46 protein-coding genes (2 of these 46 cut by a window edge) are annotated in these 57671 nt (G+C 70.8%); 23 read left to right on the plus strand and 23 right to left on the minus strand.

Features of this window, described 5'->3' with window-relative positions; translation table 11 throughout:
- Window positions 1-487 carry the 5' portion of a hypothetical protein gene (locus tag OFY01_RS00495; RefSeq protein ID WP_266595141.1) on the minus strand. 32 nt of this gene lie to the left of the window's left edge, so the window shows 487 of its 519 coding nt (coding positions 1-487); the start codon lies at window positions 485-487; the stop codon falls past the left edge of the window.
- Between the two features lie 210 nt (window positions 488-697).
- Complete coding sequence (locus tag OFY01_RS00500; RefSeq protein WP_266595143.1) at window positions 698-2551, minus strand: Ig domain-containing protein; 1854 nt, start codon at window positions 2549-2551, stop codon at window positions 698-700.
- A gap of 611 nt (window positions 2552-3162) precedes the next feature.
- Between OFY01_RS00500 and OFY01_RS00505 the strand changes: the two genes are divergently transcribed.
- On the plus strand, window positions 3163-4425 hold the full coding sequence (locus tag OFY01_RS00505; protein WP_266595144.1) for a VWA domain-containing protein: 1263 nt from the start codon (window positions 3163-3165) through the stop codon (window positions 4423-4425).
- On the plus strand, window positions 4425-5273 hold the full coding sequence (locus OFY01_RS00510; protein WP_266595145.1) for a hypothetical protein: 849 nt from the start codon (window positions 4425-4427) through the stop codon (window positions 5271-5273). Before OFY01_RS00505 ends, OFY01_RS00510 begins: the two co-directional genes overlap by 1 nt.
- Before the next feature lie 76 nt (window positions 5274-5349).
- Here OFY01_RS00510 and OFY01_RS00515 read toward each other — a convergent pair whose 3' ends face one another.
- Both OFY01_RS00515 and OFY01_RS00520 read right to left on the minus strand, forming a co-directional pair.
- Window positions 5350-5736: a hypothetical protein gene (locus tag OFY01_RS00515; protein ID WP_266595146.1), complete on the minus strand. Its 387-nt coding sequence runs from the start codon at window positions 5734-5736 to the stop codon at window positions 5350-5352.
- 109 nt (window positions 5737-5845) lie between these two features.
- Window positions 5846-6313 (minus strand): ATP-binding protein, encoded by a 468-nt coding sequence (locus OFY01_RS00520; RefSeq protein WP_266595147.1) that lies wholly within the window; start codon window positions 6311-6313, stop codon window positions 5846-5848.
- 319 nt (window positions 6314-6632) lie between these two features.
- Between OFY01_RS00520 and OFY01_RS00525 the strand changes: the two genes are divergently transcribed.
- From OFY01_RS00525 to OFY01_RS00535, 3 genes are all read left to right on the plus strand, one after another.
- Window positions 6633-7499 (plus strand): helix-turn-helix domain-containing protein, encoded by an 867-nt coding sequence (locus tag OFY01_RS00525; RefSeq protein WP_266595148.1) that lies wholly within the window; start codon window positions 6633-6635, stop codon window positions 7497-7499.
- A 29-nt stretch (window positions 7500-7528) separates the two neighbouring features.
- Entirely contained in the window at window positions 7529-7747 is a 219-nt protein-coding gene (locus tag OFY01_RS00530) for a DUF397 domain-containing protein (protein ID WP_266595268.1), read from the plus strand.
- 81 nt (window positions 7748-7828) lie between these two features.
- Window positions 7829-8644, plus strand: a complete 816-nt coding sequence (locus tag OFY01_RS00535; RefSeq protein ID WP_266595150.1) for an SAM-dependent methyltransferase — start codon at window positions 7829-7831, stop codon at window positions 8642-8644.
- A gap of 207 nt (window positions 8645-8851) precedes the next feature.
- Here the strand turns inward: OFY01_RS00535 and OFY01_RS00540 are convergent, their stop codons facing one another.
- A complete protein-coding gene (locus OFY01_RS00540; RefSeq protein ID WP_407700248.1) occupies window positions 8852-10603 on the minus strand; it encodes a putative Ig domain-containing protein in 1752 nt (583 codons plus the stop codon).
- 564 nt (window positions 10604-11167) lie between these two features.
- Here OFY01_RS00540 and OFY01_RS00545 point away from each other — a divergent pair.
- Window positions 11168-12394 (plus strand): PP2C family protein-serine/threonine phosphatase, encoded by a 1227-nt coding sequence (locus OFY01_RS00545; RefSeq protein WP_266595152.1) that lies wholly within the window; start codon window positions 11168-11170, stop codon window positions 12392-12394.
- An 82-nt stretch (window positions 12395-12476) separates the two neighbouring features.
- On the opposite strand, the gene OFY01_RS00550 is transcribed toward OFY01_RS00545, so the two are convergent.
- A complete protein-coding gene (locus OFY01_RS00550; protein WP_407700249.1) occupies window positions 12477-14222 on the minus strand; it encodes a TIGR03767 family metallophosphoesterase in 1746 nt (581 codons plus the stop codon).
- A 317-nt stretch (window positions 14223-14539) separates the two neighbouring features.
- Entirely contained in the window at window positions 14540-15463 is a 924-nt protein-coding gene (locus tag OFY01_RS00555) for an undecaprenyl-diphosphate phosphatase (protein ID WP_266595156.1), read from the minus strand.
- Between the two features lie 262 nt (window positions 15464-15725).
- Here OFY01_RS00555 and OFY01_RS00560 point away from each other — a divergent pair, with 262 nt between their 5' ends.
- Together OFY01_RS00560 and OFY01_RS00565 are read left to right on the plus strand one after the other, a co-directional pair.
- The gene (locus OFY01_RS00560; RefSeq protein ID WP_266595158.1) at window positions 15726-16127 is read left to right on the plus strand and encodes a hypothetical protein; all 402 of its coding nucleotides are present in this window, start codon (window positions 15726-15728) and stop codon (window positions 16125-16127) included.
- Window positions 16128-16596: 469 nt separating this feature from the next.
- Window positions 16597-17010 (plus strand): hypothetical protein, encoded by a 414-nt coding sequence (locus OFY01_RS00565; RefSeq protein WP_266595160.1) that lies wholly within the window; start codon window positions 16597-16599, stop codon window positions 17008-17010.
- Between the two features lie 320 nt (window positions 17011-17330).
- On the opposite strand, the gene OFY01_RS00570 is transcribed toward OFY01_RS00565, so the two are convergent.
- Entirely contained in the window at window positions 17331-17501 is a 171-nt protein-coding gene (locus tag OFY01_RS00570; protein ID WP_266595161.1) for a hypothetical protein, read from the minus strand.
- Window positions 17502-18011: 510 nt separating this feature from the next.
- Between OFY01_RS00570 and OFY01_RS00575 the strand changes: the two genes are divergently transcribed.
- Entirely contained in the window at window positions 18012-19430 is a 1419-nt protein-coding gene (locus OFY01_RS00575) for a non-reducing end alpha-L-arabinofuranosidase family hydrolase (protein ID WP_266595163.1), read from the plus strand.
- Window positions 19431-20036: 606 nt separating this feature from the next.
- On the opposite strand, the gene OFY01_RS00580 is transcribed toward OFY01_RS00575, so the two are convergent.
- The 10 genes from OFY01_RS00580 to OFY01_RS00625 all read right to left on the minus strand — a co-directional run bounded on the left by OFY01_RS00580 (window position 20037) and on the right by OFY01_RS00625 (window position 30032).
- Window positions 20037-20759, minus strand: a complete 723-nt coding sequence (locus tag OFY01_RS00580) for a FadR/GntR family transcriptional regulator (protein ID WP_266595165.1) — start codon at window positions 20757-20759, stop codon at window positions 20037-20039.
- Window positions 20750-21763 (minus strand): aldo/keto reductase, encoded by a 1014-nt coding sequence (locus OFY01_RS00585; protein WP_266595167.1) that lies wholly within the window; start codon window positions 21761-21763, stop codon window positions 20750-20752. The genes OFY01_RS00580 and OFY01_RS00585 overlap by 10 nt, the downstream gene beginning before the upstream one ends.
- Before the next feature lie 11 nt (window positions 21764-21774).
- Window positions 21775-22536 (minus strand): SDR family oxidoreductase, encoded by a 762-nt coding sequence (locus OFY01_RS00590; protein ID WP_266595169.1) that lies wholly within the window; start codon window positions 22534-22536, stop codon window positions 21775-21777.
- Window positions 22533-23576 carry a zinc-dependent alcohol dehydrogenase gene (locus OFY01_RS00595; protein ID WP_266595171.1) on the minus strand — a complete coding sequence of 348 codons (1044 nt, stop codon included), beginning with the start codon at window positions 23574-23576 and terminating at the stop codon, window positions 22533-22535. Before OFY01_RS00595 ends, OFY01_RS00590 begins: the two co-directional genes overlap by 4 nt.
- A complete protein-coding gene (locus OFY01_RS00600) occupies window positions 23573-24010 on the minus strand; it encodes an RbsD/FucU family protein (RefSeq protein WP_266595173.1) in 438 nt (145 codons plus the stop codon). The genes OFY01_RS00595 and OFY01_RS00600 overlap by 4 nt, the downstream gene beginning before the upstream one ends.
- The gene (locus OFY01_RS00605) at window positions 24001-24903 is read right to left on the minus strand and encodes an amidohydrolase family protein (RefSeq protein ID WP_266595175.1); all 903 of its coding nucleotides are present in this window, start codon (window positions 24901-24903) and stop codon (window positions 24001-24003) included. The genes OFY01_RS00600 and OFY01_RS00605 overlap by 10 nt, the downstream gene beginning before the upstream one ends.
- A complete protein-coding gene (locus OFY01_RS00610; protein WP_266595177.1) occupies window positions 24896-26221 on the minus strand; it encodes an enolase C-terminal domain-like protein in 1326 nt (441 codons plus the stop codon). Before OFY01_RS00610 ends, OFY01_RS00605 begins: the two co-directional genes overlap by 8 nt.
- A 100-nt stretch (window positions 26222-26321) precedes the next feature.
- Window positions 26322-27362 (minus strand): ABC transporter permease, encoded by a 1041-nt coding sequence (locus OFY01_RS00615; RefSeq protein ID WP_266595179.1) that lies wholly within the window; start codon window positions 27360-27362, stop codon window positions 26322-26324.
- Entirely contained in the window at window positions 27355-28920 is a 1566-nt protein-coding gene (locus OFY01_RS00620) for a sugar ABC transporter ATP-binding protein (RefSeq protein WP_266595181.1), read from the minus strand. The genes OFY01_RS00615 and OFY01_RS00620 overlap by 8 nt, the downstream gene beginning before the upstream one ends.
- Window positions 28921-28967: 47 nt before the next feature.
- Entirely contained in the window at window positions 28968-30032 is a 1065-nt protein-coding gene (locus OFY01_RS00625) for a sugar ABC transporter substrate-binding protein (protein ID WP_266595183.1), read from the minus strand.
- Window positions 30033-30535: 503 nt separating this feature from the next.
- On the opposite strand from OFY01_RS00625, the gene OFY01_RS00630 reads away from it, so the two are divergent.
- Window positions 30536-32767: an alpha-L-fucosidase gene (locus tag OFY01_RS00630; RefSeq protein WP_266595185.1), complete on the plus strand. Its 2232-nt coding sequence runs from the start codon at window positions 30536-30538 to the stop codon at window positions 32765-32767.
- 286 nt (window positions 32768-33053) lie between these two features.
- On the plus strand, window positions 33054-34505 hold the full coding sequence (locus OFY01_RS00635; RefSeq protein WP_266595187.1) for a cellulose-binding protein: 1452 nt from the start codon (window positions 33054-33056) through the stop codon (window positions 34503-34505).
- A gap of 136 nt (window positions 34506-34641) precedes the next feature.
- Here OFY01_RS00635 and OFY01_RS00640 read toward each other — a convergent pair whose 3' ends face one another.
- Together OFY01_RS00640 and OFY01_RS00645 are read right to left on the minus strand one after the other, a co-directional pair.
- A complete protein-coding gene (locus tag OFY01_RS00640; protein ID WP_266595189.1) occupies window positions 34642-35685 on the minus strand; it encodes a LacI family DNA-binding transcriptional regulator in 1044 nt (347 codons plus the stop codon).
- 168 nt (window positions 35686-35853) lie between these two features.
- A complete protein-coding gene (locus OFY01_RS00645; RefSeq protein ID WP_407700250.1) occupies window positions 35854-38799 on the minus strand; it encodes a glycoside hydrolase family 3 C-terminal domain-containing protein in 2946 nt (981 codons plus the stop codon).
- Between the two features lie 145 nt (window positions 38800-38944).
- On the opposite strand from OFY01_RS00645, the gene OFY01_RS00650 reads away from it, so the two are divergent.
- The 7 genes from OFY01_RS00650 (at window position 38945) to OFY01_RS00680 (ending at window position 49714) form a co-directional block, all read left to right on the plus strand.
- Entirely contained in the window at window positions 38945-39076 is a 132-nt protein-coding gene (locus tag OFY01_RS00650; protein WP_266595193.1) for a hypothetical protein, read from the plus strand.
- Window positions 39077-39210: 134 nt separating this feature from the next.
- Window positions 39211-41325, plus strand: coding sequence for an alpha-galactosidase (locus tag OFY01_RS00655; RefSeq protein WP_266595195.1), 2115 nt, complete (start codon window positions 39211-39213; stop codon window positions 41323-41325).
- Window positions 41326-41407: 82 nt separating this feature from the next.
- Window positions 41408-43279: an RICIN domain-containing protein gene (locus OFY01_RS00660; protein WP_266595197.1), complete on the plus strand. Its 1872-nt coding sequence runs from the start codon at window positions 41408-41410 to the stop codon at window positions 43277-43279.
- A gap of 102 nt (window positions 43280-43381) precedes the next feature.
- Entirely contained in the window at window positions 43382-44899 is a 1518-nt protein-coding gene (locus OFY01_RS00665; protein ID WP_266595199.1) for a glycoside hydrolase family 43 protein, read from the plus strand.
- On the plus strand, window positions 44899-46764 hold the full coding sequence (locus OFY01_RS00670; RefSeq protein WP_266595201.1) for a cellulase family glycosylhydrolase: 1866 nt from the start codon (window positions 44899-44901) through the stop codon (window positions 46762-46764). The genes OFY01_RS00665 and OFY01_RS00670 overlap by 1 nt, the downstream gene beginning before the upstream one ends.
- A gap of 134 nt (window positions 46765-46898) precedes the next feature.
- Window positions 46899-48944 (plus strand): glycoside hydrolase family 31 protein, encoded by a 2046-nt coding sequence (locus OFY01_RS00675; RefSeq protein WP_266595203.1) that lies wholly within the window; start codon window positions 46899-46901, stop codon window positions 48942-48944.
- Window positions 48941-49714, plus strand: a complete 774-nt coding sequence (locus OFY01_RS00680; protein WP_266595204.1) for an alpha/beta hydrolase — start codon at window positions 48941-48943, stop codon at window positions 49712-49714. The genes OFY01_RS00675 and OFY01_RS00680 overlap by 4 nt, the downstream gene beginning before the upstream one ends.
- Window positions 49715-49805: 91 nt before the next feature.
- On the opposite strand, the gene OFY01_RS00685 is transcribed toward OFY01_RS00680, so the two are convergent.
- Window positions 49806-50708 (minus strand): DMT family transporter, encoded by a 903-nt coding sequence (locus OFY01_RS00685; RefSeq protein ID WP_266595206.1) that lies wholly within the window; start codon window positions 50706-50708, stop codon window positions 49806-49808.
- Window positions 50709-51049: 341 nt separating this feature from the next.
- Between OFY01_RS00685 and OFY01_RS00690 the strand changes: the two genes are divergently transcribed.
- Window positions 51050-52105, plus strand: coding sequence for an MGDG synthase family glycosyltransferase (locus tag OFY01_RS00690; protein ID WP_266595272.1), 1056 nt, complete (start codon window positions 51050-51052; stop codon window positions 52103-52105).
- Window positions 52106-52155: 50 nt separating this feature from the next.
- Here the strand turns inward: OFY01_RS00690 and OFY01_RS00695 are convergent, their stop codons facing one another.
- On the minus strand, window positions 52156-52905 hold the full coding sequence (locus OFY01_RS00695; RefSeq protein ID WP_266595208.1) for an SDR family NAD(P)-dependent oxidoreductase: 750 nt from the start codon (window positions 52903-52905) through the stop codon (window positions 52156-52158).
- A gap of 519 nt (window positions 52906-53424) precedes the next feature.
- Here OFY01_RS00695 and OFY01_RS00700 point away from each other — a divergent pair.
- The 3 genes from OFY01_RS00700 (at window position 53425) to OFY01_RS00710 (ending at window position 56150) form a co-directional block, all read left to right on the plus strand.
- Window positions 53425-54324, plus strand: a complete 900-nt coding sequence (locus OFY01_RS00700; RefSeq protein WP_266595210.1) for a DMT family transporter — start codon at window positions 53425-53427, stop codon at window positions 54322-54324.
- A gap of 127 nt (window positions 54325-54451) precedes the next feature.
- Window positions 54452-55060 (plus strand): SGNH/GDSL hydrolase family protein, encoded by a 609-nt coding sequence (locus OFY01_RS00705; protein ID WP_266595211.1) that lies wholly within the window; start codon window positions 54452-54454, stop codon window positions 55058-55060.
- Window positions 55061-55262: 202 nt separating this feature from the next.
- A complete protein-coding gene (locus tag OFY01_RS00710; protein WP_266595213.1) occupies window positions 55263-56150 on the plus strand; it encodes a class I SAM-dependent methyltransferase in 888 nt (295 codons plus the stop codon).
- Between the two features lie 95 nt (window positions 56151-56245).
- Here the strand turns inward: OFY01_RS00710 and OFY01_RS00715 are convergent, their stop codons facing one another.
- Window positions 56246-56866, minus strand: a complete 621-nt coding sequence (locus tag OFY01_RS00715; RefSeq protein WP_266595215.1) for a TetR/AcrR family transcriptional regulator — start codon at window positions 56864-56866, stop codon at window positions 56246-56248.
- Between the two features lie 137 nt (window positions 56867-57003).
- Here OFY01_RS00715 and OFY01_RS00720 point away from each other — a divergent pair, with 137 nt between their 5' ends.
- Window positions 57004-57671, plus strand: partial view of a quinone oxidoreductase family protein gene (locus OFY01_RS00720; RefSeq protein ID WP_266595217.1) — the 5' portion only. 292 nt of this gene lie beyond the right edge of the window; 668 of the gene's 960 nt are visible here — the first part of the coding sequence; the start codon lies at window positions 57004-57006; the stop codon falls past the right edge of the window.

A 57671-nucleotide genomic window follows, 5' to 3' on the forward strand; every position in this document is an offset into this window, starting at 1 on the left:
ACGCTTGAGCCGGGGTGCACAGCCTGGCCTCGCCGCAGGATCTGCGGTGATCGGAGAGGACCGCCGTACCGGGCTCGGCGGCCAGGTAGCGGGTGGTCCGGGTGCCGCAGCCGCCGCCGGTGACGCAGGGCGTGGAGTGGGCGACCGCCGGCCCGCCGAGCGGCTTCAACAGCGCGGGGGCGCTGTCCTTCGGCACGGGCCAGAGCGTGCTGTGCAGGACGAGCGAGACCGTGCCGCCCCGGGCCACGTGCACGGTGGTGCCGTTGGCGTGCTCGTCGACGGTGAGCGTGGTCCCGACCTCGTGTGACGTTCCGGGTGTCGCGGCGGACGCGGAGGGGGAGAGCGCCGGCGTCGACCGGGACGCGACCGGCTGTGCGGTGTCGGACCCGCAGCCGGCCAGTGCCAGCACGGCGGCGGACCCGAGCCCGGCGAGCGGCAGCAGAAGCGGTCTTCCGGTGCTGTGCCGGAAGGCGGAGGGACTGTTCATGTGCGAGTGCTCCTGGTTCGGGGCGAAACGGTGTCCGAAGCCGTGGGCGGTTCGACGCCCGCGGCGACCCGGAGGCCACGGTGGCCGGGCCGGCTGACGCTTGGATGCGTGCCGCCGCGCTCCGGTTCCGCCTGGTGCGCAAACGCACCGGGGGCGGCCGATGGCCGCCCCCGGTTGTTCGATCTGTCGGATGCTACGCGTTCCCTGCCGTCAGGAGACGGTCACGTCGTCGTAGGCGGTGTAGGTCGCGTCACCCTGGTAGTTGTCGTCGTGGTTGGTGAGAGTGAGCGTGTAGCTGTGGCCGGCGGTGACCGGAGCGGTGACCTGGTTCCATGCCGAGGACGAGGCGCAGGTCTTGGCCAGGACCGTGGTGGTGGTGCCGGTCGTGTTGTCCTTCAGCGTCGCGGTGGCCCAGTCGTAGTAGACCGTGTCCGGGCAGGTCGAGCTGTAGTAGAAGGACAGTTTGCTGCTGCCGCTCGGCGCGGTGAAGGTCTGTGCCGCGGTGGAGTCGTTGCTCGGGCTGCTCGTGCCGAGCAGCGCACCGTAGGAACCGCTGTGCGCGGCCCCTGCGGTCGCCGACGCCGAACCGGTGGTGGTCCAGCCGCTGAGGGAGCCGGTCTCGAAGCCGCCGTTGGTGACGCCGCCGGAGCCGCCGCCCGTGGAGTTCTCGGTCCAGGTGAACGACGCGGTGCCGGTGGCGCCGGTGCCGTCCGTGACGGTGACCGTGACGCTGGATGTGCCGGACGCCGTGGGCGTACCCGAGATCAGCCCGGTGGAGGAGTTGATCGACAGACCCGCGGGCAGTCCGCTCGCCGCGTACGAGAGTGTCTGGCTGCTGTCGGAGTCACTGGCCTGGACCTGGAGGCTGGCCGCGGTGCCGACGGTGCCGCTCTGGTTGCCCGGGTTGGTGACCGTGACCGTGTTGCTGGTGGCCCCACCCACGATCGCGTGCGATATGTCGCACTCGTTGGTGTCGTTGGACCAGCTGGCCTGCTCGGCGAAGGTGCCGGTGCCCATGGTCACGTTGGCCGCCCCGCCGAACGTTCCCGGCTGGAGCCAGGCGCATTCGTCGGCGTTCTCCTGGCCGTTGTAGGAGCTGCCGCGCACGTGGTTGGTCCAACCGCCCGCCGGGTTCTGGTCGGACATCATCTCCTGCCACTCGTGACCCAGGGTCATCGTGTAGCCGTCCAGCTCACCGGCGGAGGAGCCGTTGACGAAGCCGACGCCGCAGGTGGAGCCGACGTCCATGTTGTACGGCTGGTTGGAGAAGGCGATGTCGCCGTACGGCGAGGTGGCCGCGCCACCGTTGAGGGTGGTGTCGCCGTTCCAGTCGTGCCAGGCGCAGTAACCGTTGGTCGGACTCTTGTAGTTGTCCGGGTCGGTGCCGTGCGGAGAGAGGATGACGTAGTAGGCGTCCCGGTTCGACGAGGCCGTGGTGTTGCCGAAGTGCGAGGCGGCGTTGATGGCCTCCTGCGCCAGCTGGTGGCCGGTGGCGCTGCTCGGGGCCGCGGCCGCGTTGTCGTACCAGACGCCGGAGAGCACACCGCCGCTCTGGTACGGGATGAAGTCGGCGTTGGACGGGCAGCTGGTGGCGCCGGTGCTGACGTTGGGGCCGTCGCACCACTGCGTCAGGTCGGCCGACCAGCGCTCGCCGCCGGTGCCTATGTCTTTGAACATCTCCTGGGCGACCGGAGCGGCGCTCTGGGGGTCACCGGAGAAGGTGGCGTCGCCGTTGGAGTCGGTGCTCTTGGTGCCCCACTGGGAGCCGTAGAAGACCAGGTAGACCTTCGAGTGGCCGCTCTGGACACCGATGCCGTCGACACCGCCGCCGTAGGAGAGCGTCTCCTGGCCGGTGGAGGTCGATTGGCGGGAGGCGCGTAGGGCCGCCATCTGCGGGACGGTCGGGAAAACGCCGTGCTGGTGCGCGTGGTACTGGGCGGCCGGCGGCACGGGTCGTGCCTGGGCCGCGGGGGCTGCCGCGAGGGTGGCGGCGGCCGTGCCGAGTGAGACAGCGCCGGTGAGCGCCCAGCGTCTGGCTCGGCCGGCTCTTAGGGTTTTGCCCATGTTCGGGGGAGTTCCTCTCTCTTGCGGACACCGCCTGTGAGAGCAGGAGGGAAGGCGTCCGCATGCACTGTGGGGAAGGCGGCGTCGCCAAGTACGGAGCTGGAAAGGCTCCTTGGCCAGCGGTCACCACGCTGTGTGGTGGCTGTCGCCGTGGGCACAGAGCAAAGCAGCATTGACAAGCCACGGTCAATGGATCACTCACAGGAAAACAACAGGTCTTGGCCTTCCGGTGAACAAATGCAGGACTTGGCCCGGTTCAACGCGCATAGCGCCAAATCTTTGCCTGCTTCCGCGGCTCATCCGTGTGGCCTCGGAGACCGGGCAGGCGGCGGAGGTAAAGATTCCGTATGGCGCAGGCCAGTTGATGCGCATTCCGCTACGCCGGGGACGCCCGGCAGCCCGACGAACCCGTAGGCTCTCGCCGCCCTCGGGCCCGGGCGGTGGGTGGCCGGCCCCGGCTCCGTCGTGGACCCGGGCCTCGTCGCTCTCGACGGCGGCGGGGGTGGAGGGCGGTCCGGCGGCCCTCGGAGGCTCGGCTCGACGACACTGATCGCCGACCCCGGTCCGGCGTCGTTTTGGAGTGTGGGCCACTTGATCAATAGGATCCGCCGATGATCAGAAGACAACGGCTGGCGGCAGGGCTGTGCGCTCTGCTCGCCGTGCTCGCGGCCGGACTCGCCTTCCCGGCCGGGGCAGTTGCCGACGAGACCACCGCCCATACGCCGAAGGTCGACCTCGTGATCGACGTCAGCGGGTCGATGCGGACAAAGGACATCGACGGCACGTCGCGTATGGCTGCTGCGAAGCAGGCGTTCAACGAGGTCCTGGACGCCACGCCCGAGGGAGTCCAGCTCGGTATCCGCACGCTGGGTGCCACCTATCCCGGCGACGACCGCAAGACGGGCTGCAAGGACACCGCCCAGCTGTACCCGGTCGGCCCGTTGGACCGCACAGAGGCCAAGACGGCGGTGGCCACGCTCACCCCGACCGGCTGGACGCCGATCGGACCCGCCCTGCTGAAGGCGGCCGACGACCTCGACGGCGGCGAGGGCTCCAAGCGGATCGTCCTGATCAGTGACGGCGAGGACACCTGCGCCCCTCTCGACCCGTGCGAGGTCGCGCGAGGGATCGCCGCGAAGGGCATCGGTCTGACGATCGACACCCTGGGCCTGGTGCCCAACACCAAGATGCGGGCGCAGCTGAGCTGCATCGCCGCGGCGACCGGCGGCACGTACACATCGGTCGAGCACGCCGACGAACTCACCGACAAGGTCAACCAGTTGGTGGACCGTGCGGCCGACCCGGTGGTGACACCGGTGGCCACCGACGGCGGGGACTCCTGCGCGAAGGCGCCCACGCTGAAGTCCGGCCTCTACACCGACCACGAGGAGTTCGGCCGACAGCGCTGGTACCGGGTGGACGTCCGGCCCGGCCAGGAGCTGCGCGCCTCGGTGAGCGTGGCGGCGGACCGGGCGATGCGCCCGGACTACGGCCTGTTGCTGCGCGCGGTCACCGTGCACGGCCGGGAGATCGTGCGCGGCGAGGCGGCGGGCAGCGGCCGCACGGACATGATCTCCACCGGGCTGCGCTACCCGAAGGCGGACAGTGACGACGACCGGGCGCCCGCGGAGACGGTGTGCCTGCAGCTGACGAACTCCTTCACGGCGGCCTCCGGTGTGAAGACCACACCTGGCTTGCCGGTGGAGCTGACCGTGGACGTCGTGGGCGGTCCGTCGCAGGCGGACGACGTGGCCTCCTTCGGTCTGGGCCGAGGCTGGTGGCTGCTCGGTGCCCTGGTGCTGTTCGGGTTCCTGGCGGGTCTGGTGTGGGGCTGGCTGTCGCGCTGGCGTGTCGCGGTGTGGAGGACGAACTGATGCGGATCACACGTGTGCTGGGCGCCGCCCTGCTGACTCTCGGTCTGGCGGCGGGCCCCGCCGCGGCCGACTCGTCCCCGTCCGACTCGTCCCCGCCCGGATCGACTCCGTCCCCGAGCGCCTCGGACGGCGCCTCCGCGCCGACCTCGGCGGGGACGTCGTTCCGTACGGCGACGGAGATCGCCCAGGGGAAGACGGCCACGGCGAGTGCCTCCACCGGCGACTACCTGTACTGGTCGTTCCCGGCGGACGTCGGCCGGCGGCCCACTGTGCGGGCGACGGTGAAGCTGCCGCGGTCCCACGCGGCACAGACCTGGCAGGTCGACGTCTACGACGGTCTGCGGCGCCGCCAGGCATGCCAGTACGGTGCGCAGACCCGTACCGTCGAGCCGGGCACCGGCTCGGTGGAGCTGGCGTGTGTGCTGCGCACGGTCCGCGCCTGGTCGCAGCCCTGGGCGAACGACCCGCTGCCGGGCACCTACTACGTCCGGCTGACGGCCGTGGACGTGCGGACGGCCGACCTGGGGCAACCGGTCGGCGCCCGCGTGCGGGTGGAGTCCAAGGACATCGGCGGGCCGGCGGCGGTCGACGGCAGGCTCGCGAAGCCGCTGGTCCCGGGGGTCGCCGCCAGGACGCAGGCGGAGACGGACGGCAAGAGCGAGCAGTCGGCAGAGCCCGCCGCGCTCTCCGGCACCGAGCCGGACGGCGGCTGGTCCTCCGGCTGGTGGTCCGACCGCTGGGTGTGGACGGCGATCGGTGCCGCTCTGGCCGCACTGGCGGGCATCGGCGGGTACGCGCTGACACGCGGTTCGGGGCGACCGTCACGAATGCCGTCCCAGGGCAGCTGACCGGCCACCAACGCTGCGGACGGGCCCTGCGGTTCGTGTGATCGCAGGGCCCGCGCCGTGGCGCCGCAGCCTCCGGTCAGCCTCGCTTGGCCACGTCGCCCCTTGAGGACAACGGCGCCCACGTGTACCGGACGCGTACGCCGTGCTCGTGGAGCCAGGCGGTCTCCCGGTGCCGGAGATCGTGCGCGGATTCCGGGGCGATGGCGCTCGGCCAGCGGACGAGCACCGCGGTGACGTGTCCTGTCTGCACCAGCTGTCTCACCCGCTTCCACCCACTGCGCCGGCCCGGGTCGGGTTCACCGAACGTGTCGGTGACGACCTCGGAGATCGTCAGTCCGCGCTCCTCGGCGAACGCGTGGCCCTCCGTCTGCGCGCACTGCCCGGCCGGTCCGGTTGCGCCCGGACCGCGGTCGGCGCATACGTAGAGCACGACGGGAGAAGCGGAGTCATCGTGGGGGATCATGGGCGCCTTCTGTGGGTGGAAGGAGGAGGAGTCGTTCCTCGCCGCGCGAAGGGGACACGGCGGGGCCGCGCGGGGCCGCTGCGCTCGGAGCCCGCGCGTACCCAGGACGTCAGGGCTGGGCCGTCAACTCCGCCCAGACGAACTGACCTTCGGTCCGCGTCGAGTGTGCGGAGCCCCAGCGGTCCGCGAGCTGCTGGATGAGGAACAGTCCTCGTCCGCTCTCCTCGTCGGGCCCTGCCTCGTGCTCGGGCGGGCGGACCGGGGTGGGGCTGTCGTCGTGGAGTTCGATGCGCAGGCGCTGTTCGTCCTCGGTCAGCGTGAGCCCGCACAGGATCTGCGCGCTGTCGGTGTGGAGCACCGTGTTCGTGGCCAGCTCGGAGACCAGCAGCACCGCGTCGCAGCAGACGCCGCCGGGCACCTTCCACGCGCGGAGCCGGTCGCGCACGGTGTCGCGAGCGGATCTGACACTGGTGTGCAGGGCGGGCAGACCGAACCAGTGCTCCCGATACTCCCGACGCGGCGCGGCCGCGGCCATGACGGTGATCGGGACCGCGACCGGATGCGTGGGCAGAGTCACGTGTGTCGCCTTCCAGCGCCTCGCGGGGGCAGGCGCGGTGTGGGGGTGCGGGCTGCGGCTCCAGTGAGTGAGAGGCGTGTGGCGAGGCGGGCGCCCTTGGCCGGGGTGCGGCGGACGACGGCATCAGCATCACGTGCCCCGTCCGGGCCGGAAGCTGCGTCAGAGCGGTGACGTGACTTCTCACAAGGCAACTATGCGTGTGATCGCGGGCACGCTGCAACCGACTCCCTGATAATTTCAGCAGTGTGGGTGTCACCCTGGCGTCGTCATCAAGTCACTGTAAGAATGGCGGTATTGATGAGGACTCAGGAGGTTGGGCGTGAGTGAAGCCCGTTCCGGCAGCAGCGCGCCGACGGTCCTGCGCATGATCCTCGGCCGTCGGCTGCGGGACATGCGGCTGGGCGTGGGCGCCTCTCTCGAGGACGCGGCCAAGGCACTGCGCGTGAAGACCTTGACGATCCGTCGGCTGGAAAAGGCCGAAGTCGCGCTGAAGCCTCTCTATGTGGAGAAGCTCCTGGAGACCTACGGCGCGGACCGTCAGGAGATCGACGAGTTCGTCGACCTGGCCGAGCAGGCCAACGAGCCAGGCTGGTGGCACTCCTACCGTGACGTCGTCCCGAGCTGGTTCACCGCCTACGTCAGCCTCGAGACCGGCGCCAAGACCCTTCGTACGTATGAGCCCCAGTACGTCACCGGCCTTCTGCAGACCCCCGACTACGCCCGCGCCGTGCTGCGCGGCGGCCTTCCGAACGGCAGCGAGGAGGAGGTGACGCGCCGAGTGGAGCTGCGGTTGCGTCGCCAGAGCCTGCTGGAGAGGGAGGACGCGCCCACGTTGTGGGTGGTCATGGAGGAAGCCGTCCTGCACCGCGAAGTCGGCGGCCCCGACGTGATGCGGGAGCAGATCGAACGGCTCCTGGACATGTCCGAACTCGCGCACATCAGCATCGACATCGTGCCCTTCGGCGCAGGCGCGCACGTCGGGGCATGCGCCCCGTTCACGTACTTCCGGTTCGAGGAACCCGAGCTGCCGGACATCGTGTACAGCGAACTCCTTTCCGCCGCTGTCTACTTGGACCAACGCGAGGATGTCGTCGCCCATCTCGAGGCGCATTCCCGGATGGCCCTGTCCACCTCGTCCGACGACAGTAGGGCGCTTTTGAACCGCATGCGCAAGGAGTACTCGTGAGGGTCACCGACGAGGGCGTCTACAACGGGATGCCGGCCCGTGATCTCGGAGATCAGGGCTGGGAGCGTCCCTGGAGCGGGCCCAACGGCGGGCAGTGCGTCGAGGCGAAGAGGCTCGCCGACGGCCGCGTGGCCGTACGCCAGTCGGCCGACCCGGCTGGGCCGGCACTGATCTACACACCCGAGGAGATCGCCGCGTTCGTCCGCGGGATCAAGGAGGGTCTGGCCGACCACCTGGTCGCAGGGTGAATTGGCCGCCGAACCGAGAGACGACGGCCCCGGCCGCGTCCTGGCCCGCGGGCCGACCGACACACGCATGAAGGGAATCACATGACCACCAGGCAGGCCGGCCGCGATCTCGACACGAGCAAGGCGCACTCGGCCCGGATGTACGACTACTTCCTCGGCGGCAAGGACCACTTCGAGATCGACAAGGAGGCGGCCCTGGTCGCCGCCGAGGCCCACCCGGGGATCTACGTGACCGCACGGGAGAACCGGGCCTTCATGCACCGGGCGACCCGTGTCCTCGCGCGGGAACACGGCATCCGCCAGTGGCTCGACATCGGCACGGGCATCCCGACCGAGCCCAACCTGCACCAGGTCGCCCAGTCCGTCGCGCAGGACGCCCGCGTGGTGTACGTGGACAACGACCCGCTCGTCCTCAAGTACGCCGAACGCCTCATGCGCAGCACGACACAAGGCCGCACGGCCTATGTCGAGGCCGACGCCACCGACCCCGATGACCTGATGGACGCCGTGGAGGCCGCCGAGGTCCTGGACTTCGACCAGCCCATCGCGCTCTCGCTCAACGCGCTCGTGCACTTCATCACCGAACCCCACGACCCGTACGCCGTCATCCGTCGGTTGCTCGACCCGCTCCCGGCGGGCAGCGCGCTCGCCATGAACCACTGCACGCCCGACTTCGACCCCGTCACCTGGAACAGGGTCGCGGAGGTCTACACCAAGTCCGGGTCTCCGGTGCATTTCCGCTCACACGGCGAAGTCCGCCGTTTCTTCGACGGACTCGACCTGATCGAACCCGGCATCGTCTGCTGCCACCGCTGGCGGCCCACCGCGCCCGCCGACGGAACAGAGCCCACGGACGCCCAGATCAGCCTGTTGGCGGGTGTGGGCATCAAACGCTGACCAGGGCGGGGCCGACGATCCCGGCCGGCCCGTGACGGAACCGGCCGGGGGACCCGCCGCCTTCCCGCGCCGGGCGGGTGGGCGAGCCGTCACGGGTCGTCGTGCCTGCCTCGCCGCCGCCCACGACGACGGCGAGGAAGGTGACGCGTCCCGATGCGGGCCACCCGCTGGTTGATCCGGCCGCCTCGAACGGGGCGCCGGTGGGGTTCAGCCGGTGGTCACCGCGGTGTCGTCGATGACGAAGGAGGTCTGGTACGCGTAGTCCTCGGTGCCGGTGAACTTCAGTGTCACCGTCTGGCCGGCGTAGGCCGCCAGGCTGAAGGTGTGCTGGGCGTAGCCGGTGTTGTGGTCGAGGTTGGAGTATCCGGCCAGGGTGGCCAGCACGCTGCCCGAGCTGTTGAGCACCTGGACCTTGAGAGTGTCGTAGGTCTTGGTGGTACTGGTCTCGGCCGTGTCGGTGTGGAGCCAGAAGCTGAAGTCGTACGTCGCGCAGTCGCGGGGCAGGGTGACGGCCTGGGCGAGAGTGTCGGTGCGGCTGGTGCCGTAGCCGTCCAGCCAGGCGTCCCAACTACCGCTGTGCGGCGGCTCTTTGCTGCTGTTGCTGATCACGCTGGACGAGGCTGTCCAGGCGGAGGAGGTCCCGGTCTCGAATCCCGGGTCGTCCAGGAGCTGGGCGGGTGTGCAGCCGGTGCCGGACGGGTCGATCGTCCAGGTGAAGGAGGCGGAGCCGGACGCGCCCGTCGAGTCCGTCGCCGTGACCGTCACGCTGGAGGTGCCGGAGGCGGTCGGGGTGCCCGAGACCAGGCCGGTGGAGGGGCTGATCGACAGGCCGGCGGGCAGGCCGGACGCGGCATACGTCAGTGTCTGCCCCGATGCCGAGTCACTCGCACTGATCTGCAGCGACACCGGTGTGCCGACCGTCCCGGTCTGGTTGCCCGGATCGGTGACGGTGACGCCGCCGGCGGAGCCGGTCCCGGCCGAGGCGAGCCAGGCGGTCGCGTTGAGGGCGAGCTGGGCGTCGGTGCCCTTGGGGTCGTCCCAGCCGTTGTAGACGGTGTGGCCCGGCTCACCGGTGCCGTCGTCGATGGCGGAACTGTCGCCCCAGATCGCCACGTGCCCACTGCCGTAGGTGCTGGTGGTGAAGAACGCGCCGGTGGTGCCGCCCGGCGTGGAGCCGGTGGTGTAGAGCAGGCCCTTGACGTTCGGGTTGTCGGCGGGGTGCAGGGTCTCGGTGTTGCCGTTGTAGATGACGCTCCCGGTGACGGTGCCGAAGGCGCCGTTCAGAACGGCGTTCGTGGAGTCGCTGATCGCTTTCGGGGAGTCGCTGACGATGTTCTGCTGGTCGACGCTGAAGCCGAACGGGTCGGAGTTGTCGACGCCGTTGTTGGTCAGCAGGTCGTTGACCACCTTGGGGGAGTCCCAGCCGTCGTTGTTGCGGTCGCTGCCCGTGTGGTCGACGATCAGGAACAGGCCGCCGCCGTTCTGCACGAAGTGCATCACCGCGGCCTTCTCGGCGGCGGACAGCTGATCCTGCGGCTCGGGCAGCACGAACTCGTCGAAGTGCGACAGGTCCAGCGCGTTGCTCGTGTCGCCGTAGGTGATGGAGTTGCCCGGGGGCAGAGTGTCCAGGCTGTATCCGCCCGCTTTCTGCAGCGAGACGCCCCAGGCGGAGATGGCACCGGTCCAGTCCGTCTCCGACTGCGGGTTGGCGTTCTGCTGAAGAGGGTCGGGCATGCTCGTGCTGATGATCCAGTCGGAGTTGCCCGAGGTCTCCGCCTTGCTGTCGTCGAACAGGACGTGATGGGTCGCGGTGGTCGCGGAGACGGCCGGTGATGCGGTGCCTTGCGTCGGCACGGCAGCGGCCGCGGCCGGCGTCGCGCCGAAGGCCACAGCCATGGCGAGGACAGCGCCGGCGGCGGCCGGCAGACCGTTCTTCCTGACCTGCGTCGGTCTGAGCATGCGTCGAGCTCCTGACGATCGCGGATGTGTGGTGCCTGGATGGGTCGAGTGCCAGTGCTACGCGCGTAGTTGAACCTACAAATGACGAGCATCGGGTGTGACGGTCGCGGCGTCAACGGCTTACGTCATGTCCATTACATGAACGGTTCGGCACCGGCGGGTACCGACGGGTGACGACAGGTGCTGCAAGCGTCTTGCCGACGGGGCCGTCGGCGCGTGAACCCGTGCTCCCGAGAGCTCGCCGCACACGCGCGTGCGCCACGCCGCGCGGACCAGCCCGACGGCGTCCCGCGGAACTCGTCCGGAAGCGGAGACGCGCGGTGTCTGGGTGACGGGCGCGGCCGCTGCTTCGGCCGGCCGTCGGCACGGGTCGGCCGCTGTCCGCAGGCCCCCGGCCGCAGAATCGGGCATCCTGGACCGTGTGGGACCGTGCGCACCCTCGCCCTCCGCCCCCCGGACACCGACCGGGCGGGTGACAGCAGAGCGTCAGGGAAACGGCGAGCCGGGAGAGCGGCCGACCGGCTTCCCGCGGTGAGCGCGGAGCGGAGAAAGGGTGGCGTGCGGATGAGCGGGCCGGACATCGACTACCGGGCGGTGTTCCAGGCGCTGCCCGGCATGGTGGCGCTGTTGACGCCGGAGCTGGTGTACGAGGACGCGAACGCGGACTTCCTGCGTGAGTCCCACCGCAGCCGTGAGGACCTGATCGGCCGCTATCTGTTCGACGTGTTCCCGGACAACCCGGGCGATCCCGCCGCCACGGGCGCGCGGAACCTGGAGGCGTCGCTGCGCCGGGTGGTGGAGACCGGGGAGCGGGACACGATGGCGCTGCAGCGCTACGACGTGCAGTCGACCGAGCGTCCGGGCGAGTGGGAGGAGCGCTACTGGAGTCCGGTCAACGCGCCGGTCCTGGGCGCGGAGGGACGGGTGGTGCTGCTGGTGCACCGGGTCGAGGAGGTCACGGAGCTGATCCGCGCCCGCCGTCGTACGGGCGGTGACCGGGCCCGGGTGCTGGAGGCGGAGCTTTACACCCGCTCCCGTGAGCTGCAGGAGGTCAACGAGCGCCTGCGCCTGGCCCACGCCCGCGACCGTGAGATCGCCCTCGCCCTGCAGGACGCGATGCTGCCCGCACTGCACCTGGCCGACCACCACCGGACCGCGGTGCGGTACCGGCCGGCGGTCGGCGCCCTGAACGTGTGCGGGGACTGGTACGACCTGGTCGAGCTTCCCGGCGACCGCATGGCGGTCGCGGTGGGCGACGTCGTCGGCCACGGGCTGGCCGCCGCGGGAGTGATGGGCCAGCTGCGCAGCGCGCTGTCCGCCGCCTCCCGCGTCGCCGAGGGGCCCGCCAGGGCATTGGAGGTGCTGGGCTTGTACGCGCGCGCGGTGGACGGCGCCGAGTCCACCACGGCCGCGTCCGTCCACATCGACTGGCCCACCCGCACCCTCACCTACAGCAGCGCCGGCCACCCCCCACCCGCCGTCCTGTGCGAGGACGGCACCGTGGTCTTCCTCGACCAGGCCACCGACCCCCCGCTGGGGGCCCGCCCCGAACACGTCCCCCGCCCCCAGGCCGAACAGGCGTTCAAGCCCGGCGACACCCTCGTGCTGTACACCGACGGCCTGATCGAGCGCCGCCACGAAGACATCACCACCGGTCTTCACCGCCTGGCCGCCTCCCTGGCCGCGCACCTCACCCTCGAACCCGACCAGCTCGCCGACCTCCTGCTGCTCGACCTGCTTCCCGCCGCCGGCGCCACCGACGACACCGCCCTGATCGTCCTGCGCCTGTAGGGCGCCCCCGCACGGGCCGGTGAAGGCACAAAGGCGTCAGCACACTCCCCGACGCGCTCCGCCGACCCGGGGCGTGCCCGCGCTACGTCGCGGGTCTGGTCAGGAGCAGTTCGGTGTTGTGGTCGGCGGCCGTGCCGATGCGGGCGGAGGGCGTGGCGTAGGGGTCGTTGTAGGCGAGCTCGCGGTACAGGGCGGCCAGCCCGCGGTCGGAGGTGTCGGAGAAGTCGGTCGTGTACGGGGCGGCCGACTCGATGAGCGTGGTGAACAGCGAGATCGTGCCGTCCTGGTTGTCGGCGATCTCGATGATCCGGGCGTGGTGCGGATAGTCGACGTGTGAGGCGGTGTTGATCTCCCAGAAGGCGCGCTCGGCGACGGCGTGGCCGTGCGCGCTGATCCGGTTCTCATGAGTGTGGCCGTTGACCCAGGCCACCACGTTCGGGAAGCGCTGGAGAAGCGCGACCAGTTCGTCGCCGCTGTGACGGCCCTCGAACGGGCGGTACGGGTCGGGCAGCAGGTTGCCCATCGTCGTACTGGTGTGGTGGCTGAAGACGACGACGAGGCGGTCGTCCGATCCACCGCGTACCGTATGGCCGTCGCTGTCGTACCAGTGCCCGCTGTGCGCCTTGAGCACCGACTCCAGCCAGGCGAGCTGCGTGCTGCCGAGCGAACCGTCGGCGAAGCCGGCCCGGTTGGTCGTGTCGAGGCTGATGCCGAGAACCCCGTCGGCGAGGTCGAAGGTGTAGTAGAGCTTCCCGCCGGCGGCCGAGTCCGGTGTGAAGCCGTGTCCGACGGGGCCCGCGCCGGTGTACGCCGGGTTCAGGTGAGCCTTGGCGAACTCGGCGGGCGTGAACGGATGGCGCCGCTCGTCGGAGGTGACCGTGCGGATCGACCCGCCGTTGGTCAGCAGCCTGCCCAGCAGGACCGCGGCCTTTCCCGGGTCGTGCACGAGGGCGTCCGCCAACTGGGCGGCGGTCGCGTCGTCGCAGCCCTCCACCTTGCGCGAACCCGTGTAGAGGGAGTTGAGCAGGCCGAGGTCGGGCAGGCTGCCCTCGATGCTGTCGTCGTGATTGCCGACCGTGGTGTACCAGGGCAGGCTCAGGCCGGGCGCGTCGAAGGGGCGGATCGCACCGCTCAGGAATCCGGGGATCTGCGGCAGCCCCTTGGCCTTGTACGCGTCGCGCAGGGCGGATTCAGGGTTCCAGTACTGAGTGTCGCCGGAGTTCTGCACGCCCTCGTAGCGTGTGAGGTCGCCGCTGCTCGGGGTGATCCGACCGCCGCTCATGACGGTCAGGTACCAGTCGAGCTCGATCAGCTCGTGGTTGTCGGTGTTGTCGCCGGTGGCCATCACCATGCTGAACGGCAGGCCGGTGTACGGGCCCTGGCGCACCGCGTTGACCCGCTCCACGAGCGACGAGGCGCCCCGCACGGTCAGCGCCTCCTGCGGGCGGTGCGCGCTGTCGTTGAACCGCGCCAGGTACTCGAACCGCACCGGCGACTCGGTGTCCGTCAGGTGCAGGTCGGTGAACTGCACGAAGGACGCGAGCCCGGTGCGCCGGTCGTCCCTCCCGGACGTCGCGCCGGCCAGTTCGCCGCGCACCACCACAGGCCAGCCGGGGCCCGCCACCAGCCGCCGGTAACCCCCCTGGCCCACCGGCGTCGCCGCCCGTTCGAGGGTGGTGCCGTCGATCCGCACGGCCCGCGCCCGCGTGGCCGCGAGGGCCTGGTCCTGCGCCAGCGCGCGACCCGGGGTCAGCACCGGCCAGAGCGCTGCCGTCGCGGCCGCCGAAGACAGCCCCGTCATGAACCTGCGTCGGCTCATCCCGCTCATGAATCCCCCTGTCCAAGGCGGCACTTGAGTGTCACGCCCCCTGCTGGGCGCATCCGCCGCGCCGATCCTACTGACGAGTAGTGACCTGTCCAGGGCCAGAGCGCGAACGCCTGGGAAAACGCCCGGGAAACGAAAGGTGCGAGGACGCCGGTGAACCGGGCCGCCCGGCGACCGACGGGGGTGACGTCCGCGAAGAACGCAGGCTTCGCCCGTGCGATGCCGATGTCCGGAGGCGAGGGCGGCCTTGAGGGCGGTGGCGGCCGCGCTGCCGGGCCGGATCCATGCGCGCTGCCCGTACCGGTGCCGTACCGGTCCCGTCAGCCGGCGAGGGTGAAGTAGGCGAGGCTGCCCAGGCCGGCCAGCGTGCAGTAGATCGCGAACGGGATGAGCGTGCGGTTCTCGAAGTACTTGACCAGGTAACGGGTCGCCAGGTAGGCGGCGACGAAGGCCGCGATGCTGCCGGCCAGGAGCGGCCCGCGCAGCCCGTCGCCCTGGGGGCCGAGCAGCGGGGGCAGTTTGAGCAGCGCCGCTCCGCCGATGACGGGTGTGGCGAGCAGGAACGCGAAGCGGGCGGAGTCCTCGTGGTCGAGGCCGCGGAAGATGCCCGCGCTGATGGTCACTCCGGAGCGGCTGATGCCGGGGCACAGGGCGAGGATCTGCGCGGCCCCGATCCCCAGGGCCTGCCGCATGGTCATCCGGGTGATGCGCAGGTCCGACAGCTCGTCCGGGCTCAGCCGCTCTTCGCCGGGTGCCAGGGACGCCCCGGCGCGTCTGCGACCCGTACCGCCGCGGCGGAGCTTCTCGGTGACGTACAGGACGATGCCGTTGAGGGCGAGGAAGACCGCGGTCGGGACCGGGCGCCCGAGTGTGGTGCGAAAGACGTGGTCGAGTGCGACACCGGCGATGCCCACCGGTATGCAGGCGGTGATGATCAGCCAGGCGAGGCGTTGGTCGACGGTCTGTATGCGGCGTTGCGTGATCGAGGTCGACAGGCCGCGGATCACCCGGATCCAGTCCCGCCAGAAGAAGGCCACGAGGGCGAGGGCGGTGGCCAGGTGGAGGCCGACCAGCTCGTTGAGGTAGAGGGAGTCGTCCGCGGAGACGTCGAGGTCGTGTTTCCAGTGCCCGCCCAGGAGGGCGGGTATCAGGATGCTGTGCCCGAGACTGGAGACGGGGAACAGTTCGGTGACGCCCTGCAGCAGGCCGACGCCGACGGCTTCGGGATAGGTGAGAACGGACATGGTCGGCCTTCGAGTCGATCAGTGTGCGAAGCCGGGGGCCCGGCCAACCGGAACCTACTACACGCGTGTAGATGGCCCGTCGGGTGTTCGTGACCTTTCACCTGGCCGACGCCCACTGTTCATCGCGGCGCCCGTCGTGTTCCCGGACCCTGCCGAGAAGACGTCAAAGGGTCGTTGGGTACGCGTACTTGGCCACCGCCGGACGTCCCACGGAGCGGAGGCGCGCTGTGGGCCGGGGAAGGGCCCGCACTATGGTGAAGGCATGCGTTGGGGGGAGCGTCCGGTCGGCGTCCGCTGGACGGCGGCGGCATACGTGACCGGATTCCTGGAGGGGGCCGGCGCCCACGCGTACTTCCTGGTGAAGAGCGGGCCGCACGCCTACGCCTACGCGCCGGTTCTCATCCAGCTCCTGTTCCACGGCCTTGTGCTGCTCGATCCGCTGGTCGCGTTGCTGACGGCCATGGGCCGACCGGTCGGGCCGCCCGTCGCCGCCGCGGTCATGACCGCCGATCTGGTGGCCAACTGGGTCGTCGAATGGAGCGCCGTCCGAGCGGATCCGCTCGCCTTTCTGCGTCCCGCGGGTCTGTTGCCCATCAGCGTGTTCGGGGTCTTCGTCCTCGCCTCCGCGGTCCCGATGCGCCGAGCCTTGATGTCCGACGGCTGACGTCGGCCCGCCGCCCGTCCGAACCACGGCGGCATGCGCACGGCCCATGGGCTGCTGTTCCTCGAAGCACGGCTCACCGACTCCTCTGAGCCATCTGCGGCTTCGCGGGTCGGTGCGGTTCCGCTGTCGCGCCGTGGACGAGAACGCACATGTCAGGCCCATCGTCTGGGACCTGCGGGTGAAACGATCTCATTCCCGGCGGCTCTGTGGCGGCTCTGTGGCGGGTCTTTGACGAGCGTGAGACCTGGCCGGAAGGAAGTCCATCATTTCGGCTCAGTACGAAAACGCTCGCCCGGCGCCGGGCTTCGCCACGACGGTCATCGTGCCGACGGCGACGGCGACGGCGACGGCGACGGCGACACCCTGCCCCTTTCGAGCCTCCGACCGGCACCTGCCGGGCCGTCCCGTGCCGATGGCGCAAGCCCGCACATGCCGACACCGTGTTCAGCCGAAGGAGGAAGACCCCCGCATGAGGATCACCAGACGGATAGCCGCCACAGCAGCAGCCGGCGCCCTGGCCGCCGGAGCCCTCGGACTCGCCACCACACCCGCCCAGGCCGCCACCTCGGTCTGCGCGACCTCCAACCCGCCCTCCGGATCCATCTGCTTCCACATCTACAACTCCAGCACCGGCACCTGGCACTGGACCCAGCCCTGGTACTACTGCGGCACCAAGCACAACTTCAGTGACTACGAGTGGATCACGTGGGTCAAGGACAACCAGACCACCGGCACCGTCACCAAGTTCTACTGGGGGACGAACTGGACCGACGGCGTCATGGGCACGCGAACAGCGAAGTTCTACGGCCGCCCCCCGTACTACAGCTCCGACAACGGCGGTGGCATCCCGGGCTCGCCGGTCTACTCGGTCAAGATCTGCTGAACCCGCTCGCCGCCACCGCGCCATGGCGTCGAGGCTGTCCGTCGCCTCCAAGACGCCGGCGGCGGCGCCCCACGGCGCCGCCCCGAAACCGCCGCCACCTCGTCCTGCCGAGGTGGCGGCGCAGCGCTTCGACGACTGGTTCCCCGCCGCCCGGGCGATCGGAGGGCGTGCCGTCGAACTGTGCAGCACCGGCCAGGTCGTCTCCCGTGGGGCTTCGTCCCCTGGACCTCAAGCAAGATCAGCGCCGTGATCCATCACGGCAACACCGCTGAGTCCGCCGTCGCCCGGCGCCTGCGAGACGGGTGTGCTCCTGTCGCCCCTCAGCTGATCCCTGGCCAGCCGTCCTCGTGCACCTCGTCCCCGTTCGAAGCCTCCTGCGGCTCGGTGTCGTCCGTGTCGACCTCGGCCGTCGGCCGCACAGCGGACTCCGGCTCCGCGTCTTGCGGTCGCGGCTCGACGCCCTCGGGATCGGTCATCTCTGTTGCGCTCATCCCTGCCTCCTTGTCGTGATCGCGCCGCCGAAGCGGGCACGCAGGATCCGCATCCTCGCCTTCGGCCGCCCAGTGGAGCGGCAGGCGTCCACAGACGCGTGCGGCGGGTTGCGTCACCTGTCGCCGCGGGAGGACGCGATGGGTGCCGGCCCGGATGCGTGCGCCCCAGTGGTGCGGCACCGGCTTTGTGCACCGCCTGAACAGTGACCGTCGGGGGAGCGCCGGGCCAGTGTTTTCGGACTGAGCCGAAATGCCGGACCGCGTGCGCCGGATGACGTTCGATTCGACCGCGAGGTATTGACGCGGTCGGTCAGCTCCCTATCATTCAGTTGCTCGATACTTCGATCCGTATTCGATATATCGAACGAACCGGAGTCGCTTCACTCGTACAGCCAAGCGCCTCCGGTTCGCATCCTTGACGCCGCGGGGCACAGCGCGGCGGGGTGAAGCGGCCGGAGAGCCCCTGAAGCGGGCAGACGGAATTGCTTACTCAAGGATGGAGAAGTCCGCATGAGCAGACGAAGTTCCGGCCACAGACGGCCACCCGCGGTGCTCGCCGCCGTCGCCACGGTCCTGATCGCGTTGGCGGCGACGCTCTTCGCGGTCCCGGCGCAGGCCGCCACCAGCGGCGCGTTGCGCGGCGCTGGTTCGGGGCGGTGCCTCGATGTGCCGAACGCGAGCCAGACCGACGGCACGTACCTGCAGATCTGGGACTGCTCGGGCAACGCCAACCAGCAGTGGACGTCGACGGACAGCGGTCAGCTGACCGTGTACGGCAACAAGTGCCTGGACGTCCCGGGCCACGCCACCACGGCCGGCACCCGGGTGCAGATATGGACCTGCAGCGGTGGTGCGAACCAGCAGTGGCGAGTGAACTCCGACGGAACCATCGTCGGTGTGGAGTCCGGCCTCTGTCTGGACGTCACGGGCGCCGGTACGGCGAACGGAACGGCGGTGGAGATCTGGACGTGCAACGGCGGCAGCAACCAGAAGTGGACCGGCCTGTCCCAGACGACTCCACCGGGCTCGTGTGCTCTTCCGTCGACGTACCGGTGGACGTCCACGGGGCCGTTGGCGCAGCCGGCGAACGGGTGGGTCGCACTGAAGGACTTCACCGACGTGACGTACAACGGCAAGCACCTGGTGTACGCGTCGAACGTGTCGGGATCGTCCTATGGCTCGATGGCGTTCACCCCCTTCACGAACTGGTCGGACATGGCGACGGCGGGCCAGACCGGCATGAGCCAGTCCGCGGTGGCGCCCACGCTGTTCTACTTCGCCCCCAAGAACATCTGGGTGCTGGCGTACCAGTGGGGCGCGTGGCCCTTCATCTACCGGACGTCGAGCGACCCCACCAACCCCAACGGCTGGTCCGCGCCGCACGCGCTGTTCACCGGCAGCATCCCGGGCGGCGCCCCGATCGACCAGACCCTGATCGGCGACGGCCAGAACATGTACCTGTTCTTCGCCGGTGACAACGGCAACATCTATCGGGCGAGCATGCCGATCGGGAACTTCCCGGGCAGCTTCGGGTCGTCGTACACGACGGTCATGAGTGACACGGTGAAGAATCTCTTCGAGGCTCCGCAGGTCTACAAGGTCAAGGGCCAGAACCAGTACCTCATGATCGTCGAGGCCCGGGGTGCGACTGAGCAGCGTTACTTCCGCTCGTTCACGGCCTCCAGCCTCAACGGTACGTGGACCCCGCAGGCCGCCAGTGAGAGCAACCCCTTCGCGGGCAGAGCCAACAGCGGTGCGACGTGGACGAACGACATCAGCCACGGTGACCTGGTCCGTAACAACCCCGACCAGACCATGACCATCGACCCCTGCAACCTTCAGTTCCTCTACCAGGGCAAGTCGCCCACCGCGGGCGGCACCTACGACCAACTGCCCTGGCGGCCGGGCGTCCTCACCCTGCAGCACTGAACCGCAGCGATCGAGGCCCCACGGGGTGCGGATGACTGACCCGCGGTCGGCGGCGAGGTCACCGCTTAGGGGCGAGGCTGGCAGGCTCCCTCGATGTGGGCCTGCGGGGACTTGACGAACGGCCAGGGGCCCGGCCGGAGCCGCCGCTGCCCGAACGGGGCGTCGGGCCGGGCCTCGCGCGTGGTGGTCTGTTCGGAGACGGCCAGGCAGAGAACCTCCCGGCGTCCGCCGGCACGGGCCGGCCCGCGACGACGAGAAGGTCGGCGGCCGGTATGTCGAGTTCAGCGGCGAGCTCGTGAAGTCGCTGCGGAGCGGTGTCGGTTCCGCGCGCGGCGAGGCTGCTCAGGATGGTGGCCCGTTCCATGTGAGGAAGGTAGCGGGTGCGCTGCCAGGACAACCCCCGCACGAGTCGTTCGGGGCTGACCTTCGCTGATCGCCCGGGGCGAATCGGCTCAGGGCACGGGGTCGAGCTCGGATGCGGCCGGCGGTGTCTGCTTCCGTCCCCTGGGCCGGGTCGCGCTTCGTCCACCGGCTGCGCTCACCGGCTCCGCGCCCACCACGGCCACACGTGCGAGCCCCAAGGACCCACACGGCCGGAACCACCCGTCACTCCTGGCCCGCCACGCCCCCCGGGGGCGCTTCCCCCGAACGCAGGTACTCCTTCAGCCACTGCTCGGTGTTACTGACGTGCAGCAGCGCCGCGGCTTGGCTGAGGGAAGCGTCGCGGAGGCACAGGGCCCGGAAGATCGCCTCGTGCTCGGCGAGGGTCCGGCCCGAGGCGTGGGTGTCGACCAGTCCGCGCCAGACGCGGGCGCGCAGGGTACGTCCGGAGATGTTCTCCAGGAGCGCGAGCAGGGACTCGTTGCCCGTGGCGCAGACCACGGCGCGGTGGAACGCGGCGTCGTGGACGTTGAGCCGCTCCACATCGTCACGGGCTTCGCGCATGGCCTCCAGGTGCCGCTCGACCTCGGCCAGTTGCTCGTCGGTGATCCGGGTGGCGGCGAGCGCGGTGGCGGCCGGTTCCAGGAGCCGCCGTACCTCGACGAGGTCCCGCAGGGCGGCCGCGTCGCCCTGCAACAGCTCCACCGCGCCGCCGAGCCCTTCGAGCAGCAGGCTCGGCTGCAGGCTGGTCACATAGGTGCCGTCGCCGCGCCGGACCTCCAGGACCCGGGCGACGGCCAGCGCCTTCACGGCCTCCCGGGCGAGGTTGCGGGACAGGCCCAGCTGCGCGGCCAGCTCCGGTTCCGGCGGGAGCTTCGAGCCGCGTGGCAGCGCTCCGCTGAGGATCAGCTCCCGGAGCTGCGCGATGGCCTTGTCCGTCAAAGACACCCCGCACTCCTTCCAGGTCCGTTCACCGCGGGCACGTCCGGCCTGATGAGGTTCCGGGCACGCAGATCGTCCCAGAGACCTCCGGGAACGCCCCGCCGGTGGAGCTCCACGTTCCGCTCGACCTGCCGCGCGGTCCGCATCCCGAGGGTGACGTTGATGATACTGGGATGGCTGTACGGGAACGCGATGGCCGCCGCGGGAAGCGTCGTACCGTGTGCCGCGCAGACCTCGGCGATCGCGCGGGCGCGGGCCACCAGGGCGGGGGGAGCCTCGCGGTAATCGTAGGTCATGCCCTCGGCGGGCCGGTCGCACGCGAGCAGTCCCGAGTTGAACACGCCGACGGCCACCACGCTCTTGCCGAGTTCCGCGGCGGCGGGGAGGACGTCGTCGAGCGCCGACTGGTCGAGCAGGGTGTAGCGCCCCGCCAGCATCACCACGTCGGCGGCGCTCTCGCGCAGGAAACGCGCGAGCATGGCCGACTGGTTCATGCCCGCGCCGATCGCGCCCACCACTCCCTGGCCGCGCAGCTCCGCCAGGGCCGGCATGGCCTCCTCGACGGCCTGCCGCCAGTGGTCGTCGGGGTCGTGCAGGTAGACCACGTCCAGGCGGTCGAGGCCGGTACGTGCCAGCGTGTCCTCGATGGACCGCAGGACGCCGTCGCGGCTGAAGTCCCACTGTCTGCGCAGGTCGTCGCGGACGGCGAAGCCCTGGTCGTCGGTGCCCCGAGGGTGTTCCTTGGGGACCAGCAGACGGCCGGCTTTGGAGGAGACGACATAGGCGTCACGCGGCCGGTCACGCAGAGCCGCGCCAAGACGCCGCTCGGCCAGGCCGAGGCCGTAGTGCGGTGCCGTGTCGAAGTACCGGATGCCCGCCTCCCAGGCGGCCTCGACCGCGGCCCGGGCGTCGTGCGCCGGGGTGACCTCGTAGAGGTTGCCGATGGCGGAGGAGCCGAAGCCGAGGTCGGTGAGGGTGACAGGGGTGCTTTTGATCCCGTGGCGCCGCATGCCCGGCCCCGTCATCGGCCGAGCCATCCGCCGTCGACGGGCAGGACGGTGCCGTGGACGTACGCGGCCGCCTCGGAGGCCAGGAACACGGTGGCGCCCGCGAGGTCGGCGGCCGTCCCCCAGCGCGCCGCCGGGATGCGGTCGAGGATCGCCTCAGCCCGGACGGGATCGTCCCGCAGGGCCCGCGTGTTGTCGGTGGCGATGTAGCCGGGGGCGATGGCGTTGACGTTCACGCCGTGCGGCGCCCACTCGTTGGCCAGGGCCTTGGTCAGGCCGGCGATGCCGTGCTTGGCTGCGGTGTAGCCGGGGACGGTGATGCCGCCCTGGAAGCTGAGCAGGGACGCCGTGAAGATGATCTTCCCGCGGCCGCGGGCCACCATCGCCGCGCCCACCGCGCGGGACAGGGCGAACTGGGCGTGGAGATTGACCTGGAGGACCGACTCCCAGTCCGTGTCGGTGTGTTCGACGGCCGGGGCGCGGCGGATCGTGCCCGCGTTGTTGACCAGGATGTCCACCGGCCGCGCGCGCCCGGCGAGGTCCGCGCCCAGTGCTCGTACGGCGTCCGGCTCGGCGAAGTCGGTGCGGATGGCCTCGAAGGTACGGCCCGCGGCCGAGACGTCCTTCTCCACATCGCTGCCGGTCTCCTCCAGTGAGGCACTGACACCGATGACGTCCGCACCCGCCTCGGCGAGCGCGCGGGCCATGGCCCGGCCGATGCCGCGCCGGGCCCCGGTGACGACCGCGAGTCTCCCGGTGAGGTCGAAGGCGGTCATACGGCGGCTGCCTGGGTGTCGTCGGCGCAGTCCACGAGGATCTTCATCACGTCACCGCCGTCTTCGAGCGCCTCGAACGCGAGGGGCGCCTCGGCGAGCGGCACGATCCGGCTGATCAGGCGCTGAGCCGGAACGGTGCCGTCGGCCACCAGGGCCACCGCACGCTCGAAGTCGGCACGCCCGTACAACCGGGCGCCGACGAGGGTGAGTTCGCGCCAGAAGAAGCGGTGCAGGTTCACCTCGCGGGGCCGCGGGTGGATGGCGACCAGGCACAACCGGCCCCTCACGCCGAGTACCTCGACGGCGGTGTCCACCCCGCTCGGCGCGCCGGAGACTTCGAAGGCGACGTCCGCACCGGCGTCGCCGGTCCACCGCCGCACCAGCTCGGGCACGTCGTCGGTGTCCGGGTCCCACGCGGCCAGCCCCAGCTCCTCGGCGCGGCGCCGCCGGTGCGGGCTCGGCTCGACCATCCGGACGTCGGCTCCGGCCGCTCGGGCGACCAGAGCGATGAGGACGCCGACGGGTCCGCCGCCGACCACGACGGCCCGCTCGCCGCGCTGGACCCGGGCCCGGCCGACATCGTGCACGGCGACCGCGGTGGGCTCCACGAGGGCGGCCAGGTCAAGAGGGAGGGAGGCGGGCAGCCGTACGAGGGCGGAGGCGGGCACGGTCCAGCGCTGCTGCATCGCGCCGGGCGAGTCGATGCCGATGAAGTCCAGGTGCGCGCAGATGTGCTGGTGCCCCGCCCGGCAGGCCGGACAGGTGCCGTCCCAGCGCAGCGGCATCACGGTGACCGCGTCCCCGGGCGACCAGCCCTCCACCTGCGCACCCACGCGCACGATCCGGCCGGACATCTCGTGCCCGAGGACGGCGGGCGCGGCGACCCGCGCGTCCATGTCGCCGTGGAAGATGTGCAGGTCGGTGCCGCAGATACCGACGTAGGCGGGGGCGATCTCCACCTGACCGGGGCCGGGGGCCGGGCTCGGGGCGGGCGCGGTGTCCAGGGTGCGGGCGGCGAGGTAGCGAACGGCGAGTGTCATCGTGTTCTCAGGGTCCCTTCAGCGCGGACGCCGATGGTGAGCAGCAGGTTGGCGTAGGTGCGGGTGTCGGCGGTGACGACGGCGAGGGCCAGGTCGGGTGAGCGGGCCGCGTCGTAGAAGGCGAAGCGGCCGAGCGTCTCGACGGGGGCGGGCGCCAGCACGGAGCGGTACTCGGTGACGGCCGCAGGCTCCGGTTCACCCTCGGGCGGCACCATCACGTGCGCCGACTCGACGGGCAGCGCCCGCAGCAGCACGTCGAGCACCGTGGGCACGTCCAGCAGGCCCGGCGCCAGGTTGAGGTGGACGGTCCTGGCGCGCGGTCCGGTGGCCGTACTGGCCGGGTAGTGGCCGTCGGCGAGCAGCACCCGGGCTCCGTGCCCGGCACCCGCCAGGGCTTCGAGGACGCCCGGGTGCAGGAGTTCGGTCAGCAGCACGCGGTGCCTTCCTTCCCCGGAGCGGGAGACAGCCGGTAGAACGTGGTGGCGGTGCCGGCGAGGACCGCCTCGGTCTCGGCGGCGGAGCAGCCGGCCAGGAGTTCTTCGACGGCGGCGGCCCACCGGTTCCAGCCGCCGGCGAGGAGGCAGACCGGCCAGTCCGAACCGAACATCAGCCGCTCGGGGCCGAAGGCGGAGAGCAGCACCTCCCACACCGGCCGGATGTCGTCGACCGTCCACTTCTCGTGGTCGGCCTCAGTGACCAGGCCCGACACCTTGCACCGCACCTGGGGATGGGCGGCCAGCCGCCGCACGTCCCGCTCCCAGTCGTCCAGGCGCTGCCGCGCGATGGGCGGCTTTCCGGCGTGGTCCAGGACCAGAGGGAGGCCGGGAAGGCGTTCGGCCAGGCGGATCGCCTGGGGCAACTGGTGGCTGCGCACGAGCAGGTCGTACCCGAGGCGGCGTTCGCCCACCGCCCGCAACCCGCGTTCCACCGAGGGCCGTTGCAGCCAGGCGGTGTCGGGCTCGCCCTGGACGAGGTGGCGTACGGCCCGCAGGCGGTCGCCGCCGGGCCCGGCGCGCAGTGCGTCGAGTACGTCGCCGACCGCCGGGGACGTGAGATCCGCCCAGCCGACGACGGCCCCGACGAGCGGGTCACCGGCGGCGAGCGCGAGGAACTCGCGTGTCTCGTCGGCCGACGCCACGCACTGGACGAGCACGGTGCGCTCCAGTCGTCGGCCCGCCACCGTCGCGGTGGCCGCCCCGCGCAGCTCGGCGGTGGTGAAGGTGCGGCGGATGGTCTCGTGTCCGGCCTCGTCCAGCCAGGGCTGAGGCCGGGCGTCCAGGTCCCACACGTGGTGGTGGGCGTCGACGAGGACTTGGGCGTCAGACACGGGCGGTCCAGACGGGGCCGTCGGGATACGCGTACTTCTTGAGGGAGTCCGGCAGCATCTGCGCGCTCAGACCGGGCAGGGCCGGCGCGCGATAGTGACCGTCGAGGACGCGGGCCGGGTCGACGAAGTGCTCGTGCAGGTGGTCGACGTACTCCACGACCCGGTCCTCGGTGGTGCCGGAGACGGCGACGTAGTCGAACATCGCCAGGTGCTGGACCATTTCGCACAGCCCGACGCCGCCGGCGTGCGGGCAGACGGGGACGTTGAACTTCGCGGCGAGCAGGAGGATCGCGATGTTCTCGTTGACGCCGCCGACTCGCGCGGAGTCGATCTGGACGATGTCCACCGCCCCCGCCCGCAGGAGTTGCTTGAAGACGACCCGGTTGGCGATGTGCTCGCCGGTGGCGACCTTGATGGGGCGGACCGCCTCGCGGACCGCCGCGTGGCCGAGTATGTCGTCGGGGGAGGTGGGCTCCTCGATCCAGTACGGCCGGTAGGGGGCCAGGGCCCGCATCCAGTCGATCGCGTCCTGGACGTCCCATCTCTGGTTGGCGTCGACGGCGATGCGGATGGAGTCGCCGACGCTCTCGCGGGCGGTGCGCAGGCGGCGTACGTCGTCGTCGAGGGACGCGCCGACCTTCAGTTTGATCTGGGTGAAGCCGTCGGCGACGGCCTCGCGGGCCAGGCGGGCCAGCTTCTCGTCGGAGTAGCCGAGCCAGCCGGGCGTGGTGGTGTAGGCGGGGTAGCCGCGCTCAAGCAGCCGCGCGATCCTGTCTTGGCGCCCCGGTTCGGCACGGTGCAGGATCTCCAGGGCCTCCTCGGGGGTGAGCGCGTCGCTGAGCCAGCGGAAGTCGACCTGCGCGACCAGCTCTCGCGGCGGCATCTCTCCCAGGAACCGCCACACCGGCTTGCCCGCGCGCTTGGCCGCGAGGTCCCAGGCGGCGTTGACCACCGCGCCGGTGGCCATGTGGATGGCGCCCTTCTCCGGTCCCAGCCAGCGCAGTTGGGGGTCGTGCACGAGGGAACGGGAGAACGCTCCGAGGTCGGCGCACACCTCCTCGACCGGCCGGCCGACCACGTGCGGGGCGAGGGCGGCGATCGCCGCGGCCTGTACGTCGTTGCCGCGGCCGGTGGTGAAGGCGAGCGCGTGACCTTCGAGTCCGTCGCCCGCGTCGGTGCGCAGGACGGCGTAGGCGGCGGAGTAGTCGGGCTCGGGGTTCATCGCGTCCGAGCCGTCGAGCTGCTCCGACGTCGGGAACCGCACGTCCAGGACGTCCAGGGCGGTGATGCGGGCGGGCGAGGGCACGGTGGAGGACACGGCGGCAACTCCTGTGAGGGGCCGGGGAAGGTGTCACCCCGGCGACGGGACGTGGACGTGGACGCGGCGGAGGGCGGACGGCCGGGCGGGGCCGCCCGGGTCACTCCTGGACCTTGCCGCCGGTGATGCGGGAGATGGCGAGTGCGATCAGGATGATCAGGCCGTTGAGGGCTCCGATCCACTGCGCCGGTACGCCCGCGAGGGTGAGCACGTTCTGGATCATGAAGAGCAGCAGGACGCCGCAGAACGCGCCGAACATGGTGCCCTTGCCGCCGCTGAGGCTGATCCCGCCGATCACGGCGGCGGCGAAGACGGTGAAGATGTAGCCGTTGCCCTGGGCGGAGGCGACCGACGCCAGACGCCCGGACAGCATGAGCCCGGCGAGGGCGGCGAGCACGCTGCCGGTGACGATCACGATCCACAGCACGCGGTCGGTACGGATGCCGGCGGCCTTCGCCGCGTCGACGTTGCCGCCCACGGCGTACAGGGAGCGGCCGAAGCTGGTCCAGCCGAGGACGACGACGGCGGCGGCGAACAAGGCCAGGCAGATCCAGATGGAGGCCGGTACACCGAACCATTCGGCGGTGCCGAGGTAGAGCATCGACTGCGGCAGCCGGAAGAACGTCTGACCGCCCGAGATGCCGGTGAGGATGCCGCGCAGCACGATGAGCATGCCGAGGGTGACGATGAAGCCGTTGAGGCCGAAGCGGATGATCAGGAGGGCGTTGACCAGGCCGACGAGCGCCCCGACGGCGAGGGTCAGGGGAATCGACCAGCCACCGGGGACCAGGCCGAGGCCGTGTCCGGCCCCGGCCGGGACCACCAGCCAGGCCGCGATGCCGGGCGCGAGGCCCATGGTGGACTCCAGGGACAGGTCCATCTTCTTGACGATCAGGACCATCGCCTCGGCGAGCACCAGCAGGGCCATCTCGGACATGGTCTGCAGGACGTTGATGAGGTTGTCGGCCTGGAGGAAGACCGGGTTGACGATCTGCCCGACGACCGCGATGACGACGATCGCGGGGACGAGCGCGAGGTCACGCAGGCGGGCCAGGGGTATCCGGCCGCCGAGCAGCGCGGTACGCCTGGGCCCCGGTTCCGCGGCCGGGGCGGCCGGGTCCGCGAGGACGGTTTCAGGCATGGAGGTCCACTCCTTCCATCGCGGCCACGAGTTCGTGGTCGTGCCAGCCACGGGCTGTCTCCGAGGTCACCCGGCCCTGGAACATCACCAGGACCCGGTCGCACATGCGCAGATCGTCGAGTTCGTCGGAGGCGATGAGCACTCCGGTTCCGGTGCCCGCGGTCTCCTCGACCTTGTCGAGGAGGAACTCCTTGGAGCGCACGTCCACGCCCGCGGTCGGATTGATCAGCACCAGCAGGCGCGGGTCGTCCGCGAGAGCGCGGGCCATTACGACCTTCTGCTGGTTGCCGCCCGAGAGCGCGGAGACGGGCAGCTCGGGGCCCGGCGTCTTGATGGCCAGCCTCTCGATCATGTCGTCGGCCAGCCGGTCGCGCCGGTCCCGCCCGAGGAAGCCGTTCCTGCCGAGCCGGTGCGCGACGGACAGCGTGGCGTTGTCCGCGACCGACATCTGGGGCACGAGCCCCTGGTGGTGCCGGTCCTGCGGGACGAACCCGGCACCCGCGGCGAGCGCGGCGGGCACGCTGCCCGGACGGGGCCGCCTCCCCGCGATCTCCACCTCGCCGACCTGGGCCGCCCGCAGCCCCACGACGGTCTCGGCGACCTCGGTGCGGCCGCTGCTCGCCGCGCCGGCGAGCCCGACGATCTCCCCGGCACCCACCTGGAAGGTGACGTCACGGTAAGCGCCTTCGCTGCCCAGCGCCCGCACGGACAGCGCGGCCGCGGCGGCGTTGTCCAGGGTGGTGGAGCGCTCCCGCCGCCGGTCGGCCGCCGCCTCACCGGTCATGGCGGCGACCAGCTCGGCGCGGGGGAGCTTGTCGACCGGTGCGGTCATGACGTGCCGGGCGTCGCGGAACACCGTCACCATGTCGCAGATCTCGTAGACCTCCTGGAGATGGTGGCTGATGAACAGGAAGGTCACGCCCTGACGCTGCAGGTCGCGGACGCGGTCGAAGAGCCGGCCGATGGCCGCGCCGTCGAGCTGGGCGGTCGGCTCGTCGAGAATGATGAACCGGGCTCCGAAGGACAGCGCGCGGGCGATCTCGACGAACTGGCGCTGCTCCACGCTCAGGTCGCCCGCCGGTGCCTGCGGGTCGATGTCCACCGACCACGCCGAAAGCAGGTCCCGGGCCCGCCGCCGAACCCCCTGCCAGCTGATGAGCCGGCCGCGGCCGTGGTCGTGCCGGTTCAGGAAGAGGTTCTCGGCGACGGTCAGGGTCGGGATGATGGTCGACTTCTGGTAGACGCAGGCCACGCGTCGGCGCCAGGCGTCGGGGTCCGTGAGGCGCGGCGCCGGGCTGCCGCCCAGAGTGACCGTTCCCGCGTCGGGGGCTTGCAGACCGGTGAGGACCGACACGAGCGTCGACTTGCCGGCCCCGTTGCGCCCGACGAGCGCGTGGGTCTCGCCCGGCATGATGGTGATACGGGCGCCGTCGAGCGCCACCGTCGGACCGAATCGTTTGACAATGCCCGTCGCCTCGACGACCGGCGGACCTGTCCGGGATCGCGCGTCGTCCGCCGGGGCGGGTGCGGGGCTGCCTGCCCGCTCGCCGTCGCTCATCACAACCGCCTTGTTCTCGTGAGCCGTTGGGTGCCGTTGCGGACAGGTCAGCCGAGGTGGTTGCCCCACAGGGACGTGTCGTCGCTCCGGACGCTGGGCACGCCGCCGTAGGTGCCGCCGTCGACCGTGACCAGGGGCGCGGGAAGCTGGTCCTCCAGCAGACCGGGGCGGACCTGGACGATGGTGCTGTCGTGATCGGTTCTGCCGGGCTTGAACGTCTTCTTCTCGATCGCCGCCTTCAGGTAGTACAGGGCGTACTTGGCGTACAGGTCGGCCGGCTGGGAGACCGTGGCGTCGATGTGGCCTGCCGCGATGTCCTTGAGCTCTTCGGGGATGCCGTCGTTGGAGACCACGAACACATGCCGGGGGTCTTTCGGGCCGACCGACAACCCCTTGCGCTTGAGCACTTGGAGGGTGCCGGACAGCGCGAAGCTGGACTCCATGTAGACGCCCTTGATGTCCGGGTGGGCGGTCAGGTCGGTCTGCAGCTTCTGCGCGGCGATCGCGCCGTCCCACTTGGTGGCCTCGCCGAACACTTTGACGCCCGGGTAGTTCTTCCGCATGCAGTCGTTGAACGCCTCGGTGCGGTCACGGCCGTTGATCGAGTCGAGGCCGCCCTCCAGCATGACGACCTTGCCCTTGCCTTCGAGCTTCGTGCCGAGGAAACGGCAGGCCTTCTCGCCGTAGGCGCGGTTGTCGGCCCGCACCACCATGAACACCTTGCCGCTGTCGGGGCGGGTATCGATGGTGACGACGGGGATCTTCTTCGCCGCCAGCTGCGCCAGCGTCGGGGCGACGGCGGCGGTGTCCTGAGGCGCCATCGCGATGCCCTTCACCCCTTGACTGATGAAGGTCTGTGCGTCGGCGGTCAGCTTGGCGACGTCGTTCTGCGAGTTCGTCGTCTTGAGCGAGAGACCCAGCTGCTTGGCGTACGTGGGCGTGTACTTGATGTAGGAGTTCCAGAAGTCGGTGTCGGAACGCGGGTAGTCGACACCGACCAGCGGCGCGCCGCCCGATGCGGACACGGTGCCCGAGCCGCCGCCGCAGGCACTGAGCAGCGCCAGGGCGGACAGGGCCGCGGCGGTCGAGCTGAGGGCGGTTCTGAGTCTCATCGGTACTTCCTCGCGGCTCTTGGGCGGAGTGGACCGTGCGGGGAGGCGGCATCTGCGTGGCCCGCCGCCTCCGAGAGATGGGATGTATGTATAGGCGGCGCCCGAGGGGTTGTCCAGGGATCGGAAGCAAATACCAGTAGATGACGCCACTTTGAGGCTCAGTCGACACAACTTCCGACAGCTGGACATCCCATCAATCGACGAGACGTGAGCGTCGACGCGCCTCGTCGATCAATATGGCCCAGAAGCGAACAGTCGAACAAGGTGAAGGTGCGAGGGGTTCGCGGTGGCGAGGGTCGATCTGACAGGAAGAGTCGATTGATACATCCCATGTGTCGGCGAGGCAAGCGGTGTGACACCTCTTGACCGCCCCGCTGGGCAGGGGCATTCTCTCCAACGGTTTCGGCATCCATCCCATGTATCGACGATGTGACTGTGTCGACAAGCCGTACAACGCGTTGGCTCGGCATCAAACATAAGGCGACATGCAGGAGGTTCCCGCAATGACCATCAGCAGACGCGCGTTCCTGTCGAGTGCCACGGGTGTGGTCGTCGCCGCGAGCGCGGATCTCGCGCTCGGTACGACGACGGCGCTCGCGGCCCCGTCCTCGTACTCGCCCACCTGGGCGTCGGTCGATCAGCACCCCCCGGCGCCCGACTGGTTCCAGGACGCCAAGTTCGGCATCTACTTCCACTGGGGCGCCTTCAGCGTGCCCGCCTACGACAGCGAGTGGTATCCGCGCAACATGTACATCGCGGGCAGCAGAGCCAACCAGCACCACGTCGCCACCTATGGCGATCCTTCCGTGTGGCCATATCACAACTTCATCGACGGGGCCCGCGACAAGGCGGGCAACTGGACACAGTTCGCACCGCAACTCACCTCCCAGGGAGGGAAGTTCGACCCGGACGCGTGGGCGCAGCTGTTCGTGGACGCGGGCGCGAGGTTCGCCGGTCCGGTCTCCGAGCATCACGACGGGTTCTCGATGTGGGACAGCTCGGTCAACGAGTGGAACTCGGTGAGCCGCGGGCCGAAACTGAACCTGCTGAGGATCTTCCGGGACGCGATCCGCGGCAAGGGCCTGAAGCTGCTGGTGGCCATGCACCACGCGTACAACTTCAACGGCTACTACGACCACGTCCCTGCGCAGTCGGACCCGAGCCTGCAGAAGCTCTACGGGCAGTTGAGCAGGTCGCAGGAGAACCAGCTCTGGTACGACAAGCTCAAGGAGGTCGTGGACCTCGCTCAACCGGACATCCTGTGGGAGGACTTCGACCTGTCGAAGGTCGACGAGACGCAGCGGCTGAACTTCCTCTCCTACTACTACAACCAGGCCGCAGGCTGGGGCCGCGAGGTCGTCGCCACGTACAAGGACGGCTACGACAACAAGGGCGAGGTCTTCGACTACGAACGCGGTGGCCCCGGTGACATCGCCGACCCGTACTGGCTGACCGACGACAGCATCTCCAGCTCCAGCTGGTGCTACACCCAGGGCATCGGCTACTACTCCACCACGCAGATGCTGCACGCGCTGATCGACCGGATCAGCAAGAACGGCAACATGCTGCTCAACATCGCCCCGATGGCCGACGGAACCATCCCGCAGGGCCAAAAAGACGTCCTGCTCGGCATCGGCGACCACCTCAAACGATTCGGCGAGTCCCTGTACGCCACGCGCGCCTGGACGGCCTACGGCGAGGGGCCGACCAAGATGGGCGGCGGCTCGTTCACCACCCCCGTGGCCGGTACGAGCAAGGACTTCCGCTTCACCCGTGACAAGACGGACAGCGTCCTGTACGCCACCGTCCTCGGCTGGCCCGGCAGCACCACGACCATCAGCACCCTGGCGAGCGGCCGCATCGACCTCGGCACGCTGACGTCGGTCCAACTGCTCGGGCCGGACGCCGGCACGCACACGACCCTGCCCACGCCCACCCAGTCCGGCGACGGCCTGCACATCACCCTGCCGTCGTCCTCGGCTCCCTTCAGCGCCCTGGCCTACGTACTGAAGTTCACCTTCTCCGGCCGGATTCCAGCCCTGTCGCCCGCGAGCGGGGTCGTCACCGCTTTCAGCGACGTCGACTACAGCGGTACGGGGGCGAACCTGACGCTCGGCGGCTACACGGCCGCGCAACTGCGCAGCGCGGGACTGCCGGCCCGTACCATTTCCTCCCTGCGGATACCGGCCGGATACCAGGTGACCGGCTACTCGGGCGACGACTTCTCCGGCACGGCCTGGACCTTCACCACCGACAACTCCGACCTCAGGGCCACGGGCAACAACGACGCCATCACCTCGCTGAAGATCACCTTCAACCCGGCCACGTACTTCCGCCTCACCAATGTCACCGACGGCCTGGTCCTGGACAGCGGCGGCAACGTGTCCACCGGCGGCAACCTCAAGCAGTGGACCTGGAACGGCAGCACCAACCTCCAGTGGCAGGCGGTCGAAGTGGGCGGCGGCTACTACAAGCTGGTCAACCGGACCAACGGGATGGTCGCCGACGGCTGGGGATACACCGCCGGCGGCTCGGTGGCCCGGCAGGCGCCGTGGAACGGCGGCACGAACCAGCAGTGGAAGATCACCGACCGCGGCAACGGCCGGTACACCGTCGCCAACCGCACCACCGGCCTGGTCCTCGACGGCGGCGGTGACGTGGCCTCGGGCTCCGTGACCAAGCAGTGGCCCTACGGAAGCAGCACCAACCTGCTGTGGACCTTCACCGCGCTGTGAAGCCACGACCGCAGCCGCCGCTCCTCACGTAAGGCCCTGACACGGATCGGCGCCGAGGACGAGCGCCCCCTTCGCCCCGGCGAAGGACACGTGGCCGAGCACGAGGCCCTGGGCCTGCGCAGGTGCGCTTGCGACTCCCGCCGCCGTGTGCCGGCACGTCGCCCCACGCGCCGGTCGCGGACGGCGACTTGAGCCCCGGTGACATACACCGGCGACCCCTGATCCATCGCTCGACATCCCACTCGTCGTAACCCTGGAGGCATTGCCCATGCGGGAGTTCATACCTGTGCGTCGCAGTCGTCCGGCTCGGCTGGCCGCGGTCATCTCGCTCGCGTTCGCGGCGGTGACCGCGGCTGCCGTGCAGCCCGCTGACGCCGCGAACACGGCGTCAGCGTCGGCGTCGGCGTCAGCGTCGGCGTCGGTCTCGGTGAACGTCGACCGGACGCTGGCGAAGTTCCCGTCGGCCGGCAGCGGGGCGAACACGGCCGTGTACGACGCCAACATGAACGGACCGGCGATCCCCCGTCTGCTCAGCAACGCCGGTATCAAGGCGATGCGATACCCGGGCGGTTCGTACGCGGACATCTACCACTGGAAGACGAACACCACCGACGGTGGCGTCGTCGCGCCGAACACGGACTTCGACGCGTTCATGTCGACGGCCAAGGCGGCCGGCGCGCAGCCGGTCATCACCGCGGACTACGGCTCGGGGACCCCGCAAGAGGCCGCCGCCTGGGTGAAGTACGCCAATGTCACCAAGCACTACGGGGTGAAGTACTGGGAGATCGGCAACGAGGTGCCCGGCAACGGCGAGTACGGCGCGAAGTGGGAGGCCGACCTCCATGCCAGCCACAGCGCCACCACCTACGCGAAGAACCTGCTGCGGTTCGCCTCGGCGATGAAGGCGGTCGACCCCACCATCAAGATCGGCGCCGTGCTCTGCACGCCGGGTTCCTGGCCGGACGGGATCGTCGGCCCGGGCGACACGATGGACTGGAACAACACGGTGCTCTCCATCGCCGGCTCGAAGATCGACTTCGCGATCGTCCACTACTACCCCGGCGGCACCAGCGCGGCGGACATGCTGAGCAAGCCCCAGGCGCAGATCCCGGACATGATGAGCTCCGTGCATTCGCTGATCCACAAGTGGGCCGGCAGGCACGCGCGCCACGTCGGCGTCGCGATCACCGAGACGAACGGCACCATCGACTCGGACACGTCCCCCGAGGCGCTGTTCGCCGCCGACGACTACCTGACCCTGATGGAGAACGGCGCGTTCAACGTCGACTGGTGGGACATGCACAACGGCACCGACTGCAGCAAGGTCACCACAGTCGAGGGCGCGCGGGACTACAACGACGGCGGCTTCCTCTCCAGCGGCGCACCGTGCGAGCCGGCGGTGAACACGCCGTTCGCCCCGTACTACGGCATCGCGATGGTCTCCAGACTTGGCCGGACCGGTGACCGGCTGGTGCGTGCGAGCAGTTCGAACTCGCTGCTCGTCGCCCACGCGGTGCGCCGCGGCAACCGTGACGTGGATGTGATGCTGATCAATGAGGACCCGAACAACAGCGCCACCGTCGCCCTCTCCTACAACGGTTTCTCCCCGTGCGCCGGCACGCCCACGGTGTACTCGTACGTGAAGAACGGCACCTCGATCACCAGGACGAGGACAGGCAGCGCGACCAGGCAGACCGTGCCGCCCTACTCCATCGTCGTCGTCCAGGTGCACCGCTGACCGATCCGCACACCTGTCGTGCCGGGACGGTGCACGCCGTCCCGGCACGACGACCATCCACCGAACTGACCCCCATGCAGTCGAGGTCACCCGCCGGCACGGGCGTGATGTCCAGTGCCGGAGGGACTCGGTCGCCTCAGTCCTTCGGTGGCGCCGTGCTCTCCCGCAGGGTGAGGGACGTCGCGATCTCCAGGCCGGTCTGGGGGGCCCGCTCACCGCGGCCGAGGGTCAGTGCGAGTTCGGTGGCCGCCACGGCCATCTCGGTCAGCGGCTGATGGACGGTCGTCAGCGGCGGATCCATCCAGGAGGCCATCGGCAGGTCGTCGAAGCCGACCACGCTCAGGTCCTCGGGGATGCGCAGGCCGGCTTCGCGTGCGGCCTGGTAGACCCCGACGGCTTGGATGTCGTTCGCGGTGAAGACGGCGGTGGGGCGGTCGGGCAGGGACAGCAGGCCGCGGGCCGCGGCGTGGCCGTCCTCGCGGGTGAGTGCGCTGTGCACCACCAGTTCGGGGTCGCACGGCAGGCCGACGGCCCGCACGGCGGAGCGGTAGCCGTCCAGCCGTGCGCAGAAGCAGAGGACGTCCTGCGGTCCGCTGATCATCGCGACGCGACGGTGCCCCAGCTCCGTGAGGTGACGGGCCGCGGCCCGGCCGCCGGCCCAGTTGGTGGCGCCGACGAACGGGACGTCGTCCGGCAGCTCCCGTGTCGGGTCGAACACGACGAAGGGAATGCCCTTGGCCTTGAGCTGTTCACGCTCGGTCTCGGAGAGCTGGGCCACCGACAGCACGCAGTTGGGGCGGCGGGCCACGGTGTCGTCCCAGGCAGGGGCGGGGGAGTCGTGCAGGCCGAATCTCGAGACCATGAGCCCCGCGCCGTGTCGGCTGGCGACGCGCTCCACGCCGCGGATGATCTCTACCGCCCACATGCTCTCCAGCTCGCGGAAGACGAGTTCCACGACATTGCTGCGGTTGGCGCCGGAGAGTTTGCGGTAGCCGAACCGGTCGATCAGTTCCTCGACCCGGGCGCGAGTGCCAGGGGACACCCCGGACTTGCCGTTGAGCACTTTGGAGACGGTCGGAACCGACACGCCCGCCGACTCGGCGATGTACGCGATCGTGACCGGCCGGGAGGGATCGCCCCCGTGCCGCTTCGCCGGTCCGTCCGCTGTGTCGTCAGCCAAAGCCGCCTTCCCCGATCCTTCGCGTTCTCGCCCCCCGGCGGCCGGTCGAGTGGCCACGCCCACCCGGCGCCTGCTCGACTCCCGGGGCGCGCTCCGGACTTCCGTGCGGCCGAGCTCCAGGTCTGGACCGCACGGTATCAGTTCTCCGCCGGTGCGCACGAAACTTTCCTACGGCGTCCCGTCCGAGGAGGAGATACGGAAGTCGGCGAGCCGGAAGTCGCCGCGCAGGGTGACTCTCAGGTCGTGCACGCCGTCCAGCGCGGCCGGGAACGGGCGGGTGACGGTGGTCCAGGTGTGACGGTCGCCGGTGACCGGTACGGGGAGAGCCCCGAGGAGGTGCTCCCCGGTGCGGAATTCGAGCAGTGCCTCGCCGGGGCCGGGGCTTTCGCGTGCGACATCGGCTTCCACCCGGACCGCGGCGGTCAGGTCGACGCGGTGGAACAGGGCGGTGGCGGGCCGCGCGGGGTTCTCGGGCATGATGGCGTCGCCGGTGGTGCGGGTGGCGTCGACGAGCGTGAGGCCCTCGTGGTCGTCGAAGTCGACGGCCCGGGTGCGGTGGTTCACGACGGCCCGCGGAGCGGGGGCGGCTCCGGTGACGGTGAGCGCGGCGGTGAGGGCGATGTCGCCGGCGGACCGGGCGATGAGGATCTCGTAGCTGCCGGGGTCGGTGGTGAAGGCGCTCGTGGTGACGTCCCAGTGCGCGAGGTGCTCGGCGGTCAGGCGGAAGGCGATGTCCTGGCTCTCGCCCGCGGCGAGGCGGACCTTGCGGAAGTCCGCGAGCCGCAGCCGGGGGGCCTGGTAGCGGGTGTCTCGTGCGCGGACGTAGAGCTGGACGACCTCGCTTCCCGGGCGTGCGCCGGTGTTGGCCAGCGTCACCGAGATGTCAACCGCGCCGTCCCGCGCGATGGCCGCGGTGGACAGGCGCAGGTCGCGGTAGGTGAAGTCGGTGTAGGACAGGCCGTGGCCGAACGGGTAGAGCGGCGCTGTCCGGTGGTATTGGTAGGTCCAGCCGGCCTTGACGATGTCGTAGTCGAGCGGGTGGGGGAGCGGGTCGTCGCCCCGGTACCAGGTCTGCGGCAGCCGTCCGGCGGGGTCGGCTCGGCCGAGCAGGACGGCGGCCAGTGCGCGGCCCGTCTCCTGCCCGCCGTGTGAGGTCCACAGCACGGCGGGCAGGTGCGTGTCGGCCCAGTCCACGGCGTACGGGCAGCTGCTCATGACGACAAGTGCCGTTCGCGGGCGGACGGCGGCGACCGCCCGGAGCAGCGACTCCTGCCCGGCGGGCAGGGAGGTGTCTTTGCGGTCCTGGGTCTCGCGGCCGCCTATGAGGGGGTGGTTGCCGAGGACGACGAGCGCGACGTCGGCGGCCTCGGCGGCGGTCTGTGCTTCGGTGGTGCCGTCGCGCAGGAGTTCGCGGTGGAAGGTCTCCGCGGCCTGCGGGGTCTTGGCGGTGACGGTGACCTGGCCGTCGGCCGGGTCTAGGGCGGCGTAGCGGCCGGTGAGCACGCTGCGCAGGAGGACGGCGTCGGGGCCGCCGGCCGGAGCGGGTTCGATGCGGAACGTTTCGTGGATGAACCAGGACTTGAGCTTTTCCTGGTCGGCCTCCAGGTGGCCGTCCTCCTTCACGCTCAGGTAGCGGCCGGTGTCGGCGTCGCGCAGCGTCAGGGCGCCGTCGCCCCAGTCCACCGTGTCGAAGGCGCTCTTGCCGAGGAGGTCGCCGGTGGTGCGGGACCGCAGGGCGATACGGTCGCAGCCCTCCACCGTGACCACCTGCCCGCCCTGTTCGGCCAGTGCTGCTCGCAGCCCGGAGGCGACGCTGACCTGGTAGGGCAGGGTGCCGCTGTACCAGTCCTCGCACAAGGTGTCGGCGAGCGGGCCGATGACGGCGACGCGCGGGGCGCGTGCGGAGTCCAGGGGCAGCAGGCCGTCGTTCTTGAGCAGGACCAGCGACTGGGTGGCGGCGCGCAGGGCGAGGGCGCGGTGTTCGGGCCCGTCGACGACGTCCGGCCCGATGCCCGCGTACGGGTCGAGGTCCGGGTCGAACTCGCCGAGCCGGAAGCGCAGTTCGAGCTGCCGCCGCACGGCCCGGTCGATGTCGTGCTCGTCGACCAGCCCGCGCTCCAGGGCCGCGTGCAGCCGGCCGACGGGGGTGGCGCTGTCCTGGTCGTGGTCGGTGAAGCTGTCGATGCCGGCCTTGAGGGCGGCGGCGCACGCCTCGGGGTGGTCGTCGAAGTAGTGCTCCGGGTCGACGAGGTTGCTCGGCGCTTCGGCGTCGCTGACCACGAACAGCTCGTGGCCGGTCGGCTCGGCCCAGCGCCGCAGTTCCTCCTCGATGAGCGGGCTGACGTGGCAGGGGCGGCCGTTGACGAGGTTGTACGCGGCCATGGCACCGGTGGCCGCGCCGGAGGCGACGACGGGCCGGAAGGCGGCCAGGTCGTATTCGTGCAGGACGCGGGGGCGCAGGCCGGAGGAGGTGGTGCAGCGGTCGTCCTCGTTGTTGTAGGCGAGGAAGTGCTTGAGCACCGGCGCGGTGCGCAGGTACGTCGGGTGGTCGCCCGCCAGGCCCCGGCAGTAGGCGGTGCCCAGGCGTGCGGTGTGTACCGGGTCTTCGGAGTAGCCCTCCTCGTTGCGTCCCCACCGCGGGTCGCGCAGCAGGTTCACCACCGGCGCCCACGTCTGCAGGCTGATCCGCGCCTCGCCGGCCGCGGGGGAGCGGTGGTGGTGCAAGGCGCGCACCTCGGCCGAGACCGCCTCGGCCACCTCGCGCACGAGTTCCTCGTCCCAGGTCGCCCCCAGCCCCACCGCCTGCGGGAAGACCGTCGCCTCACCCAGCCAGGCCGCACCGTGCAGCGCCTCGGTCCCGGTACGGAACGCGGCGACACCCAGACGCGGGACCGCTGGAGCGTACTGATGGAGCATGGCGATCTTTTCGTCGAGCGCGAGCCGCCCGAGCAGGTCGTCGACGCGCGTGCGGAGCGGCAGCGCCGGATCGCGGAACGGAAGGTTTTCGGCGGCGGAGGGGGAGGGTGGATGCACGGGGCTGACCCCTGACGAGTGAGTTGGGGGAACAGGACGAGTGGGGTGGAGCGGTGAGGTGAAGCGCTTCGACGCTGCCATGCGACGTCCGAGCCGTCAACGAAAGCGGCAAGAAGTTTTTAGTTTGGTTTCTCCTCTTGTTCTGCTGGAGAACGGTCGATACCGTCGGCCGCCAATCGTTTAAGCGCTTCGACGCTTTCGGCTTCGCAGGAGGGCCGCCGCAACCATGAGCACTGAGATGAACCGCAGAAGCTTCGTCACCGCGGCCGTGTCGGTCGTGGGTGCCGCCGCGATGGCGCCGCTGCTGTCCGCGTGCGGAGGTGGCCCGCACCAGAAGGCCGGCGCGATCAAGGGCTGACGCGTACTCGCCGCCCCACACCCAGCAGACCGGAAGCGGCTCCGCCCGCTCCTCCCCGCCGCGTGGCCGGAGCCGCTTCCCACACACTCCAGACGCACGATCCGCGCCGCGGACACCGAGAGGGAGACGCCGCTGTGACCGTCACGAGGACCGACCAAAGCTTCAGTTGGGGCCATGACGCGTTCCGGCTCGACCTGCGCGTCGCCGCCGACGGCACCACCCGAGTCGGCCCGAGCGCACCCGCCGACCCGGCCCGGGACGGCGCGCTGCCGCTGGTCGAGGTCACCGCAACCGGCCATGGCCGGTACTGGTCCAGCCACCGCCTGGTGCACAGCGCGCTCGGCGCACGGCTTCGGCACCGCGCTCACCACGTCACCCGCGAGGGCGGGTGGCACGTGCTCACCGTCGAACTGCACGACCCGGACACCGGGCTCGTCGCCGAGGTGACGTACCGGTCCCCGGACGGCGTGCCGGCCCTGCGCGCCGAGGTGACCCTGCGCAACGAGGGCACGGCCACCCTGCACCTGGAGTCGGTGACCTCGCTGGCCCTCGGCGGCATCACCGACATCGACCTGGACACCGCCGACGTGTGGTGGGCGGACAACGACTGGCTCGCCGAGTTCCGTTGGCAGCGCCGGCCGCTGCGGGCGGCGCTGCCCCAGCTCAGCGGGCGCGTCCGGTACGCGTACGGCAAGGGTTCGTTCGCGCTGGCCGGGCAGGGCACCTGGTCCAGCTGCGGGCACCTGCCGATGGGCGCGCTGTCCGACCGCGCGTCGGGCCGAGCCTGGGTGTGGCAGATCGAGCACAACGGCGGCGGCTGGCGCTGGGATTGCGGCGAACGGCACGACACCGCCTACCTGGCACTGTCCGGCCCCACCGACAGCGACCACGGCTGGCGGCACCCGCTGGAACCGGGCGGCGAGTTCCGCGCGGTGCCGGTGTCGGTGGCGCTCGGCGAGCGGCTGGACGACGCCTTCGGCGCGCTGACCCGTTACCGCCGTGCGACCCGTCGGCCGCACCGGGACCACGAGAACCTTCCGGTGATCTTCAACGACTACATGAACTGCCTGATGGGCGACCCGACCACGGAGAAACTGCTGCCGCTGGTGGACGCCGCCGCCGACGTCGGCGCGGAGTACTTCGTGATCGACGCCGGCTGGTACGACGACAGCGCCGGCTGGTGGGACAGCGTCGGCGCGTGGGAGCCCTCCACCACCCGCTTCCCCGGCCCGCGCGGCATCCACGAGGTGCTGGACCGTATCCGCGAGCGCGGCATGGTGCCCGGCCTGTGGCTGGAGCCGGAGGTGGTCGGCGTGCGCAGCCCGATCGCCGCGGCGCTGCCGCACGAGGCGTTCTTCCGCCGCGACGGCGTGCGGGTGGTCGAGACCGGGCGCTACCAGCTCGACCTCAGGCACCCGGCGGCCCGCGCGCACCTGGACGCGGTGGTGGACCGTCTGGTGGGCGACTGGGGCGTCGGCTACCTGAAACTGGACCACAACATCGACGCCGGCACCGGGACCACCGGCGACGCCGCGGAGGTCCCGGCCGCCGGGGCACTCGGCCACCACCGGGGTCACCTGGCCTGGCTGGAAGGTGTGCTGGACCGGCATCCGGACCTGGTGCTTGAGAACTGTGCGTCCGGCGGCATGCGCGCGGACCACGCGTTGCTGTCCCGGATGCAGCTGCTGTCCACCAGCGACCAGCAGAACCTGCTGCTCTACGCGCCCATCGCGGCCGCCGCCCCGACCGCCGTCACCCCCGAGCAGGGCGCCGTGTGGGCCTACCCGCAGCCCGAAGACACCCTGGACGAGGTCGCGTTCACCCTGGTCGGCGCGCTGCTGGGACGTGTCCATCTGTCCGGTCCGCTGGCCGGCCTCGGCCCGCGGGCGCGCGCCCTGGTGCGGCAGGCGGTGGCGGTCCACCGCGACCTGCGCGCCGACCTGCCCGGCGCGCTGCCGGTGTGGCCCCTGGGCCTGCCGGCCTGGGACGACCCCTGGGTCGCGCTGGCCCTGCGCACCCCGGCCACCACCTACCTGACCGCGTGGCGCCGCCCCGGCGCCGACCCGACCACCACCCTGCGCCTGCCGCACCTGCTGGGCACGCCCGCGGTCGCGACGCCAATCTTCCCCGCCGACACCCGCGCCACCACCGCCTGGAACCCCGGCGCGGCAGAACTCACACTGACCCTGCCCGCGGCCCCGTCGGCCGTCCTGCTCCGCCTGAACCGACCCCCTGCCCGCCGTGCCTGAGCGCCCGGTCGCAAAGCCCGCCGTTCCACAGACGGGAGTACCACCACGTCCCTGCCCGAACCACGACCCGATGGAGGGCTTCGTGCAACGGTTTCTCCACGCCGCACGTGATCGCCTGCTCGCCGTAGCCGCCGCTGCGTCGCTCGTCGCCGCCGCACTGTCAGCCGGAGCGTTCACCTCCGCCCCGGCCGCCACCGCCGCCACCTCCGCGACGACTTCCGCGACGGTGACGGTCGACACCACCCACTGGCTGGCGAACTACTCGTCCACCACCCCCGGCCTGAACACCCAGGTCTACGACGCCAACATGAACCGCTCGGACATTCCGGGCCTGCTGGGCGGCGCAGGTATCGGGATGATGCGCTACCCGGGCGGCAGCTACGCCGACATCTACCACTGGAAGACCAACACGGCCGACGGCGGTGTCGTCGCCCCGAACACCGACTTCGACTCGTTCATGGCCACGGTCCGGGCGGCGCACACCCAGCCGATCATCACCGCGGACTACGGGTCGGGCACGCCGCAGGAGGCAGCGGACTGGGTGCGCTACGCCAACATCACCAAGGGCTACGGCGTCAAGTACTGGGAGATCGGCAACGAGATCCCCGGCAACGGCGAATACGGCGCGCAGTGGGAGACGGACCTGCACTCCAGCCACAGCGCCACCACCTACGCCGACAACCTCCTGAAGTTCGTCTCGGCGATGAAGGCGGTCGACCCCACCATCAAGATCGGCGCGGTGCTCACCGCGCCCGGCCGCTGGCCGGACGGCATCGTCGGCCCCGGCGACACCCAGGACTGGAACCACACGGTCCTGTCGATCGCCGGCTCGAAGATCGACTTCGTGATCGTGCACGACTACCCGACCAGCACCAGCGAGGCGGACCTGCTGACCAAGCCGCAGACCCAGATCCCGAGCATGGCCCGCACCGTGCGGTCGCTGATCAACCAGTACGCCGGCGGCAACGCGCCGAACGTGGGCATCGCCATCACCGAGACGAACGCCGACAGGGACAAGAACACCGCACCGAACGGCTTGTTCGCCCCCGACCAGATGCTGACCTGGGCGGAGAACGGCGCGTTCACCGTCGACTACTGGGCCATGCACAACGGAACCGACTGCTCTCACGTGACCACGGTGGACGGTGCCACCGACTACGGGGACGGCGGCGTGCTCTCCAGCGGCGCGTCCTGCGAGCCGGCGGTGGACACCCCGTTCGCGCCCTTCCACGGCATCTCGATGATCAGCAAGCTGGCCCAGTCCGGCGACTCGCTGATCAAGACCGACAGCTCCACCCCGTTGATCTCCGCGCACGCGGTGCACCGCGGCAACGGCGACGTGAACGTGATGCTGATCAACAAGGACCCGAACAACAGCACCACGGTGTCCCTGTCGTACAAGGGGTTCACCCCGTCCTCGGCCACCCCGACCGTGTACACCTACCGGAAGAACGGCACCTCGATCACCTCGTCCACCAGCGGAAGTGCCACCACCCAGACCGTCCCCGCGTACTCGGTGGTCGTGGTGCGGATGCACCCGAGCAGCGGCGGCGGCACCGGCGCGCTGCACGCGGTCGGCGCGGGCAAGTGCCTCGACATCGACGGCGGCAGCACCACCGCCGGCACGCAGGCCCAGATCTGGGACTGCGACGGCGGTGCGGCCCAGCGGCTGACACGCACCTCCGCCAAGGAGTTCCGCCTCTACGCCGACACCTCCACCCCGATGTGCCTGGACGACTACGGCAACGGCACGACGAACGGCACCGCCGCCGTGATCTGGCAGTGCAACGGCGGCGCCAACCAGCAGTGGAACGTCAACCCCAACGGAACGATCACCAACGTGCGGTCAGGGCTGTGCCTGGACGTCAACGGCTACGGCACCGCGGACGGCACCAAGGTGCAGCTGTGGGCCTGCGGATCGAACCAGAGCAACCAGCAGTGGACGTTCGGCTGACCGGACTCGGCTGAACCGCGCGGGGCGGCCCCGCGACCAGCCGGGCCGCCCCGCTCCGGACGACGAACACAACAGGCCCACCGGCCCAGGAGAGGAACGAACGTGTCCGACCAGCACCAGGTGACCGCCACCGTCAACAACCCGGTCATCCCCGGCTTCCACCCCGATCCAACGGTGTGCCGGGTCGGCGACGACTACTATCTCGCCTGCTCCAGTTTCGAGTACTTCCCCGGCGTGCCGGTCTTCCACAGCCGCGACCTGGTCAACTGGACGCAGATCAGCAATGTGCTCGACCGGCCCGAGCAACTGGCCCTGCCGCTGGACTCTCCGTCCTCCGCCGGTGTCTACGCGCCGACCCTCCGGCACCACGACGGCCTCTTCCACCTGATCGTCACCAATGTCAGCGGCTACGGGAACCTGCTGGTCACCGCCACCGACCCGGCCGGCCCGTGGTCCGACCCGATCCGGCTGCCGGACGTGCCGCGCATCGACCCCGACCTGGCCTGGGACGAGGACGGCACCTGCTGGTGCACCTGCGCCGGTGTCCAGCAGGTCCGGCTCGACCCGAGCACCGGCAAGGTGACCGGCGAGCCCAGGGACGTCTGGTCCGGCGCCCCCGGCGCCCGCTACCCCGAGGCCCCGCACCTCTACCACATCGGCGCGTACTGGTACCTGATGATCGCCGAGGGCGGCACCGAGCGTGCGCACGCCGTCTCCATCGCCCGCGGCACCTCTCCGAACGGTCCGTTCGAGCCGTGCCCGCACAACCCGATCCTCACCCACCGCGGCCGCGAGCACCCGGTGCAGAACACCGGCCACGCCGATCTGGTACAGGGCCCGGACGGGTCGTGGTGGATGGTGCTGCTGGGCGTCCGCCCGAACGGCGGCACCCCCGGCTGGCACGTACTCGGCCGTGAGACCTACCTCGCCCCGGTCGTCTGGACCGAGGACGGCTGGCCGCGGGTCGGCTCTCCGGACCTGGAACTGCCCGCCCCGAACTGGCCGTTGCACCCCGCACCCCCGGCGCTGGTGCGCGACGACTTCGACGACGAGCGGCTCGCCCCGCGGTGGGTCTCGCTGCGCGAGCGCCCGGCCGAGCTGATCACCACCGGCGCACGCCCCGGGTGGCTGACCCTGCGGGCCCGGGGCGCGTCGCTGGACGAGCGTGACGTGGTGTTCGTCGGCCGCCGCCAGCAACACCACGCATGTCGGGCCCGCGCCCTGGTCGACGCGGCCGAGGGCGCCGGCGGCCTGGCGGTGCGCATGGACGAGCAGCACCACTGCGAGGTGGAGGTCGCCGACGGTGAGGTGCGTGTGGTCGCCCGCATCGGCCCGGTCCGCAGCGTGGTCGCGTCCCGACCCGCGCCCGCCGGCCCGGTGGTGCTGCGGGCGGAGGTCACCACCTCGTCGCCGGGCGGCCCCGGCGGCGGCCCAGACCTCGTCAGCCTCGGATTCGAGGAACCGCACGGCACGTTCACCCCGCTGGCCGCACTGGACGGCCGCTATCTGTCCACCGAGGTGGCCGGCGGCTTCACCGGTCGCGTGATCGGCGTGTACGCCGCCACAGGGACCGTTCACGTCGACTGGTTCGACTATCAGCCGCTCGCCCAGAAGCAGTGATGAGCGCGTTCGCTCCGCCCCGGGCCGCCTCCCACGAACCTGTGCACGGCTTCCACGTGCACGAGGAATCCGACGACACCGACGACCGAAAGGCACCGAACATGAACGGAAGATCCCGCGCGCGGAGCGCCCACCGGCGACCACGGCTGCGGCTGCGGCTGCTGGTGGGCATGCTCCTGACGCTGATCGCCGCGGCCGGCACCGCCGGCACACCCGCGCTCGCCGGCACCAGCGCGAACTCCGGCGTGGACGCGGGCGCCCGCACCGGCGCACAGGCCGTGGTGGCGGCCATGCAGCCGAGCTGGAACCTGGGCAACACCCTGGACGCCATCCCGAACGAGACGGCGTGGGGCAACCCGCTCACCACCAAGGCCGTGTTCGACGCCGTCAAGGCGTCCGGCTACCGCAGCGTACGGATACCGGTGACCTGGAGCAACGCGCAGGCCACCACCGCCCCGTACACGATCGACCCGGCCTACATGGCCCGGGTCAAGCAGGTCGTGGACTGGGCGATCGAGGACGGCCTGTACGTGGACCTGAACGTGCACCACGACTCGTGGCAGTGGATCAAGAACATCACCACGGCCGACCACGACGCGGTGCTGGCCCGGTTCGACTCGACCTGGCGGCAGATCGCCGCCGCGTTCCGCAACGAGTCGCGCAGGCTGCTGTTCGAGAGCGTCAACGAGCCGCAGTTCAGCGCGAACGCCACCGACGCGCAGAAGACCCGGGCGATGGACGAGCTGAACACCTCGTTCCACACGATCGTGCGGCAGTCCGGCGGCCGCAACGCCACCCGTGTGCTGCTGCTGCCCGACCAGAACACCAGCCCGATCGACCAGCGGAAGATGACCGACCTGTACAGGACGATCACCGCACTGAACGACCCGAACGTCGGTGCCACGATGCACTATTACAGTTTCTGGCCGTTCAGCATGAACAACGGCGGCTACACCACCTTCGACAAGACCGTCCAGCAGGACCTGGTCACCGCGTTCACGCAGATGCACGACCTCTTCGTGGCCAAGGGCATCCCGGTCTACCTCGGCGAGTACGGCCTGCTGGACTACCCGCAGTACGACCTCCCCAGTCAGGTCGAGCGGGGTGAGGTGCTCAAGTACTTCGAGGAGCTCGGCTACGAGGCTCGGATCAACGGCGTCACCACGGCGTTGTGGGACACCGGTCTGCTCCTCGACCGCAAGACCTTCCAGTGGCGCGACCCCGGGCTGACCGCGCTGATCAGGGCGAGCTGGCACACCCGCTCCGGCACCGCCTCCACCGACCAGGTGTTCCTGCCCAAGTCCACGCCGGTCGCCGCGCACACCGTCACCCTCAACACCAACGGCCTGTCCTTCAAGGGCCTGTGGCGGGGCGACACCCGACTGTGCCCCGGCACGGACTACACCGTGTCCGGTGACAAGCTCACGCTGACCCCCGCGCTGCTGACCCGGCTGGGCGGCGACCGGGCCTACGGCGAGAACGCCACCATCGAGGCGCGGTTCTCCCGGGGCGTTCCGTGGAAGCTCCACGTGATCACCAACGGTCTGCCGGTGCAGTCCGACGCCACCGGCACGACGAGCTCACTGACCATCCCCACCCGGTTCAAGGGCGACGTGCTGGCCACCATGGAGTCCCGTTACGCGGACGGCAGCAACGCCGGCCCCTACTCCTGGACCCCCTACCAGGAGTTCGACACCACGTTCGTGCCGGACTACCGGAAGAACACGATCCGGCTGACCTCCGACTACCTCAAGAGCCTCACCGACGGCGCCACCGTCACCCTGAAGTTCGACTTCTGGAGCGGGGCATCGGTCACCTACCACGTGACCAGGTCGGGCGACACCGTCACCGGCACCGTCTCGTGACCGCCGGCCGACCGGCCCCGGCCCCGCATGCACCCACAGCGCGGCCGGGTCGGGGCCGGGGCCGGTCGGCCGTGCACCCCCTGTGAACAACAGGAACGCAAGCGGAACACAAGCGGAACACAAGAGGAATCGCCTTGCCTTACAGCATCCGCGCGGACGGTCTGGAACGTCACAGCGCCGAGGAAACCCTCCGCATCGAGCCCTGGGGACCGCACGCGGTCCGGATCCGGGGCTCATCCGGGACAGTCGCCTCTGCCGCCCCCGGCGCGCTGGACAACCCGCCCCCCTCACCCGGCGCCGAAATGTCCGTCACGGACGACGGCACCGCCCGCCTGCTCAACGGCCGCCTCGCCGTGGAGGCCGCGGCGGACGGTCGGCTGACGTTCCTGCACGCCGCCTCGGGCCGAGAACTCCTCGCCGACAAGACCCCGTACACCCACCATCCCGGCCCCCGCGTCCACGCCGCCGACGGCCGGACCGAACAGCACTTCGAGGCGTACGCCGACGAGCGGCTGCACGGCCTCGGGCAGCATCTGCACGGGCTGCTGGACCAGAAAGGCTGTGTGATCGACCTGGTCCAGAGCAACACGGTTGCCGCCGTCCCCTTTGTGCACTCCTCGCGCGGCTACGGACTGCTGTGGAACAACCCCGCCACCGGGCGTGTGGAGTTGGGCGCCGACACCACCCGGTGGGTGGCCGACGCCGGAGGCCGCGTCGACTACTGGATCACCTGCGGCGACACACCGGCCCAGATCCTGGACTCCTACACCCTGGCCACCGGACGTCCACCGCTCCTGCCCGAGTGGGCATCCGGCTTCTGGCAGTCGAAACTGCGCTACCGCACACAGGACGAACTCCTGGCGGTGGCCCGGCAGTACAAGGAACGCGGGCTGCCGCTGTCCGTCATCGTCTGCGACTTCTTCCACTGGCCGCGCATGGGCGACTGGCGCTTCGAGGCGAGCGAGTGGCCCGATCCCGCGGCCATGGTGAGCGAACTCGCCGGCCTCGGGGTGACGCTCGCCGTCTCGGTGTGGCCGACCGTCGAGCCCGGCAGCGACTCCTTCGACGAACTGAACGCCGCCGGATGCCTCGTGCAGGACAGCGGCGGCGGCCCGCTCACCTACCCCTGGCCGTCCCGCAGCGCCGAGGAACCGATGCGTGCGATGGCGTACTACGACGCGACCGACCCCCGAGCCCGCGCCGCACTGTGGCGGCGGCTCGACGACAACTACCGCTCAGCGGGTGTGGGCTGCTTCTGGCTGGACGCCTGCGAACCCGACCTGTCCCGGGACGTCGCCGACCGGGCCGTGTACGCGGCAGGACCGGCCGCCGAGGCCGCGAACCTCTATCCGCTGCTGCACACCCGGACCGTCGCCGACGGCCTGCGCGCGGCGGGCGACGACCGGCCGCTGTCGCTGGTGCGCTCGGCGTGGGCGGGCAGCCAGAAGTACGGCGCCGCACTGTGGTCCGGCGACATCCCCACCACTTTCGACTCCCTCGCCCGCCAGATCAGAGCCGGGCTGAACGTCGCGATGAGCGGCATCTGCTGGTGGAACACCGACATCGGAGGCTTCTTCGGCGGCGACCCCGACGACCCCGCCTACCGCGAGCTGCTGATCCGATGGTTCCAGTACGGCACCTTCAGCCCGGTCATGCGGCTGCACGGGGACCGCGTGCCGAACTACCCGAGGTTCGCCACGGACATGACCGGCGGGCCGAACGAGGTCTGGTCCTACGGGGAGCAGGCGTACGGCATCCTCCGGGACCACCTGCTGCTGCGCGAACGCCTGCGCCCGTACCTGACCGCGCTGTCCGAGGACGCCCACCGCACCGGCGCACCGCCGATGCGCCCGCTGTTCTTCGGCTTTCCCGAGGACGAGCGGTCCTGGGACGTGGACGACCAGTTCCTGCTCGGTCCCGACGTGCTGGTGGCACCCGTGTACCAGGCGGGCGCACGAACCCGCCAGGTGTACCTGCCCTCAGGCGCGCGCTGGCGCGATTCCGCCACCGGACACGTGTCGGCGGGAGGCACCGCACTGCAGGCGGACGCCCCACTGGAGCGCATACCTGTCTTCGTACGCGAGGGCGCCCCCGTCGGGCGTGTATGGACAGGCGGCGAGACGGGGCCCGCGGACGGTCTTGGCGGTCACCGCGACGAAAGGAACGGTTCCCCATCATGAACGAGGATTCGGCAGCGCTGACGTTCCATCCGCTCCCGGCGAACGTGCCGCGCTCGGACGCGGGAGCGCCGGCGGTGATCGTCATGCCGGGCGGCGGCTACACCTTCCTCGCCCCGCACGAGGGGAAGCCCGTCGCGCAGTGGCTGAACCGGCTCGGGTTCGCGGCCTGGGTGCTGGAGTACCCGGTGGGCCCGCAGGACTTCCACCCCGCACCGCTGGACTGCGCACGGGCGGCGATGCGGCAGGCGCGCTCGCGGGCGGCCGGGCTGGGGGTCGACCCGTCACGCATCGGGGTGCTCGGCTTCTCCGCGGGCGGTCACCTCGCTGCCCATCTCGCCGCGGGCCCGGACACCGCCGACGACGAGCGACCCGCGTTCGCGGTCCTGTGCTATCCGGCGACGTCCTGGCAGACCTTCGGACCGGCCGCCGCCGGCGAAGCGGGAACCGACCCGCTCCTCGGTCCCGGCTCGACCCCCGAGAAGCGGCGTGCGGTCTCCATCGAGCTGATCGCCGTCCCGCAGACGCCCCCGACCTTCATCTGGCACTGCGCGGACGACGACACCGTCGGGGTCGACCATGCCCTGTCGCTGACCCGGCGCCTGGCCGACATGCGGGTTCCGGTCGAGCTGCACGTCTTTCCCACCGGCGGTCACGGCATAGGACTGGCGCAGGGCACGACGCCCGCCGGCGCGTGGACGGCTTCGTGTGCCCAATGGCTCCAGCGGACGATCAGCCCGGACTCTCTGAGTCGACATCCGGGAGTCGCCTGAACTTCAACGCGTGGCTCTCGTCGGTCTTGTCGGGACGGGCGGGGGAGCAGCCAGTGTCCTTCCGAAGGGCGAGCCCCTTACGACTCACGTGTCACGGGGGGCTCCGGGGGGGCGGTTCCACCTCGTCCCAGCTGGCGTCGACGGTCATGACGGGCGATCGGGTCAGGCCGACGATGCCCACTGCCATGAGGCCGACTCCTACGGCTTCGGGCAGCACACGCCAGCCCAGCGCGATGCTCTCCCCGAACAGCAGGCCGCCGAGGGTGACGCTGATCACGGCGTCACCCAGCGTCAGTGCCGGCTGGGAGGCGGTCAGGGTGCCCGCCCGCAGCGTCCACTGGAGCAGCAGCACACTCAGCAGTCCGGTCACGGCGCCGGCGTAGGTGTGCCAGGTGGCGAGGACCGCGGCGGGCCCCTGCGGGAAACGTGCGGTCACTTCCTTGATGAGTGCGGCGGTGACGGCGAAGCAGGCGGCTGCCGCGGTGCCGAGCATCGCGGCCTGCAGGGGGCCGCTCACACGCACGGCGATCGCCAGCAGGACGCCGACGCAACAGGCCAGCGCGCCTCCGACGGCGAGCCAGCGCCAGTCGTCCGCCCGGTCGGCCCCGGGTGACGGGGATGCGCTGAACAGGAAGACCGCCAGCCCGCCGGCGAGCATCACGAAGGACCGCCACGTCCCGGCGCCGGGACGGCGACGGAACACGATCGCGCCGACGAGCAGGGTGAACAGCAACTCGCTGGCCAGCAGGGGCTGCACCACGGACAGTTGCCCGGCATCCAGCGCGATGACCTGGAAGACCGCGGAGAGCATCATGGCCGCCGCACCGGCCCACCAGTACGGACGACGCAGGAGCCCGGCGAGCCGGGCCGTCGCCGCTTTGACGCCGTGACCGCGGACTCCGTCCGGCTCGACCGCGGCCCGGCGCTGCAAGACCGACGCAGCCGCGTTGGCCAGGGCGGAGAGCAGCGCCATGACCACGGTGAGCACGTTCATCCGGAGACCTGTCGTTCACGAAGACCCCTCCCCGGCCACCCAGCCCACGGCGGGTGAGAGAGGGGAGACAGAGGCCGATCGGGCGAGACAAGACGCCTACGCCGCATGCGTGGAACCCCCGTCGTATCGGTGACGGCCGACAGGCGTGTGCCGTACGGCCCGGTGGGCGCAGACAAGGCGGCCACCCCTGTTGCTCGCTGCTCGATACAACGCAATCATGCCGCATATGTACCCGTACCTCCGGATTTCCCGCCTGCCTCCGGCCTTCTCGTATCCGAACACGGCGCCGCCGGGCCGGGGCGGTGCCTGACGTGAGCCGTTTGCTGGTCGTCAGCGCGAGCATGGGATCGGGACACGACGCGGTGGCCGGCGAGCTGGCTCGGCGCCTGCGCGCCGCCGGGCACGAGGTGGTGCTCGTGGACGTACTGGAGATGCTGCCCGCCCGCATCGGAACCGGACTGCGCGGCTTCTACCGCGCCGTGGTCCGGCACGTCCCCCTCGTGTACGCGGGTATCTACACCGCCTTCTTCCGGGGCGGTGGTGGCACGCGGCCGGGCAGCGCGCCGCTGGCGGCACTCGCCGAGCACCGGCTGAAAGAGGCGGTGGCAGGGACGCGTGCGGACACGGTCGTCGCGGTTTTCCACCTCGCGGCCCAGCTCACCGGGCGGATGCGGGTGAACGGACGGCTTGCGGTGCCCAGCGCGGTGGTCATCACGGACTTCGCCGTGCACCGGCAGTGGCTGCACCCGGGCAACGACCTCCACTTGTGTCTCACCCCGGAGATCGCCCAGGACGTACGGCACCGCCTGGGACACCCCGCCGCCGCGTGCGGGCCGCTGCTGCCCGACCGCTTTCACCCGCATCCGGCCGGTGAGGCGCACTGGCGGCGGTTGACGTCTCACGGTGGACGCCCTCCCGTACTGCTGTCCACGGGCGCCTGGGGGGTCGGCAGCCGACTCGACGCGACGGCGCGGCTCCTGGCCGGCGCCGGCTATGCGCCGGTCGCCCTGTGCGGGCGCAACGAACGCCTGCGTCGTGCGCTGTCGAAGGTGCCGGGCACGCTCGCCATGGGCTGGGTGGACGACATGCCGGGGCTGATGGCGGCCGGGTCCGCGCTGGTCGACAACGCCGCGGGGCAGACGGCGCTCGAGGCGCTCGCCGTCGGCGTCCCGGTCGTCGGGTACCGTCCGATTCCCGGCCACGGCACGGAGGGCGTACGGCGGATGGCGGAGCTCGGCCTGGCCGAGTACGCGGCCGACCCGTGGCAGCTGGTGCAGTCACTGGACCGGCTCGCCTCGGGGGCCACGGCCCGCGGCCGTCGGCCCGCCCCCGACCGCCGCCTCTTCCGGGGCGACGTCGTGGGCCCGCTGGAGCGGCTGGCCGCCCGAAGACGGTGACGGGTTCAACGGCGGCTTCCGGTCGGCCCGGCACCCGCACCTCGCCCCGTTCAGCCGAACCGGGTCGCCAGGCGGTGGTACGAGGAGGGCGCGAGGGCCCGCACCGCGGCCGGCCAGCGGAGCCAGCCGGGCACGAACACCTCGTGGCGATCCCGGCGCACCGCCTCGACCACCGCCGCGGCCACCTGTTCGGGCGGGATCGGACGCGGGTGGGCGCGGGAGTAGGGCACCCCTCTGCGGGCGAAGAAGGGGGTGTCCACCACACCCGGGACGACGTGGGTCACCCGCACGCCGGTGCCGTGGAGCTCGTACCGCAGCGCGTCGGCGAAGGCACGGAGTGCCGCTTTCGCCGAGGAGTACACCGCTTCCTCTCGCACACCGACGAGACCCGCCACGGAGCCGACCAGCACCATCCGGCCGTGGCGCCGCGCCACCATGTGGGGCAGGATCTGCCGGACCAGATGCACGACCGAGGCCAGATCCACGGTGAGCACGTGGTCCACTTCGCTGTCGGGCATCGAGGTGAACGGACCCGCCCAGCCCACACCGGCCGACGCGACGAGCAGGTCGACAGCCGGCACATGGTGAAGGGCCCCGTCGACGAGCTGCCGGGCACCGTCGGCGTCGGCCAGATCGCAGGGAATCGGGATGCCGGACGTCTCACGCGCAACCATGTCCAGCCGGGCACGGTCACGTCCGGAGACCAGCAGCGTCCACCCCTCCTTGGCCAGGCAGCGTGCGACAGCGGCCCCGATCCCCGAGGACGCGCCCGTCACGAGCGCCACGCCCGGCTCGGGCACAGCTCGTGAGAGAAGGGAGGAGGAAGCCGTACGCGGATCCGCCGCGGCGCGTCCCAATCTGACCTCCTTGAGCGGATGGATCCGAGCACGGTGTCGGAAGGCGCGGACCGCGCGTGAAGGGCGTCCGCGCCGCCCGGCTGCTTGAGTCCGTGTCTGCGACGAAGACAACGACCATCGAGCCCTAGCCGGTACCCGCGGCTTTCAAACCTCGCCTCGTGCGCCCCGGACGGCCCGACGCGTCCCACCGGCGAGGCCGGGGAGCCGGGCCATCACGCCATCGGCGGTGTCAGCGGACCTCGCGCAGCAGCCGGCCGACCGTGATCCGCTGTCACCGGGCCTGCCCTCGGCTGAGCAGAACGGAGCAACCGACCGGCGGCGAGTGACCGCGCCGGTGGCGGGCGGCCGAGGCACCAGCGGCGCGCACCGATGGGCCGCACGTGTGTCATTGCGCGACGACACCGGCCGCACTGTGGTCGTCTTGAAGCGCGTGCTTCGGGCCGGGCAGGAGGATGGCACACCATGGTCTATCTCTTCAGTCTCTCCGCCGCCTGCCTGCTGGGCTGCGGTTTCGTGTTCCAGCAGCACGCCGCCGAACGCGAACCGCTGTCCATCATGCTGTCCTTCAGATTGCTGTTGGACCTCGTGCGGGTGCCGCTGTGGCTGGCGGGCATCGCCTGCATGGTCGTCGGCCAGGTTCTGGGGGCGCTGGCACTCGCCCACGCCGGCCTGGCCGAGGTGGAGCCGCTGCTCACCACGAACCTGCTCTTCGCGATGGCGCTCGCGCGGTGGATGGGCGACCAGCCCCTGGGCTGGTCCGGATGGCTGGGAGCGGGCGCTCTCAGCGGCGGGGTGGCGGCCATCATCCTCGCGGGGCAGCCGCGCAGCGGCCACGGTCAGGTCGGCGCGCTGCGGCACTGGGCGGTGATCGGCTGTGTGCTGGGGCTGGCCGGGATCCTCATCGGCATCGCCCAGCACCTGCGACTGCTCTACCGGCCGCCCCTCCTGGCCGCCGCGGCCGGCACCCTCTACGGCCTCCAGGACGCGCTCACCAGGGTCTGCGGCGGCATCATCGCCGACAGGGGAATCACCGGACTGCTCGTCTCGTGGCAGCCCTGGGCCATCGTGGGGCTGGCCGTGGTGGGGCTGTTGCTGGTGCAGAGTGCCTTCGAGGCCGGGCCGTTGCGTCTGTCCTTGCCCGCGCTGAGCGCGACCGAACCCCTGAGCGGCATCGCCTGCGGTATCGGCTTTCTCCACGACGAGTTGCGTACGACGCCGGGCGCACTGGCCTGGCAAGCCACTGGAGTGGTGGCGGCGGTCAGTGGAGTCATCGTCCTGGGACGGCACCCTGTCATGCCCAGCGGCAAACGCCGTCCTGAGCCCCCGGCCCATCACCTGCACCACCCGCGACACCGGCCATGAGACCACCGCGGCCCCAGCGACTCCGCAGCGCACGCCGGCGTCCCGGCCAGGCACATGACGTCGCGCGGACCCGGGGGCATGACGTGACGCACGGGAGGACCATGGCCGGTGGAAGGAGGGAGGACGTGTGGTGCGCCTCTCACCGGGGAGGCTGCTGACCGCCGCACTGTACGTGGTCGCGCTGGTGCCGCTGGCCCTGGCGGCCACCTGGCTCTCGGTACGGATCACTCCCCTGCAGACCGTGTCGGCCGCCGGTCAGACCCTTCGGGTGGGCGCCGCGCTGCCACGGTTCAGCCTGTCCGGTCCGGGGGGACTCGACCTCTTCGGCCAGAAGATCCCCACCGAACCGCGCTTCGACGGACCGCTCCGGCCACGGCTCGACCTGGCCCACATCAGCCCCGGCCCGCACGTCGACCGGCTCCTGGAGTCCGGGGACCACGGGAAGCCGGAACTGGCCGGCCGCCGACTCGCGGACGGCTGGGTGCGCTACGCCCTGTGGGAGACGGCGGTGGCGGCCGGAGTGATGTCGGTCCGCTCCCGCCTGGCATCGCTCAACTCCGTCCTGCGCGACGGCGCCCGGACCGCGGGCGCCGTCTTTGTGCGGCCGCGCTTCGCCGGGCACGAACTGTGCAGCAGCCAGCCGCATGTCCAAGGGCCGGCCGACAAGGCCCCGCTCCATCCGACAGCGGCGGGGGAGCTCGCCATCGCGCTCGCCGACCAACAGGCGCTCCCCTGAGGGCCGCCCGCACGATCGAAGAGCGGCGATGTGCGGACCCAGGCATAGTCGTGCGCGGCCGCCGAGTTCATACGGCGCAGTGTGCCCGACGCCTCTGACAATGTAGGGCGCCCTCGCGAGGATCGGCTTCGTTACCGAAACAGAACTCGGGGGACCTTTCAGAAGTTTTGATTTTGTGATATTCTGTCAAATTATTGGACTAATGTCCGGCCTCATGATGAACAAGGGGCAACCCAGCCAGACGGCTCTCATGTCGGCCGCAGCTCGCGCGGCGCACCTCCTCGTCGACGACACCCCTCCGATCTTCGTCGACCCCTTGGCGCAGACCTTTCTCGGGGAACGTGCCGAAGAACTCCTCGGCTATCACCGGTCCTTTGGCGCGCACCCGGTCCTGTCCGGCGCGAGGACGACGGCCGTCACCCGCGGCCGCTACGCGGAGGACCGATTGGCCGACCTGGCCGGCCAGGGAGTCGACCAGTACGTGATCCTCGGCGCCGGGCTGGACTCTTTTGCTTACCGGTCGGAACTGGCCGACGGCGTGCGGGTGTTCGAGGTGGACAGGCCGGGGAGCCAGAACTGGAAGCGGGCGCTGCTGGCGGAGGCGGGGACAACGGTGCCGCCGTCCGCCTCCTTCGTCCCGGTCGACTTCGAGGAGGAGTCCGCCCGGTCGCTCACCGATCACCTCGTGCGGGCCGGCTTCGACCTGGGCCGGCCCGCGCTGGTCAGCTGGCTCGGGGTGACGATGTACCTGACCTCGCAGGCGATCAGGCAGACCCTGGCCGTCATCAGCGGATTCGCACCCGGCACAGAGCTCATCGTGGAGCACATCCTCCCGGCCGCACTCCGCGACGAGGCAGGTCAGTCCTATGCGGAAAACGTCATGGCGGCGGCGGGTGAGCAGGGCGAGCCCTGGCGAACGTTCCTCAGTATCGAGCAGATGGACGCCCTCCTGCTCGAGCACCAGCTCCAGCCGATCGAGTACGCCCGGCAACGCGACACGATCGCTCCCGCGGAGTGGGAACGTTCCGACACGCTCCGGCCGTTCGAGTTGTCCGTCCTCGCCCGTGCGGGCGTCCCCCGGGGACGATGAAGCCGGGCTGAGCACTTGGTTGACGCCCTCGCGGCCGCCCCTCAGGCGGCGGCCCTTGGGGGCTCGGGAGTCGTGCGGGCAGGGCGGGCGGGTGCTCAGTCCGCGGACTGCGTGCCGTGGGGCGACAGGCCGAGCAGCGGGAGCCACACCGCGTCCACGATCTCGACGATCGCTTCGTCGGGCACCGCGCCCATGGCCATCAGCATGTCGTGGCGTACCAGGTCGAAGGGCAGGTTCACCATGCGGGCGGGGCGCGGTACGTCCGTCAGCTCGCCGCGCTCGACCGCGCGGCTCACGAGCCGCTCGAAGGGGGGTGTCTGATCCGCGGGCAGGAGGCGGCTGCGCAGGTCGGTGAAGTCGGTGCCGGTCTCGCGGAAGTAGTCGGCCAGCTGGACGCGCATGAGTATCACCATGCGGACCCGCTCGGCGTTGACCGTGCGCAGGAGGGTGAGGGCGTCCTGGCGCAGGCTGCCGGTGTCAGGGATCTCGAGGGGGCGCCAGTGCCGGGCGAGGGTGGCGACGAGGAGGTCCTCGCGCCGTGGCCAGCGGCGGTACAGGACCGGCTTGCTGGTGCCGGCGCGCGCGGCGACGGCTTCGAAGGTGAAGCCGCTGTAGCCCTGCTCGACCAGGATCTCCCAGGCGGCATCGGTGATCGCCCTCTCCAGGGCGGCACCCCTGCGCCGTATCGGAGTGCCCTCCGCGCGCCGCTCACACACACTGCCCCCATATGTCCAGGTTCACGGTATTCCGTCATACGAATTAGATTCGCTTGCGTATCTTAACTCGCGGCCGTACTCTGGAGGCAATAAGATACGGAGCCGTTTCTAAACGGTGTGCGACCGAGGAGAACGTCATGTCCATGATGAATGCCGCGCTGGTGGAGTCCTTCGACGAGCCGCCGCACTTCCGCTCCATCCCCGCCCCTGAGGCCGCCCCCGGCCAGGAGGTGGTGGACGTCCTCGCCGTCGGCGTGCACCGCGCCACCAAGGGCATCGCCGCGGGCAAGCACTACACCAGCCCCAAGGAGCTGCCCGCTCTGGCCGGCGCCGACGCCGTCGTCCGCCGGGCAGACGGCAGCCTCGCCTTCGTCATGCCGATGGGCGCCGGCTCCCTGGCCGAGCGCATCGTCATCGACCCGGCCACTGCCATCCCCGTCCCGGACGGAGCCGACCCCGCGGTCCTCGTCGCCACCATGAACCCGGCCCTGTCGTCGTGGGCCGCGCTGCGCACCCGGGTGCCCTTCCGGGCCGGGCAGTCGGTCCTGGTGCACGGCGCGACCGGCAACGCCGGATCGATGGCAGTCAAGGTCGCCAAGCATCTCGGAGCCGAGCGCGTGATCGCCGCCGGGCGCAATCGCACCCGCCTCGACGAACTCACCACCGAAGGCGCGGACGACATCGTCCAGCTCACCCCCGACCAGGACGCCACCGCAACGGCGCTCGCCAAGGCCGCCGCAGAGGTCGACGTGGCCCTCGACTACGTATGGGGACCGCCCACCGAACTCGCTATGCGCGCCGTCCT

It is taken from the genome of Streptomyces beihaiensis (assembly GCF_026274175.1).
Lineage (GTDB): Bacteria > Actinomycetota > Actinomycetes > Streptomycetales > Streptomycetaceae > Streptomyces > Streptomyces beihaiensis.

What these genes read in the sequence shown, in the direction of transcription:
- OFY01_RS00500 (WP_266595143.1), bottom strand. Translation starts at nt 2,551, where the DNA reads ATGGGCAAAACCCTAAGAGCCGGCCGAGCCAGACGCTGGGCGCTCACC.
- OFY01_RS00505 (WP_266595144.1), top strand. Translation starts at nt 3,163, where the DNA reads ATGATCAGAAGACAACGGCTGGCGGCAGGGCTGTGCGCTCTGCTCGCC.
- OFY01_RS00510 (WP_266595145.1), top strand. Translation starts at nt 4,425, where the DNA reads ATGCGGATCACACGTGTGCTGGGCGCCGCCCTGCTGACTCTCGGTCTG.
- OFY01_RS00515 (WP_266595146.1), bottom strand. Translation starts at nt 5,736, where the DNA reads ATGATCCCCCACGATGACTCCGCTTCTCCCGTCGTGCTCTACGTATGC.
- OFY01_RS00530 (WP_266595268.1), top strand. Translation starts at nt 7,529, where the DNA reads ATGCCGGCCCGTGATCTCGGAGATCAGGGCTGGGAGCGTCCCTGGAGC.
- OFY01_RS00535 (WP_266595150.1), top strand. Translation starts at nt 7,829, where the DNA reads ATGACCACCAGGCAGGCCGGCCGCGATCTCGACACGAGCAAGGCGCAC.
- OFY01_RS00540 (WP_407700248.1), bottom strand. Translation starts at nt 10,603, where the DNA reads ATGCTCAGACCGACGCAGGTCAGGAAGAACGGTCTGCCGGCCGCCGCC.
- OFY01_RS00545 (WP_266595152.1), top strand. Translation starts at nt 11,168, where the DNA reads ATGAGCGGGCCGGACATCGACTACCGGGCGGTGTTCCAGGCGCTGCCC.
- OFY01_RS00550 (WP_407700249.1), bottom strand. Translation starts at nt 14,222, where the DNA reads ATGAGCGGGATGAGCCGACGCAGGTTCATGACGGGGCTGTCTTCGGCG.
- OFY01_RS00555 (WP_266595156.1), bottom strand. Translation starts at nt 15,463, where the DNA reads ATGTCCGTTCTCACCTATCCCGAAGCCGTCGGCGTCGGCCTGCTGCAG.
- OFY01_RS00560 (WP_266595158.1), top strand. Translation starts at nt 15,726, where the DNA reads ATGCGTTGGGGGGAGCGTCCGGTCGGCGTCCGCTGGACGGCGGCGGCA.
- OFY01_RS00565 (WP_266595160.1), top strand. Translation starts at nt 16,597, where the DNA reads ATGAGGATCACCAGACGGATAGCCGCCACAGCAGCAGCCGGCGCCCTG.
- OFY01_RS00570 (WP_266595161.1), bottom strand. Translation starts at nt 17,501, where the DNA reads ATGAGCGCAACAGAGATGACCGATCCCGAGGGCGTCGAGCCGCGACCG.
- OFY01_RS00575 (WP_266595163.1), top strand. Translation starts at nt 18,012, where the DNA reads ATGAGCAGACGAAGTTCCGGCCACAGACGGCCACCCGCGGTGCTCGCC.
- OFY01_RS00585 (WP_266595167.1), bottom strand. Translation starts at nt 21,763, where the DNA reads ATGCGGCGCCACGGGATCAAAAGCACCCCTGTCACCCTCACCGACCTC.
- OFY01_RS00590 (WP_266595169.1), bottom strand. Translation starts at nt 22,536, where the DNA reads ATGACCGCCTTCGACCTCACCGGGAGACTCGCGGTCGTCACCGGGGCC.
- OFY01_RS00595 (WP_266595171.1), bottom strand. Translation starts at nt 23,576, where the DNA reads ATGACACTCGCCGTTCGCTACCTCGCCGCCCGCACCCTGGACACCGCG.
- OFY01_RS00615 (WP_266595179.1), bottom strand. Translation starts at nt 27,362, where the DNA reads ATGCCTGAAACCGTCCTCGCGGACCCGGCCGCCCCGGCCGCGGAACCG.
- OFY01_RS00620 (WP_266595181.1), bottom strand. Translation starts at nt 28,920, where the DNA reads ATGAGCGACGGCGAGCGGGCAGGCAGCCCCGCACCCGCCCCGGCGGAC.
- OFY01_RS00625 (WP_266595183.1), bottom strand. Translation starts at nt 30,032, where the DNA reads ATGAGACTCAGAACCGCCCTCAGCTCGACCGCCGCGGCCCTGTCCGCC.
- OFY01_RS00630 (WP_266595185.1), top strand. Translation starts at nt 30,536, where the DNA reads ATGACCATCAGCAGACGCGCGTTCCTGTCGAGTGCCACGGGTGTGGTC.
- OFY01_RS00645 (WP_407700250.1), bottom strand. Translation starts at nt 38,799, where the DNA reads ATGGCAGCGTCGAAGCGCTTCACCTCACCGCTCCACCCCACTCGTCCT.
- OFY01_RS00650 (WP_266595193.1), top strand. Translation starts at nt 38,945, where the DNA reads ATGAGCACTGAGATGAACCGCAGAAGCTTCGTCACCGCGGCCGTGTCG.
- OFY01_RS00670 (WP_266595201.1), top strand. Translation starts at nt 44,899, where the DNA reads ATGAGCGCGTTCGCTCCGCCCCGGGCCGCCTCCCACGAACCTGTGCAC.
- OFY01_RS00680 (WP_266595204.1), top strand. Translation starts at nt 48,941, where the DNA reads ATGAACGAGGATTCGGCAGCGCTGACGTTCCATCCGCTCCCGGCGAAC.
- OFY01_RS00685 (WP_266595206.1), bottom strand. Translation starts at nt 50,708, where the DNA reads ATGAACGTGCTCACCGTGGTCATGGCGCTGCTCTCCGCCCTGGCCAAC.
- OFY01_RS00690 (WP_266595272.1), top strand. Translation starts at nt 51,050, where the DNA reads ATGGGATCGGGACACGACGCGGTGGCCGGCGAGCTGGCTCGGCGCCTG.
- OFY01_RS00700 (WP_266595210.1), top strand. Translation starts at nt 53,425, where the DNA reads ATGGTCTATCTCTTCAGTCTCTCCGCCGCCTGCCTGCTGGGCTGCGGT.
- OFY01_RS00710 (WP_266595213.1), top strand. Translation starts at nt 55,263, where the DNA reads ATGTCCGGCCTCATGATGAACAAGGGGCAACCCAGCCAGACGGCTCTC.